Source organism: Oceanobacillus sp. J11TS1 (assembly GCF_018333215.1).
Lineage (GTDB): Bacteria > Bacillota > Bacilli > Bacillales > Amphibacillaceae > Oceanobacillus.
The window spans coordinates 1-57,671 of record NZ_BORO01000016.1 but is presented as its reverse complement, the minus strand read 5'-3'; the positions used below and the strand labels follow the sequence as shown (position 1 = coordinate 57,671).

The window sequence follows — 57,671 nt, the reverse complement described above, 5'->3', positions numbered from 1 at the left end:
TATACAATGAATCTTGTTTGACAGTAACAAATGCATCCCCAGCAATGAGCAAGCGGTCTTCCTCTCTATATAAAGACACATGACCTGGTGCATGCCCAGGTGTGTGTATCCAACGCCAGCCGGGCATATCCGGCACGCTGCCATCAGCAGGAAGCTCCTTAATACTGCTTCCTAAGTCAATCGGTTCATTTGGAAACATCGGGGACATCTTTGCAACCGCCCCACCCTCTACGCCCGGATCAGGTTCCGGATAACTTTTTTGACCGGTTAAAAAAGGCAGCTCTAACTTATGGGCATAGACAGGAATCTTCCAATGCTCAACTAAGTCAACAGCAGCTCCTACATGATCAAAGTGCCCATGCGTTAAAATGATTGCTTTTGGCCGGCTATTTTTACCAAAGCGATCCTCCGTTACAGCTATAATTTTATCAGCTGATTTTGGCATACCTGCATCGATTAATACAAAATCATTTGTTTCCGGATTTCCCACAAAGCAAATATTAACAATTTGAACAGTGTGACAATAGATGTCTGGTAAAACCTCCACGCCATAACCGCTATTTACTGATGTTGCGGGAATATATTTATAATCTTCACCATAAGAATTATCCTTGTCCATTCTTTTCTCCTCCTTCTGTTATATGAGCATATTAGACATATATAATTACCTTTCCTTTCCGTTAAAATTTTTATGCCTTTTAAGTAAAAGTTTTTAAAGAATGTCTGGCTAAAGGAATCTAAATAAAAAGAAACACGGTCATTATAATGAAATAATTCACCCTTGGATTCCCCTTGTACATCCATAAATTTCTACCATTTAACGAATAATCAGTTGAAATGGAACCATAGAATTTGCAATGAAATATGTTATAGTAAAAAGATGAAAGGGGGTTTATCATGTCTAAAAAGATACTATTAATTGCTCTGACTTTACTGGCTGCAATTGCTTCTATTTTATTGGCAGCTCGATATCCGACGGGTCCCAATGCCGTTTCATATGATGATCCTGCTGGTTTATTGTTATCAATAGGAATGGTAGTTGTTCTATTTTTACCGCCCTTCCTTTTATCATTCTTTCATCATTTTGTTATAAGAACTATTTCAGCAATCTACCAGGCTTTGATTGCGATTACTTTTATCGGGCTTATTTTGGCAAGCTTTTTTGCATCAGCAGGTATCTCTATTATGATTACTGCAATCATTGGTACAGTTTTAATGATTACAAGTATTTTTGTGACCCTATTTGCGGAAGGAAATAAAAATACATATAGCTTCTAAAATGGATAGATCACACAAAAGGAGGAATCACAATGTGGAATAAAAATAAGCTGACTGAAAAACTCGGAATCAGTTATCCGATTATTCAGGCAGGTATGGCTGGAGGAATAACTACTCCGGAGCTGGTTGCTGCTGTTTCGAATGCAGGCGGACTTGGAACACTTGGTGCAGGCTACTTGAATGCGGAACAGACACGAGAAAGTATTCTTAAGATAAAGCAGCTCACAGATAAACCCTTTGCAGTTAATTTGTTTACCCCAGAAACGCCAGAAGTACGTGATACAGAGGTGGCACAAGCTAATGAATGGCTCCTCCCTTGTCGTGAAGCTTTAAATATTTCAGAAGTTCCGAAAGTAAAAGAATACAGTACTGCTGCTTTTGAACAGCAAATCCAAGTTATCATTGAAGAACAGGTACCTATATGCAGCTTTACATTTGGAATTCCTTCACAAGAAACCCTTCAGCAGCTAAAAGAAAATCATATCGTATTGATGGGAACAGCTACAACGGTTACGGAAGCAAAAGCCAATGAAGCAAGCGGCATGGATATGATTGTGATGCAAGGAAGCGAGGCTGGTGGCCATCGCGGCACATTTTTAGGTTCTTTTGAAGATGCCATGATTGGGACCATGGCGCTCATTCCGCAAGCAGCAGACCAAGTAAATATTCCACTGATTGCAGCAGGAGGTATTTCTGATGGCAGAGGAGTACTGGCAGCTTTAGTCCTTGGTGCACAGGGTGTTCAAATAGGAACTGCTTTTCTTACCAGTTTAGAAAGCGGCGCCAACGAGCAGCACAAGCAGGCTGTGTTGAACAGTAAAGAGGACCAATTAACTGTCACCTCCGCATTTAGTGGTAAACCAGCCAGAGGTATTCAAAACGATTTCATTACCAAAATGAAAGAATATGAAATGCATTTACCGCCTTATCCCATCCAAAACACATTAACCCAACCGATTCGAAGAGAAGCTGGAAAGCAAAGCCAAGCGAAATGGATGTCACTTTGGAGCGGTCAGAATCCACGATCATGCAAACAGCTCCCAGCCGGTGAACTGATTGCCGAAATGGTTACACAGATTGATCAGATATCTCTATAAATGAAATAGTGCTGGTTATTCTCGAGAAGCGTGCTGATTCGATTAAGGAAGCAAAATAATTTTCCTTACTATCAAACCACAATAAACAGGCTGCAGGTAATTTTCTCCTGCAGCCTGTTTTGTTATTCTAACTCTTTTTTGAGGTAAGCTTCTCTTATGATGCTGGTTGTTCTTCTTGGGTTGTTCTTCCGCGTTTAATAAAGAACGAAAGAATCAGACCGACAACCGCAAATACCGTAGATACCATAAAGGCATCATTGATTCCTTGAACCTGTGCAAGATTCGCAGCATGAAGCATATCTTGTTGGCTCGCCGGATCAAAATGGTTTTGCACAATAATATCTTGAATACTATCTTTTGCCCGATTAGTCATGACAGTAACCAAGAATGCTGTTCCAATCGCACCAGCAACGGCACGTACCGTGTTAACCATTGCCGTACCATGTGGATGAAGACGGTCTGGCAATTGGTTAAGTCCAGCTGTCATAATTGGCATCATAATCATGGACATCCCAAACATACGAATTGTATAAATAACAATGAGATACGTGTAACTTGTTGTATCCGTTAATTGGGTGAATAAATAGGTTGTAACCACTGTAATGGCCAAACCGACAATCGCCAGCGGCCGTGCACCAATTTTATCAAACACTTTCCCTGTAATTGGTGACATGATTCCCATTATAATTGCTCCTGGCATCAGCATTAACCCTGAATTCATTGGACTGATATCCAAGATATTTTGTAAATATAATGGAATCAATAACATTGGAGCAAACATAGCTACGGTTACGACAACATTAATGACCGTTGTAAGCGAAAATATACCGTTTTTGAAAACCCTGAAGTCCAGCATTGGAACGTCCGCTCGTAATTCGCGTACGATAAAAAGAAATAACGCAATAAAACCAACAATTAATCCGGTAATGACAGTTGCATCTGTCCAACCGTTTGTCCCCGCAGTACTAAATCCATACAAGATACCGCCAAATCCGAGTGTGGAAAGAATCACGGCCACGACATCGATATGAGGAAAAGTCTGCTTCGTCACATTTTTCAAGAAGATAATCCCTAGAATAATCGTTAAAACGGCAATTGGTAAGATAATGAAGAATAATAATCTCCATGAGTAATGTTCAACGACAAAACCAGATAACGTTGGACCGACAGCAGGTGCGAATATAATCGCAATACCAATAAGCCCCATTGCTCCTCCACGCTTTTCAACTGGGAAAAGCGCCAGTACAACGGTTGTCAGTAATGGCATAATAATTCCTGCTCCAACCGCTTGAATGATTCGGCCAGCCATTAAAATGGCAAAATCTGGGGCTATCCCACAGATTAATGTCCCAATCGTAAATAAACTAATAGCAGTTAAAAATAGCTGCCTTGTTGAAAATCTTTCCATTAAAAATGCTGTAACCGGAATAAGCACGCCATTAACTAGCATGAATCCAGTAGTAATCCACTGTGCTGTGCTCTCTACTATATTTAAGTCTTCCATAATAGAAGGTAAAGCCACATTCATCAATGTTTGGTTTAAGAGCGATACAAACGCTCCTAGAATGATAACAGTAAGAATGGGCCCTTTTCTTATATTACTTGTTGCTGATTCAGCCATCGTCTATATTCATCTCCTATTTCTCGTATAATTCTGTTGTTTTTTTGACAGACTGTGTATTTCTTTCTATTCCCTGCCCGAATCCTTTTATGTGATCTGTAACGTTTTTAATAATACTTCCATTCGCTTTACTAGCGGTTTGCATTCTTCGATTTCAGCAAAAAATAGCAGCAAGGACTTTATCAAAAACTTTCTTGGTTTCTTTTCATGCATCTCGTTTCGAAAAGATTCAATGGCTAAAATCGATTCATTCTTCGCCTCTTCATGCAAAGCTGATTTTTTCACTTTTTCCTCGAGTTCTTCCAAAAATTGATTGATTTGTTCTTCCGGAGTCTTCGGTTCTAAATTTGCTTTCAAAGCCTCGTAGTCTTCCATCTCCCAAGAAGTCAAAACAGGCTCTACGTCTGCCGCATTATGAACCATCCTATCGAACTGTTCAACGACAAAACGGGCAACACTCCTGAAATCGATATCTTTATGATCACGGAAAATCAACAGTGTATATTCCTTCAACGTTCCTTGAAACATAAGAGCAAGATCCCAAATATATGGTTCTACTTTCTTTCCATACGCCTCAATCAGGCAATCTTTATACCAATTCATCATAGTAATCCGAATTCTGTTCATAAGTAATGAAATTTGGGGATTATCATGAGGTGGTAAAACCCTGAGTAACATATTCATATAATCCTTATTTTCACGTACGCCATCAAACTGGACAACAATTTTCTGAATCAACCTTTCTTTTGGCGGCAAAGATGAATCAAGATTAAGATTCGCAGCCTGCTGCAACATTTTTCTATAATTGTGCTGGATAACTTGAATTAATAATTCTTCTTTAGAATCAAAAAAATTATATAATGTCCCCTTTGAGATCCTGCATTCATTTGCAATTTCCTGGACCGATGTGGCTAGATACCCTTTTTTAGAAAAAAGATAGATCGCTGACTGCATAATTTCTTCTTTCTTATCCATGCTTTTCCTCCTTTATACAAGGTTAATTCTTGGATTTCCCTTTGAGAAACGCTCTTTTCTTCCTGGATATGGACTAACGAATTTCCCCTATCTGTATGACCAACAAGTCAGTGAAGAACTTTATAGTCAAGTGTACATTGTACGTGACCCATTGGTTTTTTGTCAACTACTTAGTTTTTATTGTATTTTCATAAAATTTACGATTAAGATCCTCGTAATATTTAATTAAAAAGTTAATTATTCAGGAGAAAAAGAGGCGGCTATTGGGAATTTTTCTTGGAGTGTGAGTTGGAAGCTGGGGGTTTGACTTGTTTCGAGCTAGATCAGCTTGGATCGGACGCGGATTCCATTTTCGAGCGCTTTTAGCCTGGGCTGGAGCGCTTTACTCTTTTTTCGAGCGCGTTCAACCTAGGTTGGAGCGCGGATTCCTTTTTTCGAGCGCATTCAACCTGGATCGGAGCGCTCTACTCTTTTTTCGAGCGCATTCAACCTGGATCGGAGCGCGCCGCCCGTACTCCATGGGGAAGCAAGCTGCTTTTCGGCAACCGTTATAAATAATTGTAACTGGATATCCATTTTCTTAGCCTGTTTCTTTTTAAGCATTTCCTATCATAATATATTGCTTATCATCACTATTATAATAAATTATTTTCCTTATACATTTGTATCGACTATGCTATTCATAGGAGGTGCTGTCATGACTGAACAAGCATCGCACGGGAAAAGCAGACAATATCTCATTGCTTGGGAAAGATGGATTGCTGGAATTGCATTTACTTTTTTTATTGCATTATTGGGGTACTTATTAGCCATGGTGCCAGGGTTTCAACCTATCGGGCAATTAGCCTGTGCCATTATCATCGCGGTGGTTTATCGGCAAATTTTTGGATATCCAGAAGCACTGCGTCTGGGCATCACCTTTTCAACCAAAAAGCTTCTCCGTTTCGCCATCATTTTATATGGATTAAAACTCAATATCCACACCGTGTTTCATGACGGTCTGGGACTGCTTGTACGTGATGTTTTCGTTATTCTGTTTGCGATTGGTATTATGATGGGGCTAGCCAAATTAACCAAAGCAGATAAAAACATTTCACTTTTACTTGGAGTAGGAACCGGTGTCTGTGGCGCTGCAGCAATCGCTGCCGTTGCACCCATCATCAAAACGAAGGATGAAGACACAGCAATAAGCGTTGGGATTATCGCAATGTTGGGTACGGTTTTTGCGATTGGATATACCATCGTAAACTCCTATTTACCTTTAACGTCAATGGAATACGGAATATGGTCGGGAATCAGCTTACATGAACTTGCTCATGTTGCCATTGCAGCAGAACCAGCTGGTGAAGATGCATTAGCTGTTGCCCTGCTTGCAAAGCTAGGACGGGTATTTTTACTGGTCCCCCTCTGCTTTATCCTTATCTATTTTATAAAGCGAAAAAATAAAGGGGAACAAACACAAAATAAAGTTGACTTTCCGTGGTTTTTACTTGGTTTTATTTTGATGAGTATTATCGGCAGTTATGTGCTCGGTAAGGTAATTCCTGTCTCAGCTAACTTTATGGAAGGGATTTCTTCTGCAACAACATGGATTCTAACAGCTGCTATGGTTGGCCTGGGACTAAACGTTAGTCTTAAAGATTTACGTAGCAGAGCTCTGAAACCGTTGCTCGCTGTCGCAATTACTTCTGTTTTCCTTTCCATTGTTGCTTATTTTATGATTTAAAAGGATAAAATGAAAACTACTCACCGTTTCATATAAAATCACTTTCTGTTCAAATATAACAGAACAAATACTGGATCACATTCCAGGTTCCGATTGCTTTTTAAGACCAAACACTATTGAATTAGACATCAGACTAAAAGCCGCTCATTCAAGAAATATCAATTGAATCAAGCGGCTTTCTTTCCTATTATTTATTCCTCATCAGCAACTTTCACAAGCTGTTTACCAATATTCTCACCAGAAAACAAGCCTAGAAATGCATCTGGAATTGCATGAAATCCTTCATGAATTGTCTCTTCAAATTTTAATTCTCCATTAGAAACAGCTTTCTCCAATGCTTCAAATGCTTCCTTATTATGTTCTGCAAAATCACCTACAAGAAAGCCTTGCATTTTGACACGTGATTTAATAAGAAATTGCTGAACTCGCAGGCCTATATCTTTCTCTCCCTCCTTTAAATTATAGGAAGAAATGGCACCACACACGGGTACACGGGCAAAGGTATTTAATAAAGGCCAGACAGCATCTGAAATATCACCGCCAACATTTTCATAATAAACATCGATTCCATCTGGACACGCTTCTCTTAGCTGCTTGCTGACATTTCCTTTTTTATATTCAACTACAGCATCATAGCCAAGTGTCTCTGTAATATACGTTGCTTTTTTCTCTGATCCAACAATGCCAACGACACGAGCGCCAGCCTTTTTCGCTAATTGTCCTGCAATTTGCCCTACTGCCCCTGCTGCTCCTGACACAACAACCGTTTCTCCTTTTTTAGGCTCACCAATATGCATCATTCCAAAATATGCAGTCAGAGCAGGCATCCCTAGTACACTGAGTGCATTGCTAGGAGACACTCCCTTTGCGCTCACCTTTCGTACTTTATCTGCTTTAACGACATTATATTCCTGAAAATCAAGCGCTCCTGTCACTAAATCACCTGTATGAAATCTGTCACTATTTGACTTTATCACCTGACTGACAGTACCTCCGTTTAGAGGCTTTCCCACCTCAAAAGGCTGTGCATAAGAAGGTGCATCAGACATTCTCCCTCGCATATATGGATCTACAGAAACATACAACGTTTTAAGTAAAACCTCATCCTCCGCTGGTTCAGCAACTTCCACTTTTTTAAATTGAAATGTATCCTTATTTGGCAATCCATCTGGACGCTCTTTTAGTATTAATTGTTCTTGTTCCATTCTATTTTCCCCCTTGCAAAAGTAATTACAAATTACTTTTCTTTTCCCCTTTAAATAAAAAAGTAAACGTGCTAAATTCTATTAGACTATATTTTTTTGCTTATCCATGCAAAAAAATATAATATTAGGTACAATAAAGTTCGAAATCTTATAGAAGATAGAAGGAACACTGATGAAAGAAAGAGGGTTATTATATTGAAAACGCAAAGAATATCGCCGATGCCTTTATTGATTATAGGAACAGTATTTTTAATTTTATTTGGCGTTATTGCATGGGGAGTTTATTTTGACAGCAACTGGATTAGATCATTTGATTTAGCATGGATTGAACGAATTCAAGGTTCTATATCTGAGGGGAAAACATCCTTTATTATGAAAATTACAGAGCTTGGGAGCATGGAGCTGGTTATTGTCTTAACGATAATTATTGCGATTGTGCTATTTTTCAAGCGAAAGTTTGCGGAAGGATTATGGTTTGGCGGTACCATCCTATTTTGTGCAGCAATCGGCGGAAAGGTTTTAAAGAAAGTCTTTGATCGAGAACGTCCGGCGTTTCTACAGCTGATTGAAAAAACAAATGAAAGCTTTCCAAGTGGTCACGCCACTGCAACAACAATTTTTTATGGATTTATCGGCCTGGTACTTATCCTTTCTACTGCACAAATTTGGAAAAAGGTGGTTATAGGCTTTATCACTGTTGCGTGGATTGGCTTTATATTGATTACAAGAATTTATTTGGGTGTACATTTCCCAACCGATGTGCTTGCAGGATTTTTATATGGCTCAGCAGCGGTATTCATTTCCATCGGCGTCTACTCACTCGTTCGGCAGCCACTTCGCAAATTCCTTAAACAGCCTTCCAGATAATGGAGGGCTGTTTTTTTAATGCTTAAATTTTGAGCGGGTGTGGCTTGGGGCGGAGCGCGTTGGCTTTTTTCCGAGCGGATTGAGCTTCGATCCGAGCGCATTGGCTTTTTTTCGAGCGGCCTGAACTTCGATTGGAGCGCGTTAGCTTTTTTCGAGCGAGTTGAACCTGGATTGGAGCGCTTTTTCTATTTTTCGAGCGAACCTGAATCGGAGCGCTCAAGCCTTTTCCCGAGCGGCTCAAGCCTGGACTAGTCTTTTTCAATACCTTTTTAACCTAAAAAGATTAAAAAGTGCTTGACCTGAAAACGATATCAGCAAGTACACTCGAAATAGAAAGCAGCCCGGCAGGTTAATTAGTATAGGATTGAAACCTGGTATGAGTGTAACTGTAGAAGGCATGATCATATGGGATTCGGTATCCCTTGCTAACCCCGGGTTGCTTTTATCATCATGACATAGATGGACTTCTCACCTAAATAAAAGCTGCAACAATAATCTTGTTCCTCGTTCATGAGATATTTTTTCAAACTGTCGATCTTACAATTAATTCAGCAGTAACTTCTTTATAAGAAACATGATCAGATATAGCCTGTTCAAACAGAAGCTGTCCAATGGAATATAAAGGTATATTAACTGTAGTAATATTCATTGCACGAGCTATCGGTTGATTATCGAAGCCAATAACTGCTAAATCATCCGGTATCTTGAATTGATATTTGGAACTGGAGGTAATTATTCCGGCCGCTACCTGGTCACTTGTAGCTAGTATAGCTGTCGGTCGCTTCCATGATATAGAAATTTCTTTTAAAATACGTTCCCCATCTTCTATGTAGAGGCAATTTTTAAAGATATAATTTTCGTTATAAGGCAGTTCTTTTAATTTTAGAAAATCGCGATAAGCCTGTTCACGCTGTCTGCCATTTGTTCCCTCTAAGCGATTAATAGAAAATCCAATTTCCCGGTGCCCCCGCTCATAAAGATACTCCAGAGCCTTCATAAAGCATGCATAATGGTCCACAAATGTATAACTTAACGGCATCTTCTCCCCATTTTCAAAAAGAACAATTTTTCCATACTCGCGATAATGTGCAACCTTATCTAGAGATATCTTTCTGGAACAGATGATCAGACTGTCAATTTGTTTTAACTTTAACATTTCCAAAGCTTCCATTTCCTGCTCCTCGTGATATCCAGTCTGATAGAGCACTAATTTATACTGGTGAACTGAAGCAGCTTGCGAAACCCCTTGAACTAACTGCGAAAAATATGGATGGTCTAAAAATGGCAAAACAACACCTACTAAGTGTGTCTTTCCTTTTTTTAAATTGACTGCATTAATATTGGGAATATAACCGGTTTCTATGATTGCTTTTTTGACAGCCTCTTCCTTTTCCTTCTTTACATAAGGATGGTTATTTAATACACGCGAAACCGTCGTGACAGATACACCAGCTGCTTTAGCAACATCCTGAATGTTCGCCATTATATCACCTCTTGTTATCGATCAATCTATTAATTTATACTTGTTTCTAGAAAAATAATATCTATCTCAAGTTATCCTTCTCCATGATTTATATATGTCGTCGTATACGAATCTTCAGAAATAACCAAACAGTTTAACCTGCCTCCATATGCGCAAGCTCCATCGATTCCGATTTTCTTATTTCCAAAGAATACGCTGTTATCATTGTTTCCACGAATATATTGAGTGGGTGAATGCCCATGTACGACTGTAAAATCATAGTTATGATCGAAGCCCAAAAATTCGTGGCGAATCCAGATTTTATCGTAATCAGGCGTCTGCTTCCAGTCTGATAATGATGGATCAAAACCTGCATGGATAAATAGATGATTTTCTGTTTCATAGTAGTATGGCAGATTCGATAGGAATTCTACATGTTCTTTTTCGTTTTCCGTTATAAACTGCTTGGCAGCATGTAAATTTTCCTTTGTAGGTCCATATTGAAAGTGCTCGTATCCGACATAGGTTTCCAATGTGGAAAGACCGCCGTTTCTTAAATATAGCTCCATTTCCATTGGATCATCACTATATATAAAGTCTAAAAACATCTGGTCGTGATTTCCTCTTATCGCAATCGCACCATACTCCACAAGCTTCATGACATAGGAAACGGCCTGCTTCGATTTTGGTCCTCTATCTATATAATCACCAAGTAAAATAAGTTGGTCTTCTGCTGGATTATAATGATTTATTTCTAAAAGTTTAACAAGTTCGTCATAACATCCATGTATGTCGCTGATAGCCAGGATTCGTTTATCGTTAATGGTTATCCCTCCTTATTTGTTATCTCATGCCTCCACTTTTACCGTAACAATATCAAACGGCCACTTAATCAACCAAAGATTCAGAAAGCGCTATGATTCTGTTCGTGGAACATTCACCAAGAATATAATCAGGCAACAGTTGCTGTGATTTCATACTTCCGTTCACCTTTATTTAACATATTCTATATTATGATCTTCACACCAACGAATGGCCATACGTTTATATTCCTTGTCCCGGTAAGAAAACCATTGATCCTCTATATCAAAATAGGAAATGTTATCTTTAAAACGCCTAAATTAATTCAATGGCCTCCAATACATCTTCTAAATTTACTTTCATATCTTTGACACTCCTTTCGATCTTTGTATGGATATTATTATTATCTATTTTAAACCTCCTTTATTAAAACGGCTAGATTAATTTATCACTTATTGAAGATGTTACATAGTTTGCTGTTCTTCATAAAGAAAGTAACATTTCTTGTCCCTTGCGATTGATTTTAAATTTCACCTATAGTTCTTTCGAATGCAAATACATGAAATACTGTTCTGGTTTTTATCGTTTACCATTCGATGTTCCTAATCGCCATTCGTCCTTAAATTCCAACAATCATGGTATACTAGAAATACCTACAGGTAATTTTCAGTATTAAGAAATCTACATTCCAAAAGATATTTGTATAACAAATTAAGGAGGAAGTGGTAACGTGTCAATTCTTGAGAATAAACTTGGAATAACTACTCAAGTTGAACTCAACCGAATGAAAGAAAAAATATCGAAGGAAAAAGCGAAACGACTCTTTGACTCGGGTGATATTGACTCTATTGAAGTAGGAACTTTTAAAGGCTTAAGCGAAATTCATAAATATCTCTTTGAAGATATCTATAAATTTGCCGGCGTTATGCGTGACGTGAATATAGCCAAGAATAATTTCCGATTTGCTCCGGTTATGTACTTAAAACATTCCTTGGATTATATAGATAAGATGCCTCAAAACTCTTTTGAAGAGATTATTGAAAAGTATGTTGAAATGAACATCGCTCATCCATTTCGAGAGGGAAATGGTAGAAGTACTAGGATTTGGCTTGATTTAATGCTAAAGGCCGGGATCCAAAAGGTTATTGACTGGAATCAGGTAGATAAAGAAGATCATCTAATGGCTATGGAACGCAGTCCAGTGAAAGATATCGAGATTAAACATGTGTTGAAACAAGCCTTGACAGAAAAAATTAACGATAGAGAAATTTTCATGAAAGGAATAGATGTAAGTTACTACTATGAAGGATATTCCGAATACAATATTGAAGAATTATAAAAATGGTGGTACTTATTTCGGAAGTATAATAAGTACCGTTACTTATGTTCCCTATTATCTTCCCCCAAAACATAGAAGAATTAATGCAAACTGAAATCTTGCCACTTAGAGATAAATAACGGATAGAATTACTCTGGTTTTTATTCATAAGTGTCACATAAACAGACAAAACAAAGAGCCATGCCCCAATAACATGGCTCCCCGCCTCCTCTAATGATCGTGTCCGTGATGGTGCTCCGTGCCCATTTCATAATCTGCCTGACACATAATCGAATTTCCGTGAGGGTGTGTATCCGTTTCTACCTGAATCGTAACGTGACCAATTCCTTCATCTCTCAAATCATCTTCAATGGTACGAAGCAGCGTTTGGCTTTCCTCCACCATCATATTGCCATCCACTATAATATGACAAGAAAGTGCATTTTTTCCGCTTGTAATACTCCATACATGCAGATCATGAATACCCTTAATGCCGTTTACACGTTCGATTTTTCTAACGATATCCTTTAAATTTACGTTAAGCGGGGTACCTTCCATTAAAATATGAACGGAATCTTTCGTTACACGCCATCCGCTTACTAAAATAAGTATGGCGACAAGTACACTGGCTGCGGTATCTGCCCATGTCCAATGAAAGAAAATCATTAGAAGTGCCGCAATAATTGCCCCGACTGAGCCTAGCAAATCACCAAGAACATGTAGGAAAGCAGCTCGCATATTTAAATTTTCTTTCGTATCTCCACCACGCAACATCGTAAATGCTACGATGACATTTACCAGCAATCCAATCACAGCGATGATCAGCATTCCAGTAGAAGCTACTTCAGGCGGGTCAAATAACCGCTGGAAAGCTTCATAAAATATGAATAACGAAACAATAAGTAATGTAGCGCCATTTAAGATAGCGGCTAAAATTTCAAAGCGTTTATATCCATACGTTTTAGCATAATTTGCAGCTCTTTCTCCTAATATAAAAGCAAGCAAAGCAATCAATAAGGAGATGGAATCACTTAACATGTGTCCGGCATCTGCTAAGAGGGCTAAGCTATTCGTCAGTATTCCCCCAACTACCTCTAAAATCATAAACGCTGTAATGATAAGAAAACTAATCAATAATGTTTTCTTATTGGCACCATGCGTATGATCATGACCGTGATGATGGCCCGCTCCCATATGAAAACCTCCTTTTAAATAATATAAGTAGAAAAAAGACTTTACGGGATGATTCGAAAGATCAACTGTGACTTGCGTGATCGATCATTTGTTTTAAAAGAAGCATTACATGTTCATCATCAGGTGAATAATAAAGTGTTGTCCCCTCGCGACGATTTTTAACAAGCCGCAAATTCTTTAGAAAACGCAATTGATGGGACACGGTGGATTGCCTGATATCTAATGTTTCTGCAATCTTATTTACAGAACACTCTTTTTTAAATAGCAAATGAAGAATACGAATTCTTGTTGGGTCACCTAATGCTTTAAATGTTTGTGAAACGATAAATAATGTTTCGCTGTCCAGATCTTCCGAAGAATTGTTTTCCACATTGTAGTCCTCCAATTTATAAAATACCTCCTTTTATAATTTCATCTAATAATAATTTTAAACCTGACTTTTATATATGAACATATTAACATATAAGCATATAGCATGCAATGATAAGGAAAAGTACATCTGGTTTTCTTAAATCCAACAAAATCGAAGACAAATAATGCCAAAATGGGTAAACTGATAACATGAACTTTAAAAGATTGGAGAAATATATATGGAGAATATTGCTTTAATCAGCATTGCGGTTATCGTTGTCGTTGGTATTTTTTCACAATGGCTTGCCTGGCGGATTCAATGGCCTTCGATTGTTATTATGTCTATTGCTGGTTTATTAATGGGGCCTGTTTTCGGTCTATTTAACCCGCAAGAAGCGCTCGGTAGCTTGTATAGCCCGCTGATTTCACTTGCAGTTGCTATTATTTTATTTGAAGGAAGTTCAAGCCTTGATGTCCGGGAAATTAAAGGAGTATCTAAATCTGTTTTTCGGATTATTTCAATAGGTGCATTCCTTGCCTGGATTGGCGGGGCAATGGCTGCTCATTTCATCGCAGGATTGAGTCTCGAAATATCTTTTATTATTGGTGGACTATTTATTGTCACAGGACCAACTGTTATTCTTCCACTGCTTAGAAATGCAAAGTTAAAGCCTCGTACGGCTGCTGTACTTAAATGGGAAGGTATTATTGTAGATCCTTTTGGTCCGCTGCTTGCACTATTTGCGTATGAAGTTATTAAAGTACTTACAACGGACTCATTACACGCTAATTATATGATAAGTTTCTTTATTAGTGCATTGATTGCCGTTATTTTTGGCTATGTTATTGGATTCTTTGTCAGCCTCATGATCAGCAAAGGGATTTTTCCGGAATATTTAAAATCCCCGGTTATCATCGCCTTTGTATTACTTTGTTTTACCTTGGCAGAGGTTGTCATGCACGAAACCGGCATGCTTGCTGTTACGGTAATGGGATTAACCCTTGCCCGCACCAAGAAATATGTGTCATCGATAGGACATGATGTCAGTCATTTTGTAGAGAATATATCCGTTTTATTAACATCCACTGTATTTATTTTACTTACAGCTTCGTTATCTAGAGAAACCATTGCAGAGATGTTCTCTTGGCCAATTATCGGATTTGTGCTTGTGATGCTATTTGTAGTAAGACCTTTATCGATTTGGCTTTCCACTATTGGGACAGAGCTTTCCAATGCTGAAAGAACTCTGATTGGCTGGATAGCACCTCGAGGAATTGTAGCATTATCTGTTTCCGGGTATTTTGCATCCAGTTTGCTAAATGATGGACGCGAAGAAGCTGGAATCCTTATAGCTCTAACTTTTGCGCTCGTATTTATTACGGTATGTGTGCATGGTTTTTCACTTAGACCGATCGCGAAAGCACTCAAACTTGCCAATGACGCACCACCTGGGGTTTTATTGGTCGGAGCAAACAGTTTTTCGATTGCACTGGCAGCGTATTTACAGAAGATAGGCATTCCGGTGTTGATTAGTGATTCTTCGTCTGCACAACTTCAGCCGGCTATTCACAAGCAAATCCCTACTTATCAAGGGCAAATCCTTGCAGAACATAGTGAATATGAAGTAGACCTGACGCCGTATGAAACTATTCTATCTCTGACTGGAGATGCAGCATTTAATGCGCTTGTCAGTCAATCGTATGCACCAAGTTTTGGATATAATAATACATTTATGCTTCCAAGTAACGAATTTCAGCAAGGTGAAGTGAACGAGGTGCCTGCCACAAGAAAAGCACACCTCCTATTCGATGAGAATGCGATTTTCACAGAGTTAAATAAGAAAATAAATACCGGCTACACCATACAAGCTTTACCGATTGAGCAAAAAAGCAAAATCGAGAGGAATCAATTACAAGCTGATACTGTTCCTCTATTGGTGAAGAAGGAAAACAAAACAATTCAGCTGATTACGCTCCAAAATAAAATACCACTTGCTGAAGGAGACCAACTCGTTGTTTTAAAAAAAGATAAGACAGAAAACTAATGGAGTATATTCACACAAATTAGGAAAGTATATAGCCAAGTGGTGCCATATATACTTTCCTTTTTTTAACGGGTATTCTCAGAATTGTCACCAATCTACAGCTCTGTCCGCAGCTCCCAAAGCTCCGGAAAGAAATATTGATCCAGCACTTTTTTTAAATAACTTACACCCGCAGAGCCTCCTGTACCAACTTTAAATCCAATAATACGTTCCACCGTTTTCATATGCCGGAAACGCCATTGCTGAAATAAGTCTTCTATATCGACAAGTTCTTCTGCGAGTTCATATAACTCCCAATATTTATCTACATTTTGGTATACGGTCATCCAGGCCTGTTTTACACTTTCATTCGACTTGTGGGTCAAACTGACATCCCTATTTAATACCTCCTCGTCAATTGGAAGTCCAGCCCTGGCTAGCGCTTGAATGGAGACATCATAAAGGCTTGGTGCTTGATGTGCTACCTGTAACGTGTTATAAAGTTCTGGGTCGTTTTCATATATTTTTAAAACATATTCCGTTTTATATCCTAGTGCAAATTCAATTAATCTATTTTGGTAGGATTGGAACCCGGATGCATTTCCCAGTTTATCCCTGAACTCCATATATTCACTTGGTGTCAGTGTGGAAAGGACATCCCATACGCCTTTTAACTGTTCCTGTATTTGCGATACCCGTGCCAGTTTTTTGAAGGAAGATTTTAGCTTATCTGACTGAATATCCTGAATAGCGGAATCTAACTCATGCAAAATTAACTTCATCCAGAGTTCGCTTACATGGTGAACCACGATGAATAGCATTTCATCATGATGATTACTTAAGCGGTGCTGACTGGATAATAACGAATCGAGTTCCAAATAGTCACTGTATGTCATCTTCTCTTTAAAGTCCGTATGAATTCTTTTTTCATTTTCAAAAGCTTGGTGTTGATTGATAGACTTCATGTTAACTCTCCTCTATTGGTTTTATTACGGCACGTACAGGACTTCCATCTCCTTCTTCCAATGCTAATGGCAACGCAATCAGTTCATAGTCGCCTTCTTCCACCTGATCCAGCATTACATTTTCCAAAATGTAAATATCCTGTTTATATAACGCGTGATGTCCAGTCAGTTCTTTGCTTGAGATCTGATCTACAGAGGGTGTATCCACCCCGACAAGCTTTACACCGACAGATTGCATGTAAGCTGCACCGTCTGCTGTAATCGGAGGAACCTCTTCCGGAAATCGGTCCGGTTTATTAGGTAATGCTGTTTTAATTAATAAACGTTCTGCATAAGAAATTCCCTTCGTTTTTAAAGTGTTTTCACTAATTTCAGTAAAAGAACTTAAATCAATTACTTTGCAAGGGCCAATATAGCGCTCAATATCTAAATCGAGTATCCGCTTTCCATCATTTAAAAAGTGAAATGGAGCATCGACATGGGTTCCTATATGGGTACTGGTCGTTATTCTTCCGATATTGACCGAGCCTGTCATCGCCTTTGTTGCAGTAATCTCATAATGAAACGGCTCCGTCTCTGGCCAATGAGCTAATTTATTATTCAGCGGCTTGGTTATATCAATCCACTTAGACATTAAGAAACAACCTCTCTTTCATTAGAAAATTGCTCATATATTTTATCTTTCATAATTCTTTTCAGTATTTGAATACAGTTATAAACATCTTTAAATGAATTATATAAAGCAACGGGTGCAAGGCGAATCCCAGATGGAGTCCTAAAATCAGGAATGACCCCTTTTAACTTAAGTGCTTTACAAATACGCGCCGCCTCGGGATGCTCCAAATAAATATGTCCCCCTCGCTGCTTTTCATTGGTCGGATTACAAATTACAAAGCCAAACTCCTTTAATTCATATGTAATTAAATCCATCATATATGCAGTTAGCTGAAAAGATTTTTCCCGCACTTTTTCAATTCCTGCTTCGTGAAATAAATCCAGTGCACCGATTAGTGGAGCAGCACTTAAAACATGTGGTGTCCCAATTTGAAAAGCTCCGGCGTTTTGAGCGGACGTTAACGAATGTTCCATATCAAACTGTTTTTCTTTATCTGAGCTAAACCATCCTGCAAGACCAGGGGTGACACCAAAGTGTTTTTCATTTAGATATAGTGCGCCAACGCTACCCGGCCCGCCATTTAAATGTTTGTAAGTGCACCAAAAAGCAAAATCAACATCCCAGTCATGCAATTGATGAGGAATTGCTCCGACCGAATGGCATAAATCAAAGCCAATCTTAATCCCACGTTCATGAGCAGCTTTTGTTAATTTTTCCATATCTAAGATTTGACCGCTCCGGTATAATACGCTTGGTAAAACAATTAATGCAACATCTTCTGCCATGGCATCTATAATCGTTTCTTCATCCAGCAGCTGCCCATCTTCACTTTGGACTTGAATAAGATGGGAATCATCATACCCTTTCAATCGTAACTGTGCCTTTAAAGCATAGATATCACTAGGGAAGTTAAGGGAGTCCGCTAGTATTTTTGTCCGATTTCCTTTTGGCGCATAAAAAGTGGCCACAAGGTGATGTAAATTTACCGTAGTCGAACCGGTTACCACAACTTCCTCCTTTTTAGCCCCAACTAGTCCAGCCATTTTTTCTCCAAGTGATTCAGATAAGTAAAACCATGGCCGCTCGCCATTTGTCCAGCCGTCAATCGCGTACTTCTTCCAAGAATCTAGTAAATCATATACAGTCTGCTCAGATCGCTTGCTCATCAGACCTAAAGAATTCCCATCCATGTAAACGGTATCATTATTAAGATAAAATTCATTTCGGAATTGCTTTAATTCATCTTTTGCATCTAATTTTTCTGCGTAGGCTTTTGTATATTTTTCTTCCATTTTAATCACTTCCTCTCGTATAGTTTAATAGATAGTTTTACTACTAGATTATCAGCAACTTACCAGGAATGGAACCAATAAGAATTATTCATAAAATAAGCCCATATAATCACAACGGAAACATGATTTTATGGGCCGATTATTAGAACCTAAAGGAACATAATCAAGTACCACAGAATGTTTGATAAGGCTGATTCGGCGGTGTAGCTGTATATTTTTCTTGTTCTTTTGTATAGGCATAAGGATCTTCCAAAGCAGTTAATAAATCATGAAATGGTTGATAATTCTGCTCTCTAGAGGCCGCTGTTAATGCTTCTTCCACCAAATAATTCCTAGGAATAATCGATGGGTTATGTTGCTTCATCAATTGATGGGCTGTTTCCTTGGACGGGGACTGATTGTTTAATTTATCCTGCCATTCCTGATACCATTTTTTAAATGCATCAGACTGGAAAAGCTTTGAATCGGCCTCAAGCTGCTCTAGGGTTAATGATCGAAATGTGTTTGTGAAGTCTGCTTGATATTGCTGCATCAAGTTTAATAAATGTTGAATCAATTTTTTATCATTTTCACCTTTATCCATCATCCCCAGCTTCAACCTCATGCCATCCAGCCAATACCCTTCCACTAATTTCACATAGGTTTCAACAGCTTCTTTCGCCTTTGGAATGGCCGCTTCTTCTTCGTCTTCCATAAGGATTAACAAGGATTCCGCAAAACGAGCCATATTCCAAGCCCCTATTCCCGGCTGATTTCCATATGCGTATCGGCCTTCTTCATCAATAGAACTAAACACTGTTTTAGGGTCATAACGATCCATAAAGGCACATGGTCCATAATCGATTGTTTGTCCGCTAATCGTAACATTATCCGTATTCATAACACCATGTATAAAGCCTTTCATCTGCCAGTCCGCAATTAATGCTGCTTGTTTTTCAATTACCTTATACAGGAAAGACAAGTAGCGATTTTCATCTTCTGCTATCTCTGGATAGTGTCTGTTTATCGTATAATCGGCCAACGCCTGTAAATCCGCTTTACTTCCCTGTTGCCTTGCATATTGAAAGGTTCCTACACGAATATGACTTTTTGCTACTCTTGTCAATACGGCCCCTGGTAATGCCTCTTCACGAAGGATTTCCTCTGCTGTTGTTGTTACAGCTAAGCTTCGGCTTGTCGGAATACGTAAACCATGCATCGCCTCGCTGATCAGATATTCTCTTAACATTGGTCCAAGAGCAGCCCTCCCATCTCCTCCGCGGGAATACGGGGTTCTGCCAGATCCTTTTAGCTGTATATCATAGCGTTCACCTGCAGGGGTTAGCTGTTCTCCAAGTAACACAGCTCGACCGTCACCGAGCATGGTAAAATATCCAAATTGATGACCTGCATAAGCTTGGGCAATTGGTTTGCTTCCATCCGGAAGGTGATTGCCCGCAAAAATTTCAGGTTTTTCTTTCAAAATCGTGCTATCCAGCCCTAATTCTGCTGCTATCTTTTCATTGAATACCACTAATTCTGGATGCTCTACTTCTGCCGGTTCACTCGGACTATAAAAAAGCTCTGGTAAATGCTGATAGGTATTTTCTAATTGCCAGCCTTGCTGATGTTTATCTGTCATATTATCGCCTCATATAGTTAAAATAAAGTTTATTCCCTTTAGCATAACATATCAATACTGCTATACCATGCAAAGAAACAATCTATATTTTACTATTTGTGTTTTGACAGAAACTATGTATAACATATTCAATCAACAGTATATGTAGACACCTTTGTGAGGGAGAAACAGTTATCTCCCTTTTAGGTGCATATTACCAACTGGCTTTTTTCACGCCAGGTATTTGGCCTTTATGAGCATATTCTCTAAAAGCAATACGGGACATGTTAAACTTACGCATATAACCACGAGGTCTGCCTGTCGTCTCGCAACGATTTTTCAAGCGTGTTGGAGAAGAATCTCGCGGCAATTTCCGAAGGGCTTCATAATTTCCTTTTGCTTTTAACTCGTTTCTTAAAACAGCATATTGCTCAACCATTTTCTGGCGCTTTTTCTCTTTTGCAATTTTAGACTTTTTAGCCATTTGATATTTCCTCCTTTTCATGTGGGATATTTATATCTAAACCTTTTCGGTATTAAATCGTAATGATTACGAATATAACTCATTATAAAGATTTCTTCTCGCAATGTAAATAGTAATTATTACTATTTACATTTTTGAGTTTGTTATTAACAGCCTACCGTACTTTCTTGAAAGCCTATTATACAATCAATTTTTTCTATATAATTAGGATAATATAGTTACCGAATTCAAGATAATGCGAAGTAAAGTCTCGAATAAAATTGTAAACTTTTCAAAAGAACTGATAAATAATTAATTATTTATGGGAAGTTTTTGTATGGTTAGGTGAATATAAGGAGGGCTTTGTATTAGAAGGAAACTTCAGGTGTAGAAAAGTCATGTACGGATATGAAGGTACTGACATTAAATAAAAAATATGCATAGTAACGGTGGAGCAACTTGATAAAAAGCTAGAATATATAGTCATCTCGTAATAATCCATTGTGAGTCTTGTATTTCATACTGGTTTCTTAAATTCAACATGAAAAGGGCTAAATCTAATCTTAGATTTAGGCCTTCTTCATGATTAAACACTTCTGTTACAAGCTCTTGTTTTATTTTTCAAGAAGTTTCAGTGACTCGCGGTTGAATGCTGGTAAATCATCTGGTGTTCTGCTTGTCACAAGATTACCGTCTACCACTACTTCTTCATCTTTAACAGTAGCACCAGCATTTTCAAGGTCTTTTCTTACAGAAACAAAGCTGGTTAAGGTCCTACCTTTTAGTAAGTCTGTTTCTACTAAAAATTGTGGACCGTGGCAAATTGCAAATACCGGTTTATTGTCTTTCATGAATGCTTTTGCAAATTCACCATTCTTTGGATCGATACGAAGTAAATCCGGAGAAAATCCACCTGGCACTAGTAACGCATCATAATCGGATGGATTTACGTCATTAATACCTTTGTCTGCTTCAATCTTGTCTCCATTTTTACCGTTAATTGTTTTATTACCTTCGTTACTAATAACGTCTACAGTATGACCAGCTTCCTTAAAAGCTTTAACTGGATCAGTTAATTCGATTTCTTCCACCATATCTGTAACTAATGCTGCGATGTGTTTACTCATGTTTAACTCATCCTTTCATTCTTATATTCATCAATAAGTTTATCAAAGGTCGTCCATCTTGTGAAGAAAGCTGCTTTAATGGTATGTGCCTCTGGGTAACTATTATGAATGGCCCCGGAAATTATAAACCTAACCGCGAGTAGGTTAGTGTACAATAACTGTACATAGTGCTGCAAACCTAGTAAACCTTCTAATACTGGACATTAAAAGTTATTGACGCTTCCCCCTCTGAGATATATCCGTCTCGATTTTCTTTCTCAATATTGCACTGAATATCAAAGTATTATATTGTTGTACCCAGTACTATGGTTCATCACCTTAAACGGTTAAACCAATATGGGAGGTAGTTGACTGAATGAATAAACAGGACCAACTAAATATGATCAAAGAGGATTTTACTAAATGTCAAAAAGTGCTATTGGCAATCGGTGATGAAACAAGGCAATCGATCTTGTTAGTTTTAATGGGTACGGATTGTCAAACAGGATTACGAGTGGGTGAAATCACTGAGCAAACACATCTTTCTAGACCCGCTGTATCGCACCATCTTAAGGTTTTACGAGATGCCGGTGTTATTTTAATGCGTAAAGAAGGAACAAAAAACTTTTATTATATTAATGTAAGTACTGAATTGAGCTTATTAAGAACACTTATGTTGGATATTGATAAGTTCATGCAAAAATTTTATTAGGGAATTGAAGCAACCATTATTGGAGGTATAAACTATGAGAGCAATGGTTATTGATAAGTACGGGAAAGTCCCAATGCGTTTAGCAGAAATGCCCATACCTGAAATCGGTGAATATGAAGTACTTGCAGAAATTCATGCAGCTAGTATAAATCCTATTGATTTTAAAATCCGCGATGGGAAAGTGAAATTGTTAGTTAAATATAAAATGCCTCTTATCCTTGGGAATGACTTTGCTGGAGTCGTTGCAAAGGTTGGCGCAAAAGTGACTCGTTTTAAGGTTGGTGACGAAATATATGCACGTCCACGTAAGAGTAAAATCGGTACTTTTGCTGAATATATCGCTATTCACGAAAATGATATCGCCTTAAAGCCTAAAAATTTAAGCTTTGAAGAAGCAGCATCAATCCCGCTGGTTGGATTAACCTCCTATCAAGCCCTAGCAGACATTTTGCAATTACAAAAGGGACAAAAAATTTTAATTCAAGCTGGCGCTGGTGGTGTCGGTACTTTTGCTATTCAACTGGCCAACTTAATGGGTGCTACTGTGGCAACGACTGCAAGTGAAGCTGGTACAGACTTAGTAAAATCTCTCGGTGCAGATGAAATTATAAATTACAAGACAGAAAAATTTGAAGAAGTACTGAAAAACTATGATGCCGTATTTGATACACTCGGGAGCGAGATACTTGAAAAATCCTTTGAAGTAGTAAAAAGCGGTGGGAAAATTGTTTCTGTTTCGGGATTACCGAATGCTCGTTTTGGTAAAGAACACGGCTACGGATTCTTTAAAACATTTTTATTCTCCGTAGCAAGCAATAAACTTACTAAGCTTGAAAAAAAGCATCATGTTCAATATACGTTTTTGTTTATGAAGCCAAGCGGAGAGCAATTACGTATAATCGCAGACTTTATTGAAAGTGGTAAAATTAAACCTGTAATTGATAGAGTTTTTTCTTTTGAAGATGCTCAAAAAGCGATAGAATATGCAGAGTTAGGCAGGGCCAAAGGGAAAATAATAGTTAAAATCAAATAATTGTCAAACGAAGCAAATAATATATCCTAGCTTCCCATTTTTCTAACACTATCCAATAGAGGGTATAATCTTATTGAATGAATTATCATGTATATAAAAAGCTTTTGTTGCTGATACACCGAGTAGACACTTAACTCGCCATAAGGAACAATTTTCAATTTTCATAGAAAAATAACCCTCACGGCCCCCAGCCTATGAGGGTTATTTTTTCGTTTTTTCATCCATAATAAGTGCGGCTAATATTCCAAAAACAACGTCTTCTTTAAGATACTTCTTTTCCTAACAGCTCAACCTCTTGTTTAGGAACGTTAATAACAAAACTCATTACGATACATAGGGCGAAATTTACAGCTAATCCCCATAGACCGCTTGCAATACCTAAAGGCTGCAAACCGGCAAATACCATTACGGAAGCAAGTATTGTTCCAGCCAACATGCCTATTAATACCGCATGGCGGTGGAGCCGTCTCCAGTATAAGCCTAAGATAAACGCCGGGGCAATCTGAATCAGCAGCTCAAATTTCAGTATAAATATCCGATACAATGTTGCCGGCGGGTACCAAGCAATCAGCAATAAAATCACCACAAATGCTACTCCAACTATTTTACCTACAAGGATTTGTTTTTGTTCATCCGCGTTTTTATTTATATGGGTTGAATATATATCCTTGGAAATGATTGATGACAAAGTGAGTAATACAGAATCCGCTGTGGATATGATAGCAGCGACAATTCCTCCAAACAAGATTACCATCGCCCAATAAAAAAAGGAATTCTGCATGGCGAGATGATTCGCCATCATCCCAACAAGCTGTTCTGATTCGCCTTTACTCAATCCAGGAAATGCTTGAATTCCAATGATTCCGACTAAAAATACGAAACCGGAAGTAACAAAAGGCATCCAAGCCATCCAGGACAAAGATTTTTTCAAAGACTTTTCACTTTTAGCAGCAAATATTCTTTGAATAGCGTGTGGGTAAATTGCAGCTCCAATCGTTACAAGGATAAGCATGCTAAACCAGCTGACCAAACCTTTGCTATCCGGGACGCCGAGCTTTTCCGGAGAGACGGTTGCAGCATAATCAACTGCGCTCGGCAAACCGCCAAAGTAAATCATCGATCCTATCAGCAGGATGACGACGCCAACAAGTAACGCTATTCCTTGCATAGTATCCGTATAAGCTACAGACCGCATACCGCCAAGCCATCCATAGATAACCATCACGGAAACAAAAAATACAACAGCTGCCTGATAAGGAATCGTGCCACCTGTTAGTCCGCTGACACCATGTCCAATAGCAATAATTTGTTCCAACATAAAATTACACAGCCCGTATAACATTAGTATAGATGCAAGCAACGTAACTCCCTTGGATTGAAATCGTTTTTGAATATAATCCGACGGTGTGATGAATTGAAACTTTTTACTCAGTACGTACAGTCTTGGGGCGAACAATAAATAACCCATCACTATCAAAATAAAAAATGTGATAGATTGCATCCAGAAAAACCCCATACGGTAAGCAGTCGGTGCATAGCCTACAATCGTGTTTCCGCTATACTGTGTAGCAAAGAAAGTAAAGAATAATACGAAAACACTAAGGTTTCCGCCCCCTAGATAAAACTCTTTATTTGATTGATGCAGCCCTTTATTTCTCCAATATGTAATAAAACCTATAAACAGCATTAAAAACCCATAAAAAAACATAATGATTATACCAGAAGCACCTGAAAAAGCGAGATTATTCATTGATTCTCTTCCTCCTCCCACGACTCATCTTCATCAGCCATATGCAAGCAATTTTTCAAAATATAAGTTAATACAATCGATATGGCCAGGGATACGCCGAGGATAATCCACGCCCAATAAGGAACTCCCAGAATAAGCGGTTCATAGGATCTCGTTGGTAAATACCATGGAACACTGAGAATAAATAAAATAATTAAAACAATCCAAATCTTCAAATTTTTTATAGGCTCTTTTTTCTGTTGCATTTCTTACCTCCTTCTATTACAATTCATTAAGAATTGAATAAATTTTCTTGGAACCGGAATATTCGAAATATAATATAAAGAATACTTTATAAAAAAGAATCGCCCATGTCAATTAAAAGTTTTAATTTTTAGTCTTCCTTTATATTGGTTGTATGCCTTTAAAATAAATAGAGAGAAATTTGGGATTAGGTTAGCTTTTTTGGAGCAGGTCCGGCTTCGATTGGAGCGGTTTGAGATGGGGTTGGAGCGCTTTCTGGCTAGGTTGGAGCGGATTTGACCTTTTTCGAGCGCTCACGCCTCATTTGGAGTGAGTACTTCTATTTTCGGGCGGTCTTGGTATTTCTCTATCTATTTTTTATATTGGAAGGAAATAATAAAACAAAATTATAATTTTTTGACATATAAAGGTTAAAGTCTTACTATTAAAAGAGAATGTTCAAAAATTTCCTTGTTTCTTAAATAGTACGGCTAGAATCTCTATCATTCTAGGAATCAAGGAAGTAGATTAGCAGACTTTTTGAACACTTCTCATCCTATAAGGAATGATAATACATATTTAAAAGGGGGATCGATTTTCTCAGTTTAATGAGAGAAGCGTTTTCATGACAGAAACTTGGTACTTTTTAGACACCCATAAACAGACTCCTGCCTATAATATGGCGGTAGATGAATGCTTGCTCCGGTGGCATAGTGAAGGCAAGATACCACCTGTTCTCCGTTTCTATGAGTGGCTACCTGCTGGACTTTCCGTCGGTTATTTCCAGAAAACTAAAAACAGAATAGATCTCGAAGCAGTGGAAAAGCACGGATTCCAACTCGTTCGTAGATTAACGGGCGGACGTGCGGTGTTGCATGACGAAGAACTTACATACAGCATTATCATCTCGGAACAGCATCCACGCATGCCAAAGTCGGTCAAAGAAGCCTACCTTGTCCTATCACAAGGGTTGTTAGAGGGTTATCGCAATCTCGGTATTGCCGCCGATTTCGCTATACCAGAAGACAAACTAAAGCCTACACAATCTGCAGTTTGCTTTGAAGAGCCTTCCTGGTATGAATTAGTGGTTGATGACAAAAAAGCAGCCGGAAGTGCCCAAACCAGAATGCAGGGGGTTATTTTACAGCACGGCTCCGTCCCTCTTTCTGTTAATAAGGATACATTATACGATCTTTTTATTTATCGTAATGAAAAGGTTAAGGAACGTGCCCGTGCTGCGTTCGACGAGAAAGCGATTTCTATCGACAAGGCAGCTGGACGGGAAGTATCCTTGGAAGAAACAAAAGAAGCACTCAAAGCCGGCTTTCAAACAGGATTAGATATTGAACTGGAGACATTTACCCTCTCTAAGGAACAGGAACAAGAAATTGATGATTTAATGCACAGCAAATATTTATCAGATGAATGGAATTATTCCAGATAGGAGCAAATAACATGCCAAAACAAGAAGAATATTTACGCAAACCCGAATGGCTGAAAATTAAGCTGAATACAAACAAATCTTATAACCATTTAAAACACTTAATGCGTGACAAACGATTAAACACGGTCTGTGAAGAGGCAAAATGCCCGAATATCTATGAATGCTGGAGCGAACGTAAAACAGCTACCTTTATGATTCTTGGTGACACATGTACAAGGGGCTGCCGCTTCTGCGCTGTAAAGACAGGGCTTCCAAACGAGTTAGATTGGAACGAACCTCATCGTGTAGCAGACTCTGTTGAAATCATGGGATTAAAACATGTTGTTGTGACAGCTGTAGCCCGTGATGATTTAAAAGATGGCGGTGCTGCTGTTTTCGCTGAAACCGTGCGTCAAATCCGTGAAAGAGTACCTGGCTGTACAATTGAAATATTGCCTTCCGATATGAAGGGAGATTATGAAAGTTTACATACCTTAATGGACAGCGGTCCGGATATTTTCAACCATAATATTGAAACCGTACGAAGATTAACGAAAAAGGTTCGTGCAATTGCAAGATATGAGCGTTCTCTTGAACTACTAAGAAGAGTAAAAGAAATCGCTCCAAATACGCCGACAAAATCCAGCATTATGGTTGGACTTGGGGAAACAAAAGAAGAACTTATCGAAGCAATGGACGATCTTCGTGCCAACAACGTGGATATTGTAACGATTGGTCAGTATCTCCAGCCTACAAAAAAACATTTAAACGTAGAGCGCTACTACCATCCAGATGAATTTGCTGAACTGAAAGAAATTGCTCTATCCAAAGGATTCACGCATTGCGAAGCCGGTCCACTTGTACGTTCTTCTTACCATGCAGATGAACAGGTAAGCCAATCCGCTGCCCAACGCCGGATTAAGTATATGAAGGGCTATGAAGAAACAAGCGGGAAAGAGTTGGATAACTATACATTCTAATGAAAAAGCAGTTTAACCTTTATATCAAATAGGTTAAACTGCCTTTTTATAGACTTATTGTTAATTTGCTTGCGCTTAATTGAAAGATATCTAGCTCCTTGCTTTCCCAATCGTCTTATATAGACGATATATTTTTGATACAGTGTACATTACCCATTTCGGTATTTTTTTGGGGAAATAAGAGCTTTGGTAATAGCGCATATAAGCCTGTTTTAAATCTTCCCATTGCGTGCACTGTTTCTCCTGTGAAAAACGAGCTACATCAATAATACGTACATCATCATCTTTTGTTACGATAAGATTATGCAAATGAATGTCTGATGGATTTAAACCAGCCTCTTTTGCATATTGCAGCCCCCTATCAACGCGCTCTATATAATAAGGTTTTATTGAAATTCCTTCTGCGAGGCATTCAAAGAATGTTTTCCCCTCAATAAAATCCATCACTAAATAGTTGGTTCCTGCTTCATATATAGCAGGATAATAATGCTTCCCATTCAATTTTTCATAATTTTGTTTTTCTTGCATTGCAGTTTTTTCAAATGATGGATAAAAAACTTTTATTACCCTATTTTCATTTTTTACTTTAAATACAGCAGCACTTCTCCCCATTCCATATAACTTTAAGTCACGGTGATGTTCAAGTACTTTTACGCGTCTATTTTTTTTAACAAATAAAATGGTGGATACATAGTAGCAGTATTTGGATTGTGTCATTACTTCTTAAACTTACCCTTTCTTTTGGCTAACTCTTTTTTTATGACGGGTAATGCATGTTTTTGCGCTTGCTTTATTCCCTCTTTTACCATTTTAGACTTTAGAAGCTTCGTAAGTTTAGACATCTCTTTCCCTCCTCGTAAAGTATGTGGGCAAAAGTTCATAAAAAAGAGACCTTTGCCCATATCTATTTGGACAAAGGTCTCACAAGCAACTGGATTAAACAGTTGCCAGCAGTGCCGAGGATTTCTCCTGTAATGACGACAGCTGCTATTATGTTACTCCCCTTTGGAATTTGTTTCATTAAATATTTTAGTTTATTATATAGGCTCGGTCTTATATGTGCAACTTTTAACCACAACAATTTAATTCTTCTTACCAAGGCCGTAAGAGACCTGAATGATTCATGGTAATATTACTTCTCCGTTGAGCTAAAGCATATCGCCTTATAAGCTGATACTTGTTCCGCACATATCTATTCTTCCTTTTAGTATATAGCTAGAAACTGCTACACAAATGAGTCTTTAGACCCTGTAAAAATCGTCAGCCGATAATTTTAATAGATATTTTATTTTAGAAAACCATTGAACAACCATATATAGACATGGTAATATAGTTCTAGTCTTTTTGGACTCTTATCCTATTTTTTATGTACAAGTTTATTAGAACAGGAGATTAAATCATGAAAAAAAAGATTGCTATCATTCTATTATTAATCGTCGTTTTTATTGCCGGGTGTAGTAATAATGGTGCAATAAAATCAATAGCCGGTGATTGGAACTTAGATTCTGATCAAGCAAATTTTAATGTAAACATATCAAAAAGAGGAAAAATCCAGATCCAAGTACAAAATCCCCATGAGTATCTATCTATGGAAGAAATGCAAGAAATATCAAGGATGAGTGAATCGGATAAAATAGAAAATGAAGCTTGGGAAGTATCACTCGTTTATCAAATCGATCAGAATAAATCAAATATCAACGATACATATGAAAATAATGAGAAACTTTATAATTACTACGGCGATGCGGACGACATTAATACCGACAACGATAACTTGGATGCTTATATGGAAGATGAAGGTAAATCAAATTTATTTATTGCCGATTTAATCGGTTTTGAAATGGAAATGTATAGTCCAGATAGCGAGGATCTTGATTGGTTCATCGAAGCACTGAAGGATGAATGGGATGATGAATATGGCGATATGGAAGTTGTAGAACATACAAACAATCATTTACAATTACGTTTTTCCATGGCTGATTTAAATAATTTTAATCACTCTGAATTTGAATATTTAACGGATTATGCTGCAGAGTTAGCACTGTTACAAATTTCGGATGAATATATGCTTATCAATGTAGATGAAGATGCGGAAACATACGCTTCATCCGTAATTCAAGATCATCGCGTTTGGAATAACGAGCGCAGATAAGAAATACTGTTTTTATTAATACGAGTCATCTGTACTTCATAAATTTATATATGGAGTGCAGATGATTTTTTTCATGACCTCATAGAACCCACCCTAAATCCCGGAGTATCTCAAAAATTTTCATAATAAAAATATTTTTTTGGTTTTTCCTATTGAATCGCACGTAACGTGTTGTTCTATAATAAAGAAAATGAAATGGGGTGAGGAAATGTATACAATTGGAAAATTGTCAAAGCATACTTGCGTCACCGTGCGAACCTTAGATTATTACGATGAAATTGGGTTGGTTAAACCTTCCTCAAAAACAAGCGGCGGGCATCGTTTGTATAACGAAGAAGATGTCATGCGGCTAGAACGTGTTTTAGCATTAAAATATATGGGCTTCTCCCTGGATCAAATTAAGAAGGTATTGGAAATTTCCTCGGCAAACTGGCAAGAATCGATACAGCAACAATTAGAGCTCGTTAAACGGGAACAGGAACGTTTAAAAATATTAGAACAAGCGCTTCTTGGCGTTTCCTATTCCATTGAACTTGAAGGGGAAGTCAATTGGCCAATCATTTTCAGTATCATTCAGTTATACCAGCAAGATTCGAAAGATGCCTTACAGCAATATAAAGAATACCTAAGCGAGGATGAGATAAATAAAATTTCGGATATGAATGTGGAAAATATGAGTGAGGAAGACATCAGGGAATGGTTGAAAGTTATTGGCGATATTAGAACTAACCTACATCTTGATCCAAACTCAAAAGAGGCTGAACACCTCGTAGTAAGCTGGGCAAACCAAGCAGAGAAAATGTTTAATAACGATGAGGAATTGTTAGGAAATATGTGGGAAGCTCTCCAAAACTTAAAGGAAGGTATCGCGTTTTACCCCATGGACAAGGATGTCATCAATTTTATCAAAAGTGTTGCCATTGCAAAGGAGGAGCAAAATCATGGTTCTTGATGTAAACGGTGTAACGAAGGTGTTTGCCGATCGAGGGAAAAACAAGCTGGTTGCAAATGATAATCTCTCCCTTCATATAAATGAAGGTGAAATATTTGGGCTTCTCGGACAAAATGGAGCTGGAAAAACGACGTTGGTGAATCAAATATTAGGGTTATTAACTCCAGACCATGGGGATATTCATTTATTAGGAGAATCGGTACTTCAATCCCCTGCCCGAGCCCGTTCGATTTGTTCTGTACAGCCACAGTCCCAAGTGCCGCTAGGTTTTCTTACTCCGAAACAGGCTGTAACACTAATGGGAAAAATGCGTCTCGGGAAGAAGTTTGATCCGAAGCGGGTGGAAATACTTTTTGAGGCTTTAGATATGAATAAGTGGGCAAATAAAGAAGGCGAGAAATTATCGGGTGGAGCTAAACGACTAACTGCTTTTTGTATGGCAGTCATTGCCCCAGGTAAACTCGTGATACTTGATGAACCTACAAACGATGTTGACCCTGTTCGCAGACGTTATCTCTGGGAGGTAATCCGTAACCTGACAAATGACGGAACCTCGGTGATTTTAGTTACACATAACGTGCTTGAAGCGGAAAAAGCTGTTGATCGTGTGGCAATCATCGACAATGGAAAAATTCTTACACAAGGCACACCTTCAGAGGTTAAACGTTCTGTAACGAATCAAATGCGTATGGAAATTAGTTTAGCTAGTGAATTAGATATGGAGATTCCTAGTTGGACACTTTCCTCACATAAAAAAGGTTCTCGCTTCATTCTCTCATTGGATCCAAACGATATATCTTCAGCGATTGAATGGGCGAAAAATCAAGCGGATAACGGTCTCATTATGGACTATTCTCTATCTCCCACTACGATTGAGGACGCCTATATTGAATTGACTTCTAAAAAGGGGGATGAATGATAATGAACATTTTCAGACATTACAAATATGTCTTTCAAATGCAATTTCTGAGAAACGCAGGATTTTTGATATTTATGATTCTGATTCAAATTTTGGTTTCCATCGGCATTGTTATCGGTTTTACCTATCTTATTCCAGTTCCAGATACGAACGCCATTCTCTTTTTAGCAACAGGTGCACCTACAATTATTTTAATTTTTACGGGATTAGTTATTTTGCCTCAACAAGTTGGCACTGCAAAATCAGATGGGTATATGGAATTTTTACGTACTTGGCCCGTTAACCGCGCTGTCATCCTTGGAGCCGATACAACGATCTGGTTAATTATCACTGTGCCAGGCATTGTCATTTCCGCCTTTGTTGCACACTTCCTGTTTAGTCCCGGATACGATCTCTCCTGGACAGTAGTTCCAGCCTTACTCATGATTGCTTTAACGTCTATTGGTGTCGGATATGGCTTTTCCTATCTTTTATCACCAACGGCTTCCCTTGCTCTATCTCAAGTAATAGTTTTTGGGGCGCTTATGTTTTCACCAGTTAATTTTCCAATGGACCGACTGCCAGAATGGCTTCAAATCTTGCATGAAATTCTCCCCATTTATTCCATGGCTGAGATTATGCGGGCATCCCTTGCTGCTTCTACCTTCGAGGCAACTGGGGGAAATTACATTAACTTGTTGATATGGTGTGTTTTGGGATATGGGGGAGCTATTTTTATTTTGAATAAGAAATGATAGGATGTGTAGATCGTAAACTATTAAACTGCTTTTCCTAGAGTTGTTATATAAAAGAGCCAAAACCTTATCAGCAAAGGAATTTTGGCTCTTCTCTAACTACTACTTCTACTTTGATAGGCTAGCCAGTTTAAAAATAAACTTCGGCCCTTCACAACTTGCTGAATACCGTAAAACACAAGATTGCGAACAAGCAATTTATAGCTAATCTTGATATATTTTTTGTGCTTCGTACTTGAAACCGCAATATTTATAATTCTGTTTTTGATACATTTCCCTAGGAGTATCCTCTCCATCGGCCACAAGTATCACTGTCCGATTTGGAAATGCATCCATTGCAAACTTTTGTAATTGGCTCCCTATTCCTTTGTATCGAAAGGACGGTTCAACAGTTAGATTATCGATTTCTACGGTTCCATCCGAGATAATTAGTTCCACATAGCCTGCGGGAGTCCCTTTATAAAAGGCTAAAACTTGCCGAATATTTCTATCTTCAAACTGACGCTTTATTAGATTGGCCTTTTGCTTTGCAAATTCACTTCCAAACTCTAAATCATTTTTGTATTGTAACTCAAGGTATATTTCCAAGTTTTTTCTGTCACTACTTGAATATCTATAGCTGGATTGTTTTTCACCTTAGGAAAATGTTTCGGCTGGATCGCATATAATTCTAAAAAACCTATTTCATACCCCATATCCGTTAGGTAAGCAATTATTTCTTCTGTTGGCTTTTGGTTTTCTGGAAAATAGAATTTCACGTGCTTTTGGCCTTTTCTCAGATGATAATCTCTGAGATATTCTTCTGCCGATTTAAATTCAGTTAAAGACGGTAATTCTTTAAACTCAATAAAATTACTATCGTACCTAACTAACATCTCCGGATAATGAAAATGTCTGTATCGGGTATTTTCAATCACCATATTCCCCAGTTTATATATATCTTCAAATGTGATTTGACGCATTTGTATATTCTCCTTATTTGGAATGAAACTTTCTATCCATTCGTCATTCTATGCAATTAAAAGTAGTTCGAATTATCTTTCATCCTAATTTTAGCATACAAATATTAATTCTACACGATAATCCGATATCCAAATTATAAAAAGATGATAATTGATATAAAGTGCAAGACGGCTGTATTAGCCTTACAAAACAAAGAATCCAAACGGGGAATCATTTCAACTTTTCTAGAATCAGGGAAAAGTGCAGAAAAAAAGAACCGGGCTAACCTTTTCATATTAACCCAGTCCCTCTCTCTATTTATGTTTCTCACTATGAATTACTTCCACTAGATGCGACTCTGATTTTGTATGGCCATGGATATCACAATAATACACGACAGTTTTTATTTTATGGAAAATATCACAGGAGCGCTTTTCCCTGAGGAAATTTTTCCAATAGGTATATTCATGCGTGTCAACGTAGATCGTTTCATAATTGACACTTGATTCTATCCAGTTGTGTTCTGTTTCCCCCGTCGTGGTGTCTTGCTCCATAATTTCTGCCCATGCTTGATGCAATCCAATTGAGAAGTACAGAAGAAGCGTAAAACCTATTGTAAAAATAGCATTCCTCAATTTCATCAGCCCTTTTTTCATTCTATGTAGATCAATAATTCTACTACGTAATCTAACCAAACTAATTAAAAATATACTTCTAATTCGACAAAATCCGCATCCAGCATTGTTCTATGACACATATTCCGAACTGAAGTGACCTGCTACGGTGATGAAATAGAAAGTTAGTGATTGGCGGCGCGGCGAAGGAAGAAACAGTAATAATGAGTGCGAAATATTACATAATCAATGAAGAATAATTATTCCAACCAAGGAAGTTTCATACAACTTAAATACAAAAGATTTACTTCCATATACAGTTAAGGGTAAACTAAATTTATCAATCTAACGGATTTCTATACATACATTTATGACTAAGAGCTAGTTAAACAACCGAAAAAAGGACATGGAATAGAAAGGCTATATAATTCTTAGAAAGAAGGGCTTCACAAAATGCGAAGTATGCAAAGTAAAATAGTTGAACGTTTTCTTGCTAGACTGGGGAGTAAAGAGAAATTTATCGATGAAAGACGTCTTGCTAAATTTATGGAAAAAAAACGAGTTGAAAAGCCATATAACTTACCTGAATATATCCAAAAAATCTATGCCATTGAAAAACGAATTTTTGATGGAATGGATTGTTATATTTTTAACCAGAAAAACAAGTCACCTGATAAAAAAATTCTTTACTTGCATGGAGGAGGTTATGTAAACCAGCCATCGGACTTTCATTGGAAATTTATTGGGGAAATAGAAAAGAATACAAACGCTACAATATTTGTACCAATTTATCCAAAAGCACCAAATCACCAGTATCAAGAATCCTTTGATAAAGTACTTCCAATCTATGAAGAGATTCTACAAACTACAGATGCGAAAAATATTATACTCATGGGGGACTCTGCTGGGGGAGGTTTTGCATTAGCTTTAGCTCAATTGCTTCAAGAAAAAGGATTACCGCAACCCCGGCACATCATTTTAATCTCACCTTGGCTCGATATTACCATGAAAAATCCTAAAGCCTATGAATTAGAGCGTAAAGATCCCATGTTAGGAATTTACGGTTTGATTCAAATGGGGAAAGCATACGCAGGAGATACCGATCCAAACTACTATTTACTCAGCCCGATCAACGGACGATTAAATGGATTGGGAGAAATTTCTCTATTCATCGGAACACACGAAGTACTTTTGCCTGATGCAAGAAAGTTTAGGGATAAAATGAAGGCACACGGTGTGACAATAAATTACTATGAATATCCAGAAATGAACCATATTTTTCCGCTTTACCCTATTCCAGAAGCAAGAACAGCGATTCAAGAAATGGTAAATATCATACATAGATAAATTTGTTTGTAACTTTGGTAAAGTCATCCCAGGCTTAGGCTATGATGATATGTTTCTCTATCAAAAATGCTTGCCCTAATGATAATAGGACAAGCATTTTTTGAAGTCTTCCATTCAGCTTTACATTTCAATCAATTTGTAAACTGCTCCGCCTCAGTCGATTCTTTCAAAGCTGCCGTGGATGTAGAACCGCCGGAGATAACCTGTGCCACCTCATCAAAATAACCAGTACCAACTTCACGCTGATGACGTGTTGCACTGTAACCATATTGCTCACTTGCAAATTCATTCTGCTGCAATTCAGAGTATGCTGCCATCCCTTCATCCTTGTATCTTCTTGCAAGCTCAAACATGCTATGATTCAAAGCATGGAAACCTGCTAATGTAACAAATTGAAATTTGTAGCCCATTTTCCCGAGTTTTTTCTGGAAGCTAGCGATCTCCTCATCTGAGAGCTTTCGTTTCCAATTAAAGGATGGCGAACAATTATACGCTAATAATTTATTTGGATATCTCTTATGAATTGCATCAGCAAATTGCTGTGCTTCTTCCAGATTAGGCTCTGCTGTTTCACACCAAACCATATCAGCGTACGGAGCATAGGCTAACCCACGTGCAATTGCTTGATGCAGTCCTGCCCTGGTTCTGTAAAAACCTTCCGATGTGCGTTCCCCAGTAATAAATTCTGCATCATATGGGTCAATATCACTTGTAATCATATCAGCAGCATTCGCGTCTGTCCGTGCAATAATGACAGTTGGTGTCCCCATCACATCTGCTGCAAAACGAGCTGCAATTAAATTATTTACAGCCGTTTGCGTAGGCAATAAAACTTTCCCACCTAGATGGCCACATTTTTTCTCTGAAGATAACTGATCCTCAAAATGCACTCCAGCTGCACCTGCTTCAATCATTGCTTTCATTAATTCAAACACATTTAGCTGACCGCCAAATCCAGCTTCTGCATCAGCTACAATGGGAGCAAACCAATCTATATCCATATTCCCTTCTGAATAATGAATTTGATCTGCACGCTGTAATGCTTGATTAATTCGCTTTACCACATTTGGAACGCTATTTGCTGGATAAAGACTTTGGTCTGGATACATCTGTCCTGCCATATTGGCATCAGCAGCAACCTGCCAACCACTTAAATAAATTGCTTTCAAACCTGCTTTGACCTGTTGTACAGCCTGGTTTCCAGTTAAAGCTCCTAAAGCGTTTACATAATCTTCCTGATGGATTAAATCCCATAATTTCTTCGATCCGCGCATCGCTAACGTATAGTCAAGATCAATTGATCCCCTTAGACGAATTACCTCTTCTGCAGTATATGGCCGCTCAACTCCCACCCAGCGACGATCGTTTTTCCATTGCTCCTCTAATTTTCCCACACGTTCGTTTGTCATTTAATTACGTCCTCCCTTTATCAATTCTTCGTAAGCTGGTATCGTTAAGAACTCGGCAAAAGTATCTTGTTTGATTAACGCCTCAAATATCTCAGCTGCAAGCTTAAAGTTCCCACTTATAAAGGCATCACTGCCAACATGACCCTCAATTGTCTGTAATTCTTCCTTTAGTAATTGCTCCACTAACTCCAAGGATACGTTCCTTCCGTCAGAAAGTATCCCTTTGGGGTAGCGCACCCATTGCCACACTTGGGCTCTGGATATTTCCGCTGTTGCTGCATCTTCCATCAAATTATTGATTGGGACAGCTCCTCTTCCTGATAACCACGCTGCTGTATATTGAATTCCTACATTAATATTCGTTCGCAGCCCTTCTTCTGTAATTTCCCCATCCGGTAATTGCAGGAGATCTTCAGCAGTGACTTTTACATCCTCGCGCTTCCGGTTGATTTGATTTGGGGTCGGCATGATATGATCAAAAATATCTTTAACGAGCCCTACCATTCCAGGATGTGCAACCCATGTTCCATCGTGTCCATCTGTTGCTTCGCGCTCTTTATCCTTCCTGACTTTGTCAAACGCAATCTGATTTGCAGCAGGATCGTTTCTTACTGGTATTTGTGCTGCCATCCCGCCAATTGCTAGAGCATTACGCTTATGACAGGTTTGGATTGCAAGTAAAGAGTAATTTCTCATAAATGGTACTTCCATCGTTAAGGTAGATCTGTCAGGTAATATTCGCTCTGAATATTGATGGAACTTTTTAATATAACTGAAAATATAATCCCAACGTCCACAATTCAACCCAGCTGCATGTTCACGGATTTCGTATAATATTTCATCCATTTCAAAGGCTGCTGTAATCGTTTCAATTAGTACCGTTGCCTTTATTGTGCCTTGAGAAATCCCAAGTTCATTTTGTGAAAATACAAAGATATCGTTCCAAAGACGTGCTTCCAAATGATTTTCCACTTTCGGCAAGTAAAAATAAGGTCCGGTTCCTCTTGCCAACAATTCCTTCGCATTATGAAAGAAGTACAGCCCAAAGTCTACCAAGCTGGCTGACATCGGCTCACCGCCAACTTGTATATGCTTTTCCTCTAAATGCCATCCCCTCGGACGAACAATTAATACAGCTGTTTCATCCTGTAAGGAATATCTCTTGCCATTCTCTGCCTCAAAATCAATTGTTCTTCTTATTGCATCCCTTAAATTAATTTGACCATCTATTACATTTTCCCAAGTAGGTGAAGTGGCATCTTCAAAATCTGCCATAAAACCTTTGGCCCCAGAATTCAATGCATTGATAATCATTTTCCGATCAACCGGACCTGTTATTTCTACTCTTCTATCCTGCAAATCTTTAGGCAATTGTTCTATTTTCCAGTTTCCTTCTCGGATATGCTTTGTTTCCTCTAAAAACCGCAGCTGTCTTCCTTCATTTATTTCGTTTTGTAGCTGCTGTCGATGTGCTAACAGCTTTTTTCGCTGTTCATTAAAATTACTGTGCAATTTCCCCAGAAACTCCAACGCACGAGGTGTCAGGACCTCTGAAAATTCCTTTTCGTGCGTGATTTGTACCTTTGCTTGATTTATTAGCATACTTTTGCCTCTCCCTTATTTTTGTGTTGTATAACAATCCGAATAATAGTATTGTACTATAACAACAGATGAAAGGAATTACTCTGCTCTTTTTGACAAACAATAATCACATTCCATTATAATACTTTCAGAATCAACCTTCTTACCACATTCAGGACACGAAAGGTCTTCATATTTCATCATCAGTTCACCCTCCTTTTATATAACAAAATATTTATTTTGCCTTTGTTATATAACAGTATAGCCACCCTTTAACAATAATGCAATACCTTTTTTATAAAAATCCAAAAATTTATTATTGAATAAATACGGAAGAGTATAAAATGATTGATATGAAAGCAGATTTTAAAACGCATACAATACCACAGAAAGCCTATTTCGTACTCCACATTCAAACGGGGTTATCATTTTTAAAATAACAACTTATAAAAATCCTTTCATTCTATATGAAAAGCCTATTTACCAGGTCTACCAAACATTTGATAAACCCTATAAATAAGCTTTTTCCACTCAAATATAATCTTATGAAACGTTGCACTGTACAAATTCAAGTATTTAAGGCTTTTCTAATACATTTTTACTTTGAGTCTTCCGATAAAAAATCTTGTAGTGCCTGTTTATTTTGTTCAATATCAATATCCAATACAGCCCCTACATCTGTACGAGTATTTTGAAATGAATTATCTACTGGAATTCTTAATGTCTCCATTGGATGCTCGCTGCCACTAATTAATCCTTTACCTATCGAAAGGATGGTTTTATTATCTACATTTGTATCGATGTACGGATCAGCAATCCCTAACAGTTTTGGTAATTTCACAAAGCCTTGGAGACTCACCACTTCGTCTTTCAGTTTTGTGATTACTTCCTGCTGCCGCTTCACTCTTCCATAATCACCCTCCTCATCTTTACGAAAACGTACATAGCCAAGCAGTTCATCACCATGTAACACTTGTTTACCAGGTTCGAGTGTCATTCCTATCCCTTCTGACATTTGATGAGGTACATCCACTTCAATACCATCAGGAGCAATCATATCTGTAATTTTTGCAAAGCCTTCGAAGTCAACCACAGCATAGTAATTTAGATTTATATCAAAATTATGTTTCAACGTCTGTCTAAGTAGCTCCGGGCCATCAAATGCATAGGCAGCATTAATCTTTTGCATACCGTGTCTAGGGATCTCTACATACGTATCACGCATAATGGAAGCAAGTTTTATATCTTGGGTGTTCTGATTATAATGAGCAATCATAATTGTATCTGACAGACCCCGCTCATCTCCACGCGTATCACTGCCAATCAATAAAACATTGATTTCACCAAATCGGGCTTCAGAACCCTCAAAAGGAACAAAGGTCGTCCCGTCGTCTTTAAACGGTCCATCTTTTGCTTCTGATAAACCTTGATAGTATTGTGTTATTACATAAACTCCTGCTGCAATAACGCATATCAAAACGAATAACAGAAGATGACGTATTCGTTTACGCTTTGTTGATTTTCTTTCACGTCTTTTCATATGTAACGCTCCTTGTATTTATTTTTAATTAGAAAGTGATTTTAAAGCTATCTGTACTGCTACCGCATCATCCATATATCCAATCGGGAAAACATAGTCTGGGATGACATCTACCGGTGTAATAAAGTACAATAGTACGGCTCCCATGACAGTAAGCGTGAAGGGAGTACCCTTATATTGTACAAATTGTGCGTAAAAATCCTTTAACTGTTTAATAAATGGTCCGACACTTCCTACTTCCTCGATTTTTTTACTAAATTGACTGAGAATGATTTGTTTTCCTTCTTCTGTTTGGGCCTCTTGTTCAAAACGAGTTAGTTGCTGTTGAACCGCATCCATACTGAAATTATCATGATAAAGGTTCGATTCTTTTAGTGTTTGCTGAATCTCTTCCATAGATGAATCTATCTCTGAACGATCATGCGAATCTGGTGAATCGATTAGGTGACCAGCAGCTTGCAGCAGTTCTGCCAACGGTACATTCAGACAAACAGCAAATTTCTTTAAGTGTTGAATGTTCGCCTTACGTTTTCCATTGATAATACGTGAAATAGTCGCCTTATCAATCCCAGTTTGCTCACTGCATTTTCTAATCGACAATGCACGGGTATGTAATAACTCTTTTAAGCGATTTCCAAAATGGTCAGCAGACATATTTATTCTCCTCTCATTTATATAAATCTTTTAGTGATTAATCATCATGCAAATATTTTAATGAAGGTAGTCCGCATAACCTTCCGATTCGAGAATTACGAACAACTTCACTTAACAAATATGAAGTACCACAATAATAATCTATTAGACAATATATATGAACGTTGTCATAATGTCAACGATTGAAGGGAAAGATTTAAACTAGGTAAGAATCAGAACCAACCCCATTTCTCTAGATTTGTCTAATATTAACTTCTGGATATTTTTATTTAAATGCGACAAAATACCGAATGAACGTGTATAATGGCATTCGTGATAAAATCGACAAAAATTAACAAATTATATATTTTTTCGTGCAAATCGTAAACAAAGAATATATAATAATCAAGGATACAGAGTTTTCTTTTGTTAAATGGAGGTTAGAAAATATGTTCAAGAAAAAACCGGATAAGTTTTCCCTTTATCTAGTTGATTTCGCAAAGCATTTACATGAAACGGCAGACTATTTTGTTCATTATAAGGTGAAAGATGCTGAGACACTTCAAGAATTTTCCAATACCATTAAGAAGCATGAATCGGTTGCGGATGATAAAGTGCATGAAATTATTAAAGATTTAAACCAGGCCTTTATCACACCTATTGAGCGGGAAGATATTCTCCAACTTGTAAATAATCTGGATGACATTATGGATGGAATAGAAGAATTCTCCGCTATGATGGAAATTTATCATATATTGTCTTCAGATGGTTATATCGATCAGTTTACGAATTATATTCTAAAATGCTCAGAAGAAATTTTAACGTCGATGGAATTAATCGCAAATTATCAATTAAAAGATGTGGAAGAGCATGCTATCCGAATTAAAGAATATGAAAGTAACTGTGACGAATTATACCGTGAATCTTTAAAGAATCTATTTCAAAAAGAACACGATGCAATTAAAGTAATCCAATATAAAGAAATTTACGGGATTTTGGAAGCAGTAGCGGACTATTGTCAAAATGTAGCAAGTACACTACAAAGTATCATTATGAAAAATGCGTAAAAGAGTGGTTAAAATATGGAATTTCTTACTGTAATAATTGTATTAATTGTAATTTGTGCGCTCCTCTTTGACTTTATAAACGGGTTTCACGATACAGCAAACGCAATTGCCACATCTGTATCCACCAAAGCCCTGACGCCTAGAAGAGCAATCATCTTGGCTGCTGTCATGAATTTCGTCGGAGCATTGACCTTTACTGGCGTTGCCCAAACAATTACGAGCGGTATCACGGATCCGTTTGAATTAGATAATGGACTGGCAGTCATTTTAGCCGCGTTAGTTGCGGCGATTATTTGGAATTTAGTTACGTGGTATGCAGGTATCCCTAGCAGCTCTTCTCATGCAATTATTGGCGCTATTACTGGTGCGGTCATCGTATCGGCGGGATTTAATGCAATTCATTTTAAAGGTTTTCTCTCTATTCTTGAAGGGTTGATCTTCTCCCCGGTTATTGCTTTTATAGTCGGATTTATCATATACGGGATTATTAAAGTTATTTTTAAAAACAGTAATTTAGCTAAAACAAATAAACGCTTCCGGTTGGTACAAGTAGTAACAGCAGCTGTACAATCCTTCGCCCATGGCACAAATGACGCGCAAAAATCGATGGGGATTATTACGATGGCGTTAATTGTTGGAGGCATGCATACAACGACGGATATTCCATTCTGGGTACAGGCTTCCTGCGCAACAGCGATGGCACTTGGTACTTCCGTTGGTGGATGGCGAATCATTAAAACGGTTGGCGGTAAAATAATGAAAATTCGTCCGGTAAATGGCGTTGCAGCAGATCTTACTGGCGCCGCCGTCATCTTTGGGGCAACACTTATTCATTTACCTGTAAGTACAACGCATGTTATCTCTTCCGGTATCCTCGGAGTCGGAGCCTCTCATCGGCCTAAGGGCGTTAACTGGGGTGTGGCAAAACGGATGGTTGTTACCTGGGTGATCACATTACCGATAACTGCCGCACTTGGCGGGATTATTTATTATATTTTAAATTTGTTTATGTAACTTTTTCATATCATGTATTTAGAGACGTTTTAATCAAAGCGTCTTTTTTTATGGAAACTAGAAAGACACGGCCAATATTCCATTGTCATCTTCTAACGTTCTATGAATGGGACTTACGTATACTCGTGTATATACATAACTTTTCAAACTTTCCCCCCCTGAAATTAGATTTTGTCAATTTCCAGGGGGGTTTTTCTCATCTCATTGCTTCCACTTCATCCCATAAAGAAACAATGGAGAACAATCCATTTTACTTCATAAAAAGTGAATGATTAATCCTTTTAGTATCCAGGAAATTCCTCAGAGCGGATATTATCTTCATTCACACCCGCTTCAACAAGCATTTCCTGCATTGCTTCAATCATATCTCCTGGACCGGATAAATAATAAATTGGCTTATTTATATCTGAAACATAGCGTTTGAGGAGATCTGCATCAATATGACCGCGTTCTCCACTCCATTCGTCAGCATCAGCTCTCGTCATAACAGGTACAAACTTGAAATTTGGATTTTTTTCTTCCAACTCCTCAAAATCAGATAGAAATGGTGCATCATCAGGTGTTTTATTTGAGTACAGCAGCGTTAAGTTATGATCCGTTTTCTGGTTTGTTGCCTCAGCAATCATGCTGCGAACAGGCGTGATACCAATGCCGCCGATTACAAATACAGCAGGCGTTGATTCCGTTTTATGAAGGGTGAAGCTTCCATTCGCACCGTCAAATTCCACTCCACTCCCCTCCGGCAAATCTTTTAAAACGCGCTTAAAAGCAGAGTCTCTTAGCCGAGTAGCTGTAACGATTTCCCTTTCACTCGGCGCATAGACAAGTGACAAAGCCCTCTGATTCCCTTCATCATCCGTTTCGCTTGGATTAATTAGTTTAATATGAGTATACTGACCTGCTTTAAAATTGAATCCTTCGGGAGCTTCCCAATGAAAAGCCATTGTATCTTTTGCAACGATTTCTTTTTTCTTTAAAGTAAGCTTATTTTTGTCTGTCATTTCAATCCGCTCCTTTACATAGTTTGAACATCTTCTTAAAAAGAGGAGAATGATACGATTGGTATATCATATGTTTACCCTTATTTACCCTAACCAAAACAGAACTTGAATCATCTAATAAACGTCTTCATGCGTGAGTCACGAGAAAACACGTTCCACTAGACCGCTTTTAAAATTGGGCTAATAAATATCAAACTTTATTCTAAAATCGTAGCCAATAATGGAATGAATATAATTTTTCCTCATATGATATTTTGGAGGTGAAAAAATGCCAAGAATACCTTACCGAGAGGCTGACGTCGCCTTAATGGCAAGAATGATGAGAGCAGAGGCTGAGGGCGAAGGAAAACAAGGGATGCTATACGTAGGGAATGTCATTGTTAACCGTGCAGTAGCAGATTGTAGTGATTTTACGGAAGTAAGAACAATTGATGATGTCATCTTTCAGGTTCAAGGAGGAAATTACTCATTCGAAGCTGTTCAAAAAGGGAATGCATTTTATCAAAGAGCCAGAGATGCTGAGAAAAGATTAGCGAGGCGAACTTTGGAGAGTTGGAGAGAACACCCAGCAAAATATGCGCTTTGGTATTTTAATCCATATGCTCCGTGCCCTCCAACATGGTATGGTCAGCCTTTTTCTGGTCAATTTAAACAACATTGTTATTATGAACCAGCTCCTGGAACGTGTGACAGTGTTTATAGTTGACGATTAGTTTGTTTTCAGAGTAGACTAGAATGTTTCCGCAACAGCAAAGTTCCTCTCTAGCGACCTGCATTATTAACAGCAGCTTGCTAGCAAAAATTATTTTCTTCCTGATTTGTTCACCTAGGAAAACCGTCTGATTAACGATAACGAAAACACGCAAAGCATCTTAGCTCAGCGTGTTTTCAGTTTTTATTTTAAGCAATCTGGCTTTAAAGTGTTGGTGTTGGTGGTGTTGGTTATTTTGTCGTGCCCCATTCTCTAACCGTTAAATTTTCACACGGAAACGGAAAGCACGGCTACAGAATTGATATTGCTTAATCTATTTATTTTTCATGTCCTTTTGATAATTGAGTTCTATCCTCCATTTGAGGGGGTTCTTCTGTCCATCCATTTTTAATCATGATGTCCCCTCCATCATTTGCAAAGTTTAGAATATCCTTACTAGCATTTAGCATTTTAGCTGGCAAGTCTTTCCTTAAGCTGAAGGAGGTACCCAGGGCATTACTGCCTAAGCCAAAGCTAGTCAAAATCGATGTATTATACATCATAAGCTTATCCGAAAAAGGAGATACTGTTGAATTTGAAACGATTCCGGCCGCTGTAGTTGGAACATTAATATCACTTTCCAACAACACTTCACTGAAATTCTCAATAATTTTTTTGGACAATTCTTTGCCTCTGACAAAGTAATTTCGAGCCTCTTTATCTGCAGCTACTTGAGAAAAGCCTGTCATTAATTTCATCCCAGCAACATTTGATTCAATTGTTTGATAAAGATAAGCCACTTCAACCGTATTTAATACCCTTCTTTTACCCATCATTTTTAACCCTGACCGGTAATCTTTCTCTTTTGCAATTTCAACCTGAGTCGGCATCGTAACACCAGGTGATTTTGAGAGCACACCTTTTTCTAATAAAAATTGGGTGGCCTTTACACAATACTGCTCTGCGAATGAAGAGAATCTTGTATACATTTCCATGATATCCTGCCGATACGCCATACAAATATGCAATGCATGAAGACCTGCAGCGACTTTCATCATAGTGCGTAAATACATGATTTCATAAATATCATCAAACAACCTTGGCGCACTAAGGTTCACATCATTTTCCGTATACCCTATTGGAATAGCAGCTCCCTCTTGTTTGAAAATATCTACTATTTCATTAACAAAAATAGTTTCCCCATCGTAAAAGGATTGTAATATTTCTAAAGCTTCCGGATCTTGATTATTTGACAAAAAAGCTTCAATCACTCTTAACATCATCGTCTTTTTTTGATAAACAACCCAAAGCGTTGCAAGCTCGGATGAGGTTATCGATCCTGTTGTCATATGAATATTCCCCCATATAAAATATATTTATAGGTAGGATTTGCTCTACTTGCGGGAAATATTCATGTTATTTTCTTCGACACTTGATTTGTCCTTCCGTCCGCGGACACGGCTCACTGGACGATAATAATCTGCTAGTTCAAGGTAGGCTTCATGCTAAGAAGATTGGAAGGTATTTCCTTCCAATTAAAATTCAATAAAAAAAAGAAATACACCCAAATTAAAGCACCCAAAAGTTAAACTGCGAGGGCAAATTAGAGTATCGTATTTGTGTTTATATACCTGCAGAAGTCAATTAAAATATTTGTTAAAGTTTACAGAGGAATTGATAGAACGTTTCATGAGTTAAAATAGCTTACTTACGATACTTTTGAGATTTTTACCGATTAGTATAGCCTGCATTCGCATGAATCGTTGTTCAGGTTAGATAGGAGGATTAATCAGATTCCAAAAATCCTTTTAACATAGGTGTATCCACGGCTCCTAGTGCTACCGAATTAACACGAATATTTATATCTCCATTTTCTAATGCTACAAGCTACAACTTTGGTCATTCCTACGTCCTTATGTTTAGCAACGACGTAAGCAATATTTTTCGACTGCGGGCGAAAACCACCACGGACGATAGATTGATAATAAGAGCTTGTGGCGATCGGTTAAATTCTATTGGAAGCGGAGCATGCCGCTATCAGGTTGTTTTTTGATGTGGGGAAACGAGTGCCAAGTAAAAGATACGTAACAACGAAGGGAGCATTGATTTTTATCATCTCTCCTAACATGCTTTATAGCTAACCGTTCGCACTTTAATTATTTGCATTAGGATATACAGTAAAAACACACATCAAAAATGGCGCTTTCACTGTATATATCGTCTATTGTTTTTGCTCTATTTCTATTCCAGGTTAGCATGCTTACCATACATCTTATGGGAATCTAAGCCTTTTTTCTCCATACAACGTAAGACCAAAGCATCATAAAATAATAATGACGTTTGTTCAAAAAGAGAGCCCATAGGCTGAATCGTCTTATAATCGCCTTCAGACTGATCCTTCGTTACACCTGGTAATTCAATCGTAATGTCAGCTAAGTCGCCAATGGTGGATTGAGGAGAAATGGTTACAGCCGCAACGATTCCTCCAAGGCTTTTCGCTTTCTCAGCAATAGCTCCTAATGTTTTCGTTTCCCCTGATCCTGATCCGATGATTAATAAATCACCCTTCTCTAAATCAGCCGTTACAGTCTCCCCAACTGCATACGCATCCATCCCCATATGCATCATTCGCATGACAAAGGATTTCGCCATAAATCCTGATCTTCCTGCACCAGCCACAAAAACTTTCTTGGATTCTAAAATCTGATTCACTAATTTCTCTGTTTCTGAATCAGAAATCAACGCAGCTGTTTGACTTAGTTCTTGAACAATTTTGGTTACATATTGGGTTGTTTTCATCTTTATATTACCCTTGCAAAATTAATTCTTTCATTTCGCCTGCAGCGGCTTTTTTATCTTCTTTACTCGTAATTCCTCCGCCTACAATAACTAAATCTGGCTGATGTTTAATTACTTCAGCAAGTGTTTCTAATTTGATTCCGCCTGCAATAGCCGTTTTCGCATTTTTTACAACGCCCTTGATGGTGTGTAAATCTTCAAAGGAGTTTTTCCCTACAGCTTGTAAATCATATCCTGTATGAACGCAGATATAATCAGCACCGAGTTCATCTAGCTCTTTAGCACGAGTTGCGATATCTTTTACAGCAATCATATCCACAAGGATTTGTTTACCCTGCTTTTTCGCTTCTTCTACAGCGCCTTTAATGGACTCATCTTCTGCTGCGCCAAGAATCGTGATGATATCAGCACCTGCAGCAGACGCTTGGCTTACCTCGTATCCAGCAGCATCCATAATTTTTAAGTCCGCTAATACCGTTAAATCAGGAAATGCTGCCTTTACTTCTTTGACTGCTTTTAGGCCTTCATTAATTACGACAGGGGTCCCAATCTCAACCACATCAACATACTCTTCTACCTCTTTTACTAATTCAATTGCTCCTGGAATATCGACAAGGTCTAATGCTAATTGTAATTTCATTATCTTCGCTCCCTTTCAAGTTTTTTGTTGTTATTGTGCTAAATGATTTTTTATAAGGCAAGCTTACATTTTGCCACTTGAAACCCTATTTACTCATCAGCATGTCATCAAGTATACTGAGTATATCTAGAAATGAGAAGTACGCACTTTTATCCCATATAGTGCTAAAAAGTATACTATTGGAGGAAATAAAGCGGAGGTGGATGGAATGCCAAATTTAGGAGAGAGAACATTTAATTGTGAAAAAGAATTAACACTTGCCGTCATTGGTGGTAAGTGGAAAATGTTAATTTTGTGGCATTTGGGCAAGGAAGGTACAAAACGCTTTGGTGAATTAAAGGCTCTGATGCCTGGTATTACCCAAAGAATGCTTGTTAATCAATTACGGAATCTGGAAGATCATTTAATTGTTCACCGTGAAGTATATCCAGTTGTGCCCCCAAAAGTTGAGTATTCACTTACAGTACACGGCGAAAGGCTTTTGCCAATTTTAGATGCGATGTATGAATGGGGCAAGGATTATATTGAGAATGTTTTAGAAAAAGAAACAACGGATCAAGCCTCTATGAAATAAATAGCTCCCTTTCCACATGCTATGAGCCACCTATTTTGTTTTTTACTCGCAACCCATCAATAGAAATATATGACAAAGTCTTGAACGGCCATTTTCACATCCGTCCAAGGCTTTTTATTTTATCGTAACAGTATTATTTTTCACAGTATGTTCTCTCCATGTAACTATTTGCAAATAAAGTGCGTACTTTTAAAGATGAAATATACGTAATATACTGATTTAGCAATGCAACGCAACTTTATGGCAGTACACGGATTGGATGAAGGTTAGGTTGAAGTCAAAAGTCACAAAGGGGAAAATCAAATGGACTCTATGACGTTTGTATTATTTGGGGCAACAGGAGATTTAGCAAAAAGAAAGATCTATCCTGCTCTATTTAATTTATACTTGAATTATAAACTACCGGAAACGTTTCATGTTGTCGGCACCGGCAGGGAGTCACTCTCCACTGCTGAATTCCAATCAAGGATCATTGATTCCTTGTATACATTTTCCAGGCATTTACTTCATGATAAAACTAAAAAAGAAACATTTGTAAGCAACTTTCATTACCACCAATTGGATGCTGTGGAATCAGCAGGCTACAAAGAGCTGCTGGAACTCGTTCAACAAAAGGAGAAAGCTCAAAACCTGCAAGAAAACAGGCTTTTTTATTTATCCGTAGCACCTGAATTATTTGAGATTATTGCATGGAATATTAAAGAAAGTCAATTAGGCAATGTAAGTGGATGGAAACGATTAATTATCGAGAAACCTTTTGGTCATGATTTGCAATCTGCCCAAAGGTTAAATAAAAAGCTGGGAAATTCTTTTGAGGAAGAGGAAATTTATCGTATTGATCATTATTTGGGAAAGCCAATGGTACAAAATCTGGAGGCTTTAATACTTGCAAATCCTGTGCTGCAGTCCTTATGGAATAACCAATCTATCGCTAATGTTCAGATAACAGCCAGTGAAATCGTTGGTGTAGAAGAAAGAGCTGGTTATTATGACAAATCAGGAGCTATTCGCGATATGGTTCAAAATCATATGCTGCAATTACTGATGATGACAACAATGCATTTACCCGGCCAATTAACTAGAAAAAAAATCGGCAATGAGAAAAGAAAAGTTTTAGAAGCATTACGTCCTCTGCAAAAGGATGATGTAGGTAATCATATTGTTCGCGGCCAATACGGACACGGGAAAATAAACCAGGAGCCTGTCATTGCGTATAGAGAAGAAGCAGGCGTCAACATTTCTTCCCTAAATGATACATTTTTTGCAGCTCGTCTATGGATCGATAACCACTTATGGAAAGGCGTTCCATTTTATATTCGTACTGGGAAAAGAATGGCGGTAAAAACCACTAAGATTGTAATTGAGTTTAAAAACCATTTACAGGATACCCGCACTTCTAAAGGGGAACGAATCGAGCCTAACCTATTAACAATATATATTAATCCAAATGAAGGTGTCTCGTTGCGTCTCAATAGCAAAAATCCATTAAATGGTGAAATGGAGCCAATCAAAGTCGACTTCGCAGCAGATAACCACGACGTACCTGAAGCATATGAACGTCTATTATTCGATGCACTTTGTGGAGATGCGACATTTTTTGCGCACTGGAACGAGGTAGAGTTATCTTGGAAATGGGTCGAACCTATCATAGAGGCATTTAGAGAAAACAAGGTTCCGCTTTACCCCTATTCCTCCGGTTCAATGGGACCGGATTCTGCTCATCACTTATTGCAAAAAGATGGATATAAATGGTGGTAGTAAAGTGTAATGCAGGAAATACTATAAAATGAAACTTTATTTAATAGGTGCCATCCGCAAATAAAGAACTAAATATGATAAAAAGCTTATGATGGCTGCTAGAACTAAGATTTAAAGAAACTTAGACAAGATCAAATGTACACTTTAGCAGCCACAGGAAATGTAGAATTTTCCTGTAAGGTTATTTTGTGTATATTTGATCTGCACGGGTATTGGTAAAATGACGCTATTTAGTGGGAGAATATTGATTTTAAAATAGGTATGCTGTCTATTGATAAGACGCTCTACTACAAAAATTTGGAGAGTTCCTCCTTGATAGGACGGAAAACTTAAGCAAGTGTGCGTTAAATTGTAAAAAAAAGTAAGATAAAGACACTTTCAATATTCTCAAGGAATGGAAAAGATACCCAATAATCGTGGTACAAAAGTGTTTATGAGCTATAAAGAGGAACCAAGGCATACGCACACACACGAGTACCAATGCAGGTCTTCATAGAATTAGACTACATGCCCCACTTTTAGGTCTTAACGTTATATCCGCCGCTAGAAGTTATCCAGAATTTTAAACTTGGGGTTATGTTTTTGTCATTATTCCCACTGATTTAAAATTAAGTCATTAATGATTTTTTCATTGTTTTAAAGCAATATTCAACTAGAAATAAAAGCTTTAGAATTGTTTTACTACATTTTGCTATATCCGATCATAGCTAAAATCGCAATAGTACTGATGACAAATATGGTCTTGAGTAAAAATAAACGGTTTTCCTTAAGTTTTCGAAAGAAATCCCAAATGATTTTAATTATCAAATAGATGACTATTAGGATAGTCATTGGTCCCCTGATATTTTCGCCATTTGGATTTCCTCTGACTTGTCCCTTTATAATCTGCGACGGGAAAACCAAAGCGGCAAATATACAAACAAATGTAGTCATAACGATAATGAAAGCCATTAATTGGTCTTCTACAAGCCCGGTATTTACAACCCATTCAGCAACTGTATTTATTAACCACGCAGCTCCGATGAAAACAGCTTGATGGAAATCCTGAACCAATTCCATAAAATCTTTCCCCAAACTTTTAAGCATTAGATCTTATTCCCTCTCCGTACTTAGCCAATACAATATAGTGCAATATCATTGATATGATAGAATTTCAGAAAGTATTAAAAACTAAACATGAAAATTAATATAAAGTGTGCCACAGATGTTAATAAATTGGAAAGCTAAAATAAGAGTTTATTTCGGCTTTTTATGAAGCTTAACCAGGTGACACGCCTTCTCCTTAATATCAAACGCTAAATATGAATGTCTCTGAATAGTCCTTGATAAAATCATCTACAAAAGAACCGTGGTGAGTAGTACAATCCGACACCTGTGGAGGATGATATTTTAATAGTGTATCCGTTTGAAAGTACTAAAGCGGTTTCTATTATATGCTTGTTCTCCCATGATTTTTATATCCAGATTTAAAATTGGTCTCCCAATCATTAGCAAAAGAGAAAATTTCTTATGTGATAGAAGCGCCTAAATGGTCACTTCTTGGAGGAATCTAAGGAGTCGTCTATTTAAAGCTATCGTTATTAGTATTCCTTTTGTTGGTGTTGGTATAACGATGGTATCCTAACCGACAATGTTTACTAAAATAGAGAAATGAAATGCTATTTAACTGTTAATTCACATACTTTCTTCCACTCTCCCTACTAGTTTAAATAGAAATCGATAAATTAACCGATAAGCTTCCTCTAATGACATTTCCTCCTTAAACCCATCTACATAATTCAAGGCAAAATTCAAGTCAAGCAAGCCATCCGTTTGATTAAAAATCAATTCAAATCTTGCTTCATCTCTATGTAATTCTTTATTTAAATTTTCTTTAAGAGACATCTCAAACTTTTTCTGCAGCTGTAATACTACCATGGCGTCATATGTTCCAAATCTCGCCTGGACTATTTTATTATATTTTTGAAATTCTTTTGTCATCCGCTATCTCCTACTCTTTAACACTTAGATTTCGATTCATTGAAATATAGATTTCTCAGACATCTTTATCCAAACAATTTCTTATTTCATTGCGATAAATAAATGAGCCTAGGACGTTGTTTTTTTGTTTTAAATCACTGAATGGAACTGGTATTAAAACAATATCTCCTTGATTATACATCGTTCCAAACCTCATCATCAATGTCATTGTCCCAAAAGTCCAGGCTGCTGTCACTAGCTTTTGTTAAATCCTCGAGAACTATTTTACGCATAGTTTTAATGTTGCTAAGGCATTACACTAAAAATAGCGCCTTATTGTTTGCTTTATGAAGAAAATAATAATAGGGAAAATTAACAGAGGTAATTGGCTGTTAACTTTCCCTGCTATGTATCTTACACTATACGTGGTTACAAAATGTATTACTAATTTTTGCATTGCTCACATTTATTATTGATATTTTCACCACGTTTAAAGGTAAAAAATTTCAATAGATGTAACATAATCGTTGGATAGTGGCATACATATTAGCTTACTTAAAAGGCTGTCGTAAAATGCAGGATATGCATTTTACGACAGCCTCATTTGAGTTCAATTTCATATAAGCATTTTTTATATGTTAGACTTTATATATGCTTTCCCTTTTTTTCTACCGTGTAATAACATATATAATATACCAGCTATAGCTACAAGAACGCCCATTAATACATACAAACCGTTAAATCCAATAAAAGGTATAAATAATCCTAATAATGTTGGTCCTATACCAGCTCCACCATCAAGAAAAATATAAAACGTTGAAGTAGCAAGCCCGCTTCTGTGTGTTGGCGATTCTTGAACTGCAATAGCTTGCCCGCTTGCTGTAAAAGTTCCATACCCAAGTCCAACCAAAACACCTGCTAATAGAATAAACCATCCAGCTGTTTGAGCTTGACTTAAAATTATTAAACCTATAGCAAGTGCTACGAATGCAGGATATAAAACAAAATTTTCTCCTTTTTTATCAAACCATTTTCCAACAAAGGGTCTGGATATAGCAGTTGAAATTGCATAAAAAAGAAAGAAAAAGCTTGCTATTTCAACTACACCAATTTCAATAGCAAAAGTATTTAAAAAGGAAATAATACTCGCATATCCTGTTCCTACAAGAAGGGCAATAAATGCAATGGGAATAGCTTTAGGTTCAAAGAAATTAGTGAACTTGAATTGTTTGGATTCTTTTAATTGCTCCTCTGTAACCTCTAATTCTGGGACCTTTAAAAAGAAAGAGAAACCAAAGCTGACGACAGCTAAAATTGCACATAAAATAATGTTTACATTAAAAGAAAAATGTTGCGTAATCATCATACCAATAAGCGGCCCCAATCCGGCTCCTAGAGGATTACTTAAAGCAAAATAGCCAATACCTTCTCCCCTTTTATCCGCAGGAACAACGCGTGCAACAATAGCTCCTGTTCCGGTAATTGCCGTACCAAGGGAAAATCCATGTATAATACGTACGATATCTAACAGGATTAAGTTACTTACTATAAAATAACAAAATGTCGTGATGACAGTTAATATCAATCCAAGATAAAGCATTTTTTTAGGTCCAAAGCTATCAACATATCTTCCTGCTACGATACGTGCGATTAAGACCCCAATAATAAATATACCCGTTGCCAGTCCCGCTTCACTTGTATTCGCATTAAATTCATCAATAGCAAATACTGAAATGGTGGTAAACAATAGATAGAGTATTAAATATAAAAATAAATTAGATATACAAACAATAATAAAATTTTTACTCCATAAATTGTTATTATTCATAATAACCCTCTTCTCTTATAGTTAAGCATTACGTAATCAAAGGAGTATTTAATGAAGGTTTTATTTATATGAACGAATAGCTATGGAGATTTTAAACAGTATATAATTCCATACAATTATTTAATCAGTTATTTCGTCCATTAATTTACTTGCTCGCTTTTTATAATCTAGAAGATCAGCCTTAATACTGTGGATATTCTCGATTTTTTGATCAATTATGGTAATCTGTTTATCCGCAGTTTTCAAAATGTCTGCTAGCTTTTCCTTACGTTTTTTTGGGTCATCTACTTTTCTATATTCAGCTCTTTGATTTTCTAATTCATCTTCAAGCCCTAAAAATTCTTGTAACTCTTTTAAAGAGAGACCTAGTACATCTTTAGCCATCGTAATTCGTTTTAAGCGATCAATATGTTTAATGGTATATAACCTAAATCCACCGTCACTGCGCAAAGTTTCCGGAATAATCCCAATTTCCTCATAATATCTAATAGTTCTTTTACTTAAACCGCTTCGTTTTGAGACTTCATCTATTTTCATAGTTCCTTCACTCAAAATAATTCCTCCTTACGCAATCTGTTCTACATTATAATTAACATTAACGTTAACGTCAACTAATTCTAAATGCTTATGAGATGTTTTAGTTTGCAATAAAATTTGAAGATTTCTCATAATTACTAATAAATTCCATATAAAAATACCAAATCACGCTTTTATAGTAATTTGGTATTTTTGATTATCATATACCTGAATTATTCATAGAAAAATCACAATGAATACACACCTATTTCAGAAATTAATCGATTATGTGACATGGTACAAGAGATTGCAGGCAGTCCCTTGTGATTCCATCGAATCTCCTTCTTTTGAGGATGTCACTTTTTCAGGCGCTCATGGAAGAAGCATTAAAATATGATTCTTTACCAGTTATTGAGAAGGACTATACGTTTTCAGAGTTGATTAATCCAGTTTTTCAAAAAATAGATAATCAAATTAAAGTGTGGGTTACAGTGAAATATTTAGATGAAACTACAAAAGCAACACAGTTTTCACAGTATGAATTGACTTTAGAAAAAGAGACAAACTGGGTTAGTGTAGAGTGAACAATGCAGCACGTATTCTCATTAAGTAATGTTAAATACGTGCTGTTCTACTATTTTTGTTATTTCACATCTTCTTCAATACGGAATAATTCATTCATATCTTTAATATCTAGGGCATTCACAATTTTATCTATGTGTTCTAATTGAATTCGTTGGCGCTTTCCACTTGCCAGTTCACTAAGCGTGGCACGCCGAATGCCTGTTTTAATATGTAATTGTGTAATAGATAAGTCATGATAATGTAGTAATTGATTCAGTTGCAAATGTACTTTTTTCAATGTTAAATCTCTCCTTTTGTATTGACTGTACTCTAAAGCGTACAGTACAATCGCATTAATAGTGTACCTATAAAGGTACAAATTAATCTTAAATAAAAGGAGAGATTTCATGATTACTGATCCAAAGGCCTAAGAGTTATTAGCAAAAGAATTAAACCACCAATTATATATTGCAGAAATGCAAGAAAGATTAATTTCTGTTACGTATTTTCTGATGATCTATATACTATCGTATCATGCTATCCCTGAATTAATTAAACTTATAAATTTATTAGAAAAAGAACAAGAAGGTACTACCTATTGTATTGGAAAGCTAGATGGATTTCCTTGGAACACAGGGGTTAAGAAGCAGTTTTGTACTTATTTGCAAATGTTACTTTAATTTTATAGAGAAATTTTCGTTATGTAAGCACTCCGGTTGCTGTAACTTTATCTAAATAACAAGAAAGTATATCTAGCTAAATGAATAAAGAGTGCTTACCTTTTATTATTTTTCTTCACATTTTTGGCTTTAAATTCTGCATTTGGGATTAGAGATCATTCAATAAATAACTGTTTAAACTATATCTTATCCTGATCGATCAGGAGCCATTATCTGCTTTAATGCTTTTGAAAGCACCTTGAAGCTCTAGGATTTCCTCCAATAGTGTTCCTAAAACCTTAATTATTTCTGGAGCACTTTTGCCTGCTATCTTTCGAATGATTTCAGGGCGTGTTGTCCGTTCTGTCAGTGCGAGTAATACTTCAGCTCTTAATCATTATTTCTTACCTTTAGTAATCTTGCATCACTCCAAGTGTATACGGCCTTTGTAGAAGGGATGTCATTATAAATTCGCTTACTTTTGCGTATCCTCAGGTGACCATTGCTTCTTTCGTATTTTTTCTTCAGCGCACAGATAAATGCCGCTGCCTTTTCTATCTTTAGCTCGGAAAACACTTTTCCCGGTTTTTTGTGTAAATTCGTAAAATTTATCCTCCTCTCCATTATTTCCTGTACTATTGAACTTTTTGAATCTGCCTAGTTTTGGACGTGTTTCCATTTACGATGCGCTAATTTACGCTTTTCGTTTGGATACTTATGTCGGTTGGGATGGTTAACTCTTAGCCAATTGCGAAATCACACCAGTCGGTCGATTTCAGATGAGTCTTTATTAAATACAAATAAATTAATATCTGTACCGGGATTATAGAAAGCATTTCTAATGGAATACTTAGATCTATAATCCCCAAGAACGGAGCGATATAGGAGTTAAGAACAGAGTAGCCAAAAAAGACGAAAAGCGTGATACTAAGTGCGATGACAATACGGCTATCTTTAAGAAGTGACAATTGTTTTCTCAAAGGAATACCGTTTCACCTTTCATAGAGGATATAAATTTAAAAATAACGATGATAGTTACGATTGCTAACAAACCAATATTCCGCCGCCAATCGTAAGCAGAAGCAATCACTCGTCCAATTGGAATTCCCAAAACAAGGGGAGCATTATAACCCGTATCAATATTTGCTATTGCCCCTATTTCTTTACCAGGCTAAGCCAGCTTCGATGATAAATTATAAGCTGTCACAACAAAAACACCGATTCCCATTCCCATGGCCCTGGCAATGATAAGCAGACCAAAGTTTTTGTAAAAGACTGTTAATTAGGTGTAACTCCACAAAGTGTATAATATAACAAAAAAGAAATAAATGATTGGCTTTACTAATGCTATTAGCAATTTATACTACTTAATCAAGAAATAAATTTTATTTATAATCACTAAAAAGTTCCCTACCAAAATAAGCGTCAAATAATCCCCACCTGTTTCCAGATGGGGATTTCGTGTATGCTTTATTTAGATTTATTAGGAACACGACATTCTTCTAATTTATTAGAAACAGAACAAGAAGGAACTACGTATTGTATTGGAAAGCTAGATGGAATCTCCTTTGGATGACGTAAAATAGTTTGTGTAAAATAGTTGAGATAAAAAAAGAGGTAGGGTACCCTCGAAATTGGACAAAAAATCAAGAAAGGAGACCCTACCATGTCTCAAAGTATAAATCAAAATACCTTTA

At 37.4% G+C, this 57,671-nt stretch carries 54 protein-coding genes and 1 pseudogene (1 of these 55 running past the window's edge); 21 read left to right on the top strand and 34 right to left on the bottom strand.

Annotated features, from left to right (window positions below; translation table 11 throughout):
• Positions 1 to 619, bottom strand: the 5' portion of a protein-coding gene (locus tag KI343_RS13090; protein ID WP_212926868.1) for an MBL fold metallo-hydrolase. Its footprint begins 236 nt before the window's first position; only the first 619 of its 855 coding nucleotides appear in the window; the start codon lies at positions 617 to 619; its stop codon lies off the left edge, out of view.
• Positions 620 to 897: 278 nt separating this feature from the next.
• Between KI343_RS13090 and KI343_RS13085 the strand changes: the two genes are divergently transcribed.
• Entirely contained in the window at positions 898 to 1,278 is a 381-nt protein-coding gene (locus KI343_RS13085; protein WP_212926867.1) for a hypothetical protein, read from the top strand.
• A gap of 32 nt (positions 1,279 to 1,310) precedes the next feature.
• Positions 1,311 to 2,375 (top strand): NAD(P)H-dependent flavin oxidoreductase, encoded by a 1,065-nt coding sequence (locus tag KI343_RS13080; RefSeq protein WP_212926866.1) that lies wholly within the window; start codon positions 1,311 to 1,313, stop codon positions 2,373 to 2,375.
• 154 nt (positions 2,376 to 2,529) lie between these two features.
• Here the strand turns inward: KI343_RS13080 and KI343_RS13075 are convergent, their stop codons facing one another.
• From KI343_RS13075 to KI343_RS20375, 3 genes are all read right to left on the bottom strand, one after another.
• Positions 2,530 to 3,996, bottom strand: a complete 1,467-nt coding sequence (locus KI343_RS13075) for a DHA2 family efflux MFS transporter permease subunit (protein ID WP_212926865.1) — start codon at positions 3,994 to 3,996, stop codon at positions 2,530 to 2,532.
• An 87-nt stretch (positions 3,997 to 4,083) separates the two neighbouring features.
• Complete coding sequence (locus tag KI343_RS13070; protein WP_212926864.1) at positions 4,084 to 4,971, bottom strand: TetR/AcrR family transcriptional regulator; 888 nt, start codon at positions 4,969 to 4,971, stop codon at positions 4,084 to 4,086.
• A gap of 444 nt (positions 4,972 to 5,415) precedes the next feature.
• The gene (locus KI343_RS20375; RefSeq protein ID WP_280530138.1) at positions 5,416 to 5,547 is read right to left on the bottom strand and encodes a hypothetical protein; all 132 of its coding nucleotides are present in this window, start codon (positions 5,545 to 5,547) and stop codon (positions 5,416 to 5,418) included.
• Between the two features lie 121 nt (positions 5,548 to 5,668).
• Between KI343_RS20375 and KI343_RS13065 the strand changes: the two genes are divergently transcribed.
• Positions 5,669 to 6,697 carry a YeiH family protein gene (locus tag KI343_RS13065; protein WP_212926863.1) on the top strand — a complete coding sequence of 343 codons (1,029 nt, stop codon included), beginning with the start codon at positions 5,669 to 5,671 and terminating at the stop codon, positions 6,695 to 6,697.
• A gap of 191 nt (positions 6,698 to 6,888) precedes the next feature.
• Here the strand turns inward: KI343_RS13065 and KI343_RS13060 are convergent, their stop codons facing one another.
• Complete coding sequence (locus tag KI343_RS13060; protein WP_212926862.1) at positions 6,889 to 7,902, bottom strand: NADP-dependent oxidoreductase; 1,014 nt, start codon at positions 7,900 to 7,902, stop codon at positions 6,889 to 6,891.
• Positions 7,903 to 8,097: 195 nt separating this feature from the next.
• Here KI343_RS13060 and KI343_RS13055 point away from each other — a divergent pair, with 195 nt between their 5' ends.
• Positions 8,098 to 8,769, top strand: a complete 672-nt coding sequence (locus KI343_RS13055; RefSeq protein ID WP_244856918.1) for a phosphatase PAP2 family protein — start codon at positions 8,098 to 8,100, stop codon at positions 8,767 to 8,769.
• A 523-nt stretch (positions 8,770 to 9,292) separates the two neighbouring features.
• Here the strand turns inward: KI343_RS13055 and KI343_RS13050 are convergent.
• The gene (locus KI343_RS13050; RefSeq protein WP_212926861.1) at positions 9,293 to 10,252 is read right to left on the bottom strand and encodes a substrate-binding domain-containing protein; all 960 of its coding nucleotides are present in this window, start codon (positions 10,250 to 10,252) and stop codon (positions 9,293 to 9,295) included.
• Positions 10,253 to 10,323: 71 nt separating this feature from the next.
• Positions 10,324 to 11,031 (bottom strand): metallophosphoesterase family protein, encoded by a 708-nt coding sequence (locus KI343_RS13045; RefSeq protein ID WP_280530140.1) that lies wholly within the window; start codon positions 11,029 to 11,031, stop codon positions 10,324 to 10,326.
• Between the two features lie 737 nt (positions 11,032 to 11,768).
• Here KI343_RS13045 and fic point away from each other — a divergent pair.
• Positions 11,769 to 12,371, top strand: coding sequence for a protein adenylyltransferase Fic (fic, locus tag KI343_RS13040; protein WP_483874251.1), 603 nt, complete (start codon positions 11,769 to 11,771; stop codon positions 12,369 to 12,371).
• A gap of 210 nt (positions 12,372 to 12,581) precedes the next feature.
• On the opposite strand, the gene KI343_RS13035 is transcribed toward fic, so the two are convergent.
• Complete coding sequence (locus KI343_RS13035; RefSeq protein ID WP_212926860.1) at positions 12,582 to 13,544, bottom strand: cation diffusion facilitator family transporter; 963 nt, start codon at positions 13,542 to 13,544, stop codon at positions 12,582 to 12,584.
• Between the two features lie 61 nt (positions 13,545 to 13,605).
• Positions 13,606 to 13,914 carry an ArsR/SmtB family transcription factor gene (locus tag KI343_RS13030; protein ID WP_244856916.1) on the bottom strand — a complete coding sequence of 103 codons (309 nt, stop codon included), beginning with the start codon at positions 13,912 to 13,914 and terminating at the stop codon, positions 13,606 to 13,608.
• Positions 13,915 to 14,134: 220 nt separating this feature from the next.
• Here KI343_RS13030 and KI343_RS13025 point away from each other — a divergent pair, with 220 nt between their 5' ends.
• Positions 14,135 to 15,940 carry a cation:proton antiporter gene (locus KI343_RS13025; protein ID WP_212926858.1) on the top strand — a complete coding sequence of 602 codons (1,806 nt, stop codon included), beginning with the start codon at positions 14,135 to 14,137 and terminating at the stop codon, positions 15,938 to 15,940.
• A gap of 95 nt (positions 15,941 to 16,035) precedes the next feature.
• Here the strand turns inward: KI343_RS13025 and kynA are convergent, their stop codons facing one another.
• The 6 genes from kynA to KI343_RS12995 all read right to left on the bottom strand — a co-directional run bounded on the left by kynA (position 16,036) and on the right by KI343_RS12995 (position 21,982).
• Positions 16,036 to 16,884 carry a tryptophan 2,3-dioxygenase gene (gene kynA / locus KI343_RS13020; protein WP_212926857.1) on the bottom strand — a complete coding sequence of 283 codons (849 nt, stop codon included), beginning with the start codon at positions 16,882 to 16,884 and terminating at the stop codon, positions 16,036 to 16,038.
• Position 16,885: 1 nt separating this feature from the next.
• A complete protein-coding gene (gene kynB / locus KI343_RS13015) occupies positions 16,886 to 17,518 on the bottom strand; it encodes an arylformamidase (RefSeq protein WP_212926856.1) in 633 nt (210 codons plus the stop codon).
• On the bottom strand, positions 17,518 to 18,801 hold the full coding sequence (gene kynU, locus KI343_RS13010; RefSeq protein ID WP_374705437.1) for a kynureninase: 1,284 nt from the start codon (positions 18,799 to 18,801) through the stop codon (positions 17,518 to 17,520). The genes kynB and kynU overlap by 1 nt, the downstream gene beginning before the upstream one ends.
• Before the next feature lie 154 nt (positions 18,802 to 18,955).
• The gene (locus KI343_RS13005) at positions 18,956 to 20,413 is read right to left on the bottom strand and encodes a protein adenylyltransferase SelO (protein ID WP_212926854.1); all 1,458 of its coding nucleotides are present in this window, start codon (positions 20,411 to 20,413) and stop codon (positions 18,956 to 18,958) included.
• 193 nt (positions 20,414 to 20,606) lie between these two features.
• The gene (gene rpsN, locus KI343_RS13000) at positions 20,607 to 20,876 is read right to left on the bottom strand and encodes a 30S ribosomal protein S14 (RefSeq protein ID WP_212926853.1); all 270 of its coding nucleotides are present in this window, start codon (positions 20,874 to 20,876) and stop codon (positions 20,607 to 20,609) included.
• A 593-nt stretch (positions 20,877 to 21,469) separates the two neighbouring features.
• Positions 21,470 to 21,982 (bottom strand): type 1 glutamine amidotransferase domain-containing protein, encoded by a 513-nt coding sequence (locus tag KI343_RS12995; protein WP_212926852.1) that lies wholly within the window; start codon positions 21,980 to 21,982, stop codon positions 21,470 to 21,472.
• A gap of 355 nt (positions 21,983 to 22,337) precedes the next feature.
• Between KI343_RS12995 and KI343_RS12990 the strand changes: the two genes are divergently transcribed.
• Together KI343_RS12990 and KI343_RS12985 are read left to right on the top strand one after the other, a co-directional pair.
• A complete protein-coding gene (locus tag KI343_RS12990) occupies positions 22,338 to 22,673 on the top strand; it encodes an ArsR/SmtB family transcription factor (protein ID WP_212926851.1) in 336 nt (111 codons plus the stop codon).
• A gap of 34 nt (positions 22,674 to 22,707) precedes the next feature.
• Complete coding sequence (locus tag KI343_RS12985) at positions 22,708 to 23,706, top strand: NADP-dependent oxidoreductase (protein ID WP_212926850.1); 999 nt, start codon at positions 22,708 to 22,710, stop codon at positions 23,704 to 23,706.
• Positions 23,707 to 23,968: 262 nt separating this feature from the next.
• Here the strand turns inward: KI343_RS12985 and KI343_RS12980 are convergent, their stop codons facing one another.
• A complete protein-coding gene (locus KI343_RS12980) occupies positions 23,969 to 25,456 on the bottom strand; it encodes a sodium:solute symporter family protein (protein ID WP_212926849.1) in 1,488 nt (495 codons plus the stop codon).
• Positions 25,453 to 25,701: a hypothetical protein gene (locus KI343_RS12975; RefSeq protein WP_212926848.1), complete on the bottom strand. Its 249-nt coding sequence runs from the start codon at positions 25,699 to 25,701 to the stop codon at positions 25,453 to 25,455. Before KI343_RS12975 ends, KI343_RS12980 begins: the two co-directional genes overlap by 4 nt.
• A 602-nt stretch (positions 25,702 to 26,303) precedes the next feature.
• Here KI343_RS12975 and KI343_RS12970 point away from each other — a divergent pair.
• Both KI343_RS12970 and lipA read left to right on the top strand, forming a co-directional pair.
• Positions 26,304 to 27,122 carry a lipoate--protein ligase family protein gene (locus KI343_RS12970; RefSeq protein WP_212926847.1) on the top strand — a complete coding sequence of 273 codons (819 nt, stop codon included), beginning with the start codon at positions 26,304 to 26,306 and terminating at the stop codon, positions 27,120 to 27,122.
• Positions 27,123 to 27,133: 11 nt separating this feature from the next.
• Positions 27,134 to 28,081 carry a lipoyl synthase gene (gene lipA / locus KI343_RS12965; RefSeq protein WP_212926846.1) on the top strand — a complete coding sequence of 316 codons (948 nt, stop codon included), beginning with the start codon at positions 27,134 to 27,136 and terminating at the stop codon, positions 28,079 to 28,081.
• Between the two features lie 90 nt (positions 28,082 to 28,171).
• Here the strand turns inward: lipA and KI343_RS12960 are convergent, their stop codons facing one another.
• Both KI343_RS12960 and KI343_RS20370 read right to left on the bottom strand, forming a co-directional pair.
• Positions 28,172 to 28,798: an RIO1 family regulatory kinase/ATPase domain-containing protein gene (locus tag KI343_RS12960; RefSeq protein ID WP_212926845.1), complete on the bottom strand. Its 627-nt coding sequence runs from the start codon at positions 28,796 to 28,798 to the stop codon at positions 28,172 to 28,174.
• Positions 28,798 to 28,923 (bottom strand): hypothetical protein, encoded by a 126-nt coding sequence (locus tag KI343_RS20370; RefSeq protein WP_280530137.1) that lies wholly within the window; start codon positions 28,921 to 28,923, stop codon positions 28,798 to 28,800. The genes KI343_RS12960 and KI343_RS20370 overlap by 1 nt, the downstream gene beginning before the upstream one ends.
• Positions 28,924 to 29,480: 557 nt before the next feature.
• On the opposite strand from KI343_RS20370, the gene KI343_RS12955 reads away from it, so the two are divergent.
• From KI343_RS12955 to KI343_RS12940, 4 genes are all read left to right on the top strand, one after another.
• Positions 29,481 to 30,233 (top strand): hypothetical protein, encoded by a 753-nt coding sequence (locus tag KI343_RS12955; RefSeq protein WP_212926844.1) that lies wholly within the window; start codon positions 29,481 to 29,483, stop codon positions 30,231 to 30,233.
• Between the two features lie 208 nt (positions 30,234 to 30,441).
• Positions 30,442 to 31,185: a MerR family transcriptional regulator gene (locus tag KI343_RS12950; RefSeq protein WP_212926843.1), complete on the top strand. Its 744-nt coding sequence runs from the start codon at positions 30,442 to 30,444 to the stop codon at positions 31,183 to 31,185.
• The gene (locus KI343_RS12945; protein ID WP_212926842.1) at positions 31,175 to 32,104 is read left to right on the top strand and encodes an ABC transporter ATP-binding protein; all 930 of its coding nucleotides are present in this window, start codon (positions 31,175 to 31,177) and stop codon (positions 32,102 to 32,104) included. The genes KI343_RS12950 and KI343_RS12945 overlap by 11 nt, the downstream gene beginning before the upstream one ends.
• Positions 32,105 to 32,106: 2 nt before the next feature.
• Entirely contained in the window at positions 32,107 to 32,838 is a 732-nt protein-coding gene (locus KI343_RS12940) for an ABC transporter permease (protein ID WP_212926841.1), read from the top strand.
• A gap of 204 nt (positions 32,839 to 33,042) precedes the next feature.
• Here KI343_RS12940 and KI343_RS20170 read toward each other — a convergent pair whose 3' ends face one another.
• Both KI343_RS20170 and KI343_RS20165 read right to left on the bottom strand, forming a co-directional pair.
• Positions 33,043 to 33,426, bottom strand: a complete 384-nt coding sequence (locus KI343_RS20170) for a GNAT family N-acetyltransferase (RefSeq protein ID WP_244856914.1) — start codon at positions 33,424 to 33,426, stop codon at positions 33,043 to 33,045.
• Positions 33,387 to 33,800, bottom strand: a complete 414-nt coding sequence (locus KI343_RS20165; RefSeq protein ID WP_244856912.1) for a DUF5613 domain-containing protein — start codon at positions 33,798 to 33,800, stop codon at positions 33,387 to 33,389. Before KI343_RS20165 ends, KI343_RS20170 begins: the two co-directional genes overlap by 40 nt.
• Positions 33,801 to 34,847: 1,047 nt before the next feature.
• Here KI343_RS20165 and KI343_RS12930 point away from each other — a divergent pair.
• Positions 34,848 to 35,741, top strand: coding sequence for an alpha/beta hydrolase (locus KI343_RS12930; RefSeq protein WP_212926840.1), 894 nt, complete (start codon positions 34,848 to 34,850; stop codon positions 35,739 to 35,741).
• Between the two features lie 131 nt (positions 35,742 to 35,872).
• On the opposite strand, the gene aceA is transcribed toward KI343_RS12930, so the two are convergent.
• The 4 genes from aceA to KI343_RS12910 all read right to left on the bottom strand — a co-directional run bounded on the left by aceA (position 35,873) and on the right by KI343_RS12910 (position 40,925).
• Complete coding sequence (gene aceA, locus KI343_RS12925; protein WP_212926839.1) at positions 35,873 to 37,150, bottom strand: isocitrate lyase; 1,278 nt, start codon at positions 37,148 to 37,150, stop codon at positions 35,873 to 35,875.
• Complete coding sequence (aceB, locus tag KI343_RS12920) at positions 37,151 to 38,752, bottom strand: malate synthase A (protein WP_212926838.1); 1,602 nt, start codon at positions 38,750 to 38,752, stop codon at positions 37,151 to 37,153.
• 577 nt (positions 38,753 to 39,329) lie between these two features.
• The gene (locus KI343_RS12915) at positions 39,330 to 40,271 is read right to left on the bottom strand and encodes an LCP family protein (protein ID WP_212926837.1); all 942 of its coding nucleotides are present in this window, start codon (positions 40,269 to 40,271) and stop codon (positions 39,330 to 39,332) included.
• A 24-nt stretch (positions 40,272 to 40,295) separates the two neighbouring features.
• A complete protein-coding gene (locus KI343_RS12910) occupies positions 40,296 to 40,925 on the bottom strand; it encodes a DUF1232 domain-containing protein (protein WP_212926836.1) in 630 nt (209 codons plus the stop codon).
• 428 nt (positions 40,926 to 41,353) lie between these two features.
• On the opposite strand from KI343_RS12910, the gene KI343_RS12905 reads away from it, so the two are divergent.
• Together KI343_RS12905 and KI343_RS12900 are read left to right on the top strand one after the other, a co-directional pair.
• Complete coding sequence (locus KI343_RS12905) at positions 41,354 to 41,971, top strand: DUF47 domain-containing protein (protein WP_212926835.1); 618 nt, start codon at positions 41,354 to 41,356, stop codon at positions 41,969 to 41,971.
• A 15-nt stretch (positions 41,972 to 41,986) separates the two neighbouring features.
• A complete protein-coding gene (locus KI343_RS12900) occupies positions 41,987 to 42,985 on the top strand; it encodes an inorganic phosphate transporter (RefSeq protein ID WP_212926834.1) in 999 nt (332 codons plus the stop codon).
• A 281-nt stretch (positions 42,986 to 43,266) separates the two neighbouring features.
• Here the strand turns inward: KI343_RS12900 and KI343_RS12895 are convergent, their stop codons facing one another.
• Positions 43,267 to 43,986, bottom strand: coding sequence for an FAD-dependent oxidoreductase (locus tag KI343_RS12895; protein WP_212926833.1), 720 nt, complete (start codon positions 43,984 to 43,986; stop codon positions 43,267 to 43,269).
• A 268-nt stretch (positions 43,987 to 44,254) separates the two neighbouring features.
• Between KI343_RS12895 and KI343_RS12890 the strand changes: the two genes are divergently transcribed.
• The gene (locus KI343_RS12890) at positions 44,255 to 44,692 is read left to right on the top strand and encodes a cell wall hydrolase (RefSeq protein ID WP_212926832.1); all 438 of its coding nucleotides are present in this window, start codon (positions 44,255 to 44,257) and stop codon (positions 44,690 to 44,692) included.
• 323 nt (positions 44,693 to 45,015) lie between these two features.
• Here KI343_RS12890 and KI343_RS12885 read toward each other — a convergent pair whose 3' ends face one another.
• From KI343_RS12885 to hxlA, 3 genes are all read right to left on the bottom strand, one after another.
• Positions 45,016 to 46,026 carry a DUF3231 family protein gene (locus KI343_RS12885; RefSeq protein ID WP_244856911.1) on the bottom strand — a complete coding sequence of 337 codons (1,011 nt, stop codon included), beginning with the start codon at positions 46,024 to 46,026 and terminating at the stop codon, positions 45,016 to 45,018.
• A gap of 892 nt (positions 46,027 to 46,918) precedes the next feature.
• On the bottom strand, positions 46,919 to 47,476 hold the full coding sequence (gene hxlB / locus KI343_RS12880; RefSeq protein ID WP_212926831.1) for a 6-phospho-3-hexuloisomerase: 558 nt from the start codon (positions 47,474 to 47,476) through the stop codon (positions 46,919 to 46,921).
• Positions 47,477 to 47,483: 7 nt separating this feature from the next.
• The gene (gene hxlA, locus KI343_RS12875; RefSeq protein WP_212926830.1) at positions 47,484 to 48,116 is read right to left on the bottom strand and encodes a 3-hexulose-6-phosphate synthase; all 633 of its coding nucleotides are present in this window, start codon (positions 48,114 to 48,116) and stop codon (positions 47,484 to 47,486) included.
• Between the two features lie 208 nt (positions 48,117 to 48,324).
• On the opposite strand from hxlA, the gene KI343_RS12870 reads away from it, so the two are divergent.
• Both KI343_RS12870 and zwf read left to right on the top strand, forming a co-directional pair.
• On the top strand, positions 48,325 to 48,690 hold the full coding sequence (locus KI343_RS12870) for a winged helix-turn-helix transcriptional regulator (RefSeq protein ID WP_212926829.1): 366 nt from the start codon (positions 48,325 to 48,327) through the stop codon (positions 48,688 to 48,690).
• A gap of 303 nt (positions 48,691 to 48,993) precedes the next feature.
• On the top strand, positions 48,994 to 50,448 hold the full coding sequence (zwf, locus tag KI343_RS12865; protein WP_212926828.1) for a glucose-6-phosphate dehydrogenase: 1,455 nt from the start codon (positions 48,994 to 48,996) through the stop codon (positions 50,446 to 50,448).
• Between the two features lie 681 nt (positions 50,449 to 51,129).
• Here the strand turns inward: zwf and KI343_RS12860 are convergent.
• The 4 genes from KI343_RS12860 to KI343_RS12845 all read right to left on the bottom strand — a co-directional run bounded on the left by KI343_RS12860 (position 51,130) and on the right by KI343_RS12845 (position 54,787).
• Positions 51,130 to 51,507: a hypothetical protein gene (locus KI343_RS12860; protein ID WP_212926827.1), complete on the bottom strand. Its 378-nt coding sequence runs from the start codon at positions 51,505 to 51,507 to the stop codon at positions 51,130 to 51,132.
• 615 nt (positions 51,508 to 52,122) lie between these two features.
• On the bottom strand, positions 52,123 to 52,428 hold the full coding sequence (locus tag KI343_RS12855; protein ID WP_244856909.1) for a hypothetical protein: 306 nt from the start codon (positions 52,426 to 52,428) through the stop codon (positions 52,123 to 52,125).
• 610 nt (positions 52,429 to 53,038) lie between these two features.
• Entirely contained in the window at positions 53,039 to 54,235 is a 1,197-nt protein-coding gene (locus KI343_RS12850; RefSeq protein ID WP_212926826.1) for an MFS transporter, read from the bottom strand.
• A 120-nt stretch (positions 54,236 to 54,355) separates the two neighbouring features.
• Positions 54,356 to 54,787 (bottom strand): MerR family transcriptional regulator, encoded by a 432-nt coding sequence (locus tag KI343_RS12845; protein WP_212926825.1) that lies wholly within the window; start codon positions 54,785 to 54,787, stop codon positions 54,356 to 54,358.
• A 365-nt stretch (positions 54,788 to 55,152) separates the two neighbouring features.
• Between KI343_RS12845 and KI343_RS12840 the strand changes: the two are divergent.
• Positions 55,153 to 55,335 (top strand): annotated as a pseudogene (locus tag KI343_RS12840) (conjugal transfer protein); the annotation flags it as partial.
• A gap of 59 nt (positions 55,336 to 55,394) precedes the next feature.
• Here the strand turns inward: KI343_RS12840 and KI343_RS12835 are convergent.
• Positions 55,395 to 55,613, bottom strand: coding sequence for a helix-turn-helix domain-containing protein (locus tag KI343_RS12835; protein WP_212926824.1), 219 nt, complete (start codon positions 55,611 to 55,613; stop codon positions 55,395 to 55,397).
• Positions 55,614 to 57,671 lie beyond the last annotated feature (2,058 nt).

Excerpts from the sequence above, each read along its gene's own strand:
- KI343_RS13085 (WP_212926867.1), top strand. The coding sequence starts at position 898 with ATGTCTAAAAAGATACTATTAATTGCTCTGACTTTACTGGCTGCAATT.
- KI343_RS13080 (WP_212926866.1), top strand. The coding sequence starts at position 1,311 with ATGTGGAATAAAAATAAGCTGACTGAAAAACTCGGAATCAGTTATCCG.
- KI343_RS13075 (WP_212926865.1), bottom strand. The coding sequence starts at position 3,996 with ATGGCTGAATCAGCAACAAGTAATATAAGAAAAGGGCCCATTCTTACT.
- KI343_RS13070 (WP_212926864.1), bottom strand. The coding sequence starts at position 4,971 with ATGGATAAGAAAGAAGAAATTATGCAGTCAGCGATCTATCTTTTTTCT.
- KI343_RS20375 (WP_280530138.1), bottom strand. The coding sequence starts at position 5,547 with ATGGATATCCAGTTACAATTATTTATAACGGTTGCCGAAAAGCAGCTT.
- KI343_RS13065 (WP_212926863.1), top strand. The coding sequence starts at position 5,669 with ATGACTGAACAAGCATCGCACGGGAAAAGCAGACAATATCTCATTGCT.
- KI343_RS13060 (WP_212926862.1), bottom strand. The coding sequence starts at position 7,902 with ATGGAACAAGAACAATTAATACTAAAAGAGCGTCCAGATGGATTGCCA.
- KI343_RS13050 (WP_212926861.1), bottom strand. The coding sequence starts at position 10,252 with ATGGCGAACATTCAGGATGTTGCTAAAGCAGCTGGTGTATCTGTCACG.
- KI343_RS13035 (WP_212926860.1), bottom strand. The coding sequence starts at position 13,544 with ATGGGAGCGGGCCATCATCACGGTCATGATCATACGCATGGTGCCAAT.
- KI343_RS13025 (WP_212926858.1), top strand. The coding sequence starts at position 14,135 with ATGGAGAATATTGCTTTAATCAGCATTGCGGTTATCGTTGTCGTTGGT.
- kynA (WP_212926857.1), bottom strand. The coding sequence starts at position 16,884 with ATGAAGTCTATCAATCAACACCAAGCTTTTGAAAATGAAAAAAGAATT.
- kynB (WP_212926856.1), bottom strand. The coding sequence starts at position 17,518 with ATGTCTAAGTGGATTGATATAACCAAGCCGCTGAATAATAAATTAGCT.
- KI343_RS13005 (WP_212926854.1), bottom strand. The coding sequence starts at position 20,413 with ATGACAGATAAACATCAGCAAGGCTGGCAATTAGAAAATACCTATCAG.
- rpsN (WP_212926853.1), bottom strand. The coding sequence starts at position 20,876 with ATGGCTAAAAAGTCTAAAATTGCAAAAGAGAAAAAGCGCCAGAAAATG.
- KI343_RS12995 (WP_212926852.1), bottom strand. The coding sequence starts at position 21,982 with ATGAGTAAACACATCGCAGCATTAGTTACAGATATGGTGGAAGAAATC.
- KI343_RS12990 (WP_212926851.1), top strand. The coding sequence starts at position 22,338 with ATGAATAAACAGGACCAACTAAATATGATCAAAGAGGATTTTACTAAA.
- KI343_RS12985 (WP_212926850.1), top strand. The coding sequence starts at position 22,708 with ATGAGAGCAATGGTTATTGATAAGTACGGGAAAGTCCCAATGCGTTTA.
- KI343_RS12980 (WP_212926849.1), bottom strand. The coding sequence starts at position 25,456 with ATGAATAATCTCGCTTTTTCAGGTGCTTCTGGTATAATCATTATGTTT.
- KI343_RS12975 (WP_212926848.1), bottom strand. The coding sequence starts at position 25,701 with ATGCAACAGAAAAAAGAGCCTATAAAAAATTTGAAGATTTGGATTGTT.
- KI343_RS12970 (WP_212926847.1), top strand. The coding sequence starts at position 26,304 with ATGACAGAAACTTGGTACTTTTTAGACACCCATAAACAGACTCCTGCC.
- lipA (WP_212926846.1), top strand. The coding sequence starts at position 27,134 with ATGCCAAAACAAGAAGAATATTTACGCAAACCCGAATGGCTGAAAATT.
- KI343_RS12960 (WP_212926845.1), bottom strand. The coding sequence starts at position 28,798 with ATGACACAATCCAAATACTGCTACTATGTATCCACCATTTTATTTGTT.
- KI343_RS20370 (WP_280530137.1), bottom strand. The coding sequence starts at position 28,923 with ATGTCTAAACTTACGAAGCTTCTAAAGTCTAAAATGGTAAAAGAGGGA.
- KI343_RS12955 (WP_212926844.1), top strand. The coding sequence starts at position 29,481 with ATGAAAAAAAAGATTGCTATCATTCTATTATTAATCGTCGTTTTTATT.
- KI343_RS12950 (WP_212926843.1), top strand. The coding sequence starts at position 30,442 with ATGTATACAATTGGAAAATTGTCAAAGCATACTTGCGTCACCGTGCGA.
- KI343_RS12945 (WP_212926842.1), top strand. The coding sequence starts at position 31,175 with ATGGTTCTTGATGTAAACGGTGTAACGAAGGTGTTTGCCGATCGAGGG.
- KI343_RS12940 (WP_212926841.1), top strand. The coding sequence starts at position 32,107 with ATGAACATTTTCAGACATTACAAATATGTCTTTCAAATGCAATTTCTG.
- KI343_RS20165 (WP_244856912.1), bottom strand. The coding sequence starts at position 33,800 with ATGCGTCAAATCACATTTGAAGATATATATAAACTGGGGAATATGGTG.
- KI343_RS12930 (WP_212926840.1), top strand. The coding sequence starts at position 34,848 with ATGCGAAGTATGCAAAGTAAAATAGTTGAACGTTTTCTTGCTAGACTG.
- aceA (WP_212926839.1), bottom strand. The coding sequence starts at position 37,150 with ATGACAAACGAACGTGTGGGAAAATTAGAGGAGCAATGGAAAAACGAT.
- aceB (WP_212926838.1), bottom strand. The coding sequence starts at position 38,752 with ATGCTAATAAATCAAGCAAAGGTACAAATCACGCACGAAAAGGAATTT.
- KI343_RS12915 (WP_212926837.1), bottom strand. The coding sequence starts at position 40,271 with ATGAAAAGACGTGAAAGAAAATCAACAAAGCGTAAACGAATACGTCAT.
- KI343_RS12910 (WP_212926836.1), bottom strand. The coding sequence starts at position 40,925 with ATGTCTGCTGACCATTTTGGAAATCGCTTAAAAGAGTTATTACATACC.
- KI343_RS12905 (WP_212926835.1), top strand. The coding sequence starts at position 41,354 with ATGTTCAAGAAAAAACCGGATAAGTTTTCCCTTTATCTAGTTGATTTC.
- KI343_RS12900 (WP_212926834.1), top strand. The coding sequence starts at position 41,987 with ATGGAATTTCTTACTGTAATAATTGTATTAATTGTAATTTGTGCGCTC.
- KI343_RS12895 (WP_212926833.1), bottom strand. The coding sequence starts at position 43,986 with ATGACAGACAAAAATAAGCTTACTTTAAAGAAAAAAGAAATCGTTGCA.
- KI343_RS12890 (WP_212926832.1), top strand. The coding sequence starts at position 44,255 with ATGCCAAGAATACCTTACCGAGAGGCTGACGTCGCCTTAATGGCAAGA.
- KI343_RS12885 (WP_244856911.1), bottom strand. The coding sequence starts at position 46,026 with ATGACAACAGGATCGATAACCTCATCCGAGCTTGCAACGCTTTGGGTT.
- hxlB (WP_212926831.1), bottom strand. The coding sequence starts at position 47,476 with ATGAAAACAACCCAATATGTAACCAAAATTGTTCAAGAACTAAGTCAA.
- hxlA (WP_212926830.1), bottom strand. The coding sequence starts at position 48,116 with ATGAAATTACAATTAGCATTAGACCTTGTCGATATTCCAGGAGCAATT.
- KI343_RS12870 (WP_212926829.1), top strand. The coding sequence starts at position 48,325 with ATGCCAAATTTAGGAGAGAGAACATTTAATTGTGAAAAAGAATTAACA.
- zwf (WP_212926828.1), top strand. The coding sequence starts at position 48,994 with ATGGACTCTATGACGTTTGTATTATTTGGGGCAACAGGAGATTTAGCA.
- KI343_RS12860 (WP_212926827.1), bottom strand. The coding sequence starts at position 51,507 with ATGGAATTGGTTCAGGATTTCCATCAAGCTGTTTTCATCGGAGCTGCG.
- KI343_RS12855 (WP_244856909.1), bottom strand. The coding sequence starts at position 52,428 with ATGACAAAAGAATTTCAAAAATATAATAAAATAGTCCAGGCGAGATTT.
- KI343_RS12850 (WP_212926826.1), bottom strand. The coding sequence starts at position 54,235 with ATGAATAATAACAATTTATGGAGTAAAAATTTTATTATTGTTTGTATA.